The sequence below is a fragment of the Fusicatenibacter saccharivorans genome (assembly GCF_015557635.1).
GTDB lineage: Bacteria > Bacillota > Clostridia > Lachnospirales > Lachnospiraceae > Fusicatenibacter > Fusicatenibacter saccharivorans.
The window spans coordinates 57,672-100,991 of record NZ_JADNOP010000015.1; the positions used below are offsets into that span (position 1 = coordinate 57,672).

Annotated in this window: 36 protein-coding genes and 2 pseudogenes (1 of these 38 cut by a window edge); 6 read left to right on the top strand and 32 right to left on the bottom strand. The window is 47.4% G+C overall.

The genetic code is table 11. The annotated features are described in order from the left end of the window. Positions 1-1,111: the 3' portion of a tRNA(Met) cytidine acetate ligase gene (locus I2G42_RS12790; protein ID WP_195531128.1), read on the top strand. The gene continues 140 nt to the left of window position 1, outside the view; 1,111 of the gene's 1,251 nt are visible here — the last part of the coding sequence; its start codon lies beyond the left edge, outside the window; its stop codon occupies positions 1,109-1,111. Positions 1,112-1,140: 29 nt separating this feature from the next. Here the strand turns inward: I2G42_RS12790 and I2G42_RS12795 are convergent, their stop codons facing one another. From I2G42_RS12795 to I2G42_RS12810, 4 genes and pseudogenes are all read right to left on the bottom strand, one after another. Next, positions 1,141-1,365, bottom strand: a complete 225-nt coding sequence (locus tag I2G42_RS12795; protein WP_156327610.1) for a hypothetical protein — start codon at positions 1,363-1,365, stop codon at positions 1,141-1,143. Between the two features lie 121 nt (positions 1,366-1,486). Next, positions 1,487-1,792 (bottom strand): response regulator, encoded by a 306-nt coding sequence (locus I2G42_RS12800; protein WP_055228394.1) that lies wholly within the window; start codon positions 1,790-1,792, stop codon positions 1,487-1,489. A gap of 257 nt (positions 1,793-2,049) precedes the next feature. After that, positions 2,050-2,787: pseudogene (locus I2G42_RS17045) on the bottom strand (substrate-binding periplasmic protein). A gap of 24 nt (positions 2,788-2,811) precedes the next feature. Continuing rightward, positions 2,812-4,986: a hybrid sensor histidine kinase/response regulator gene (locus tag I2G42_RS12810; protein WP_195531129.1), complete on the bottom strand. Its 2,175-nt coding sequence runs from the start codon at positions 4,984-4,986 to the stop codon at positions 2,812-2,814. A 480-nt stretch (positions 4,987-5,466) separates the two neighbouring features. Between I2G42_RS12810 and I2G42_RS16480 the strand changes: the two are divergent. After that, positions 5,467-5,649, top strand: a pseudogene (locus I2G42_RS16480) (IS66 family transposase); the annotation flags it as partial. Here the strand turns inward: I2G42_RS16480 and I2G42_RS17105 are convergent. The 25 genes from I2G42_RS17105 to I2G42_RS12935 form a co-directional block, all read right to left on the bottom strand. Further along, positions 5,570-5,809: a hypothetical protein gene (locus I2G42_RS17105; RefSeq protein ID WP_430409883.1), complete on the bottom strand. Its 240-nt coding sequence runs from the start codon at positions 5,807-5,809 to the stop codon at positions 5,570-5,572. The pseudogene I2G42_RS16480 and the gene I2G42_RS17105 overlap by 80 nt on opposite strands. A 220-nt stretch (positions 5,810-6,029) precedes the next feature. Beyond that, positions 6,030-7,394, bottom strand: coding sequence for a PFL family protein (locus I2G42_RS12820; RefSeq protein ID WP_022462720.1), 1,365 nt, complete (start codon positions 7,392-7,394; stop codon positions 6,030-6,032). Between the two features lie 19 nt (positions 7,395-7,413). Continuing rightward, positions 7,414-7,686 (bottom strand): ACT domain-containing protein, encoded by a 273-nt coding sequence (locus I2G42_RS12825; RefSeq protein ID WP_022462719.1) that lies wholly within the window; start codon positions 7,684-7,686, stop codon positions 7,414-7,416. 99 nt (positions 7,687-7,785) lie between these two features. Further along, positions 7,786-8,583: an MBL fold metallo-hydrolase gene (locus I2G42_RS12830; protein WP_055218850.1), complete on the bottom strand. Its 798-nt coding sequence runs from the start codon at positions 8,581-8,583 to the stop codon at positions 7,786-7,788. Continuing rightward, complete coding sequence (coaE, locus tag I2G42_RS12835) at positions 8,570-9,169, bottom strand: dephospho-CoA kinase (protein ID WP_117510320.1); 600 nt, start codon at positions 9,167-9,169, stop codon at positions 8,570-8,572. Before coaE ends, I2G42_RS12830 begins: the two co-directional genes overlap by 14 nt. A 34-nt stretch (positions 9,170-9,203) precedes the next feature. Further along, positions 9,204-11,879 carry a DNA polymerase I gene (gene polA / locus I2G42_RS12840; protein ID WP_195531130.1) on the bottom strand — a complete coding sequence of 892 codons (2,676 nt, stop codon included), beginning with the start codon at positions 11,877-11,879 and terminating at the stop codon, positions 9,204-9,206. Further along, complete coding sequence (locus I2G42_RS12845; protein ID WP_022462716.1) at positions 11,876-12,235, bottom strand: zf-HC2 domain-containing protein; 360 nt, start codon at positions 12,233-12,235, stop codon at positions 11,876-11,878. Before I2G42_RS12845 ends, polA begins: the two co-directional genes overlap by 4 nt. Positions 12,236-12,398: 163 nt before the next feature. Beyond that, entirely contained in the window at positions 12,399-13,391 is a 993-nt protein-coding gene (locus tag I2G42_RS12850; protein ID WP_055228399.1) for a 2-hydroxyacid dehydrogenase, read from the bottom strand. Between the two features lie 150 nt (positions 13,392-13,541). Then, on the bottom strand, positions 13,542-15,362 hold the full coding sequence (locus I2G42_RS12855; protein ID WP_055228400.1) for an ATP-dependent helicase: 1,821 nt from the start codon (positions 15,360-15,362) through the stop codon (positions 13,542-13,544). After that, positions 15,359-16,810, bottom strand: a complete 1,452-nt coding sequence (gene gltX / locus I2G42_RS12860; RefSeq protein WP_055228401.1) for a glutamate--tRNA ligase — start codon at positions 16,808-16,810, stop codon at positions 15,359-15,361. Before gltX ends, I2G42_RS12855 begins: the two co-directional genes overlap by 4 nt. Before the next feature lie 142 nt (positions 16,811-16,952). Next, positions 16,953-17,186: an acyl carrier protein gene (gene acpP, locus I2G42_RS12865; RefSeq protein ID WP_022462712.1), complete on the bottom strand. Its 234-nt coding sequence runs from the start codon at positions 17,184-17,186 to the stop codon at positions 16,953-16,955. Positions 17,187-17,281: 95 nt separating this feature from the next. Then, complete coding sequence (locus I2G42_RS12870) at positions 17,282-18,514, bottom strand: FtsW/RodA/SpoVE family cell cycle protein (protein ID WP_242856723.1); 1,233 nt, start codon at positions 18,512-18,514, stop codon at positions 17,282-17,284. Between the two features lie 30 nt (positions 18,515-18,544). Further along, a complete protein-coding gene (locus tag I2G42_RS12875) occupies positions 18,545-20,392 on the bottom strand; it encodes a glycerophosphodiester phosphodiesterase (protein WP_055228402.1) in 1,848 nt (615 codons plus the stop codon). 188 nt (positions 20,393-20,580) lie between these two features. Beyond that, positions 20,581-20,751, bottom strand: a complete 171-nt coding sequence (locus I2G42_RS12880; RefSeq protein ID WP_156327612.1) for a hypothetical protein — start codon at positions 20,749-20,751, stop codon at positions 20,581-20,583. Between the two features lie 165 nt (positions 20,752-20,916). After that, the gene (locus I2G42_RS12885) at positions 20,917-21,570 is read right to left on the bottom strand and encodes a manganese catalase family protein (protein ID WP_022462707.1); all 654 of its coding nucleotides are present in this window, start codon (positions 21,568-21,570) and stop codon (positions 20,917-20,919) included. Between the two features lie 3 nt (positions 21,571-21,573). Beyond that, complete coding sequence (locus I2G42_RS12890; protein WP_070100800.1) at positions 21,574-21,855, bottom strand: spore coat protein CotJB; 282 nt, start codon at positions 21,853-21,855, stop codon at positions 21,574-21,576. Beyond that, positions 21,852-22,121: a spore coat associated protein CotJA gene (locus I2G42_RS12895; protein ID WP_082424512.1), complete on the bottom strand. Its 270-nt coding sequence runs from the start codon at positions 22,119-22,121 to the stop codon at positions 21,852-21,854. The genes I2G42_RS12890 and I2G42_RS12895 overlap by 4 nt, the downstream gene beginning before the upstream one ends. 115 nt (positions 22,122-22,236) lie before the next feature. Continuing rightward, entirely contained in the window at positions 22,237-23,994 is a 1,758-nt protein-coding gene (locus I2G42_RS12900) for an ABC transporter ATP-binding protein (protein WP_173859492.1), read from the bottom strand. Next, positions 23,987-25,435, bottom strand: coding sequence for a response regulator (locus I2G42_RS12905; RefSeq protein ID WP_195531131.1), 1,449 nt, complete (start codon positions 25,433-25,435; stop codon positions 23,987-23,989). The genes I2G42_RS12900 and I2G42_RS12905 overlap by 8 nt, the downstream gene beginning before the upstream one ends. Further along, positions 25,407-27,272 carry a sensor histidine kinase gene (locus I2G42_RS12910; RefSeq protein ID WP_117761785.1) on the bottom strand — a complete coding sequence of 622 codons (1,866 nt, stop codon included), beginning with the start codon at positions 27,270-27,272 and terminating at the stop codon, positions 25,407-25,409. Before I2G42_RS12910 ends, I2G42_RS12905 begins: the two co-directional genes overlap by 29 nt. Positions 27,273-27,470: 198 nt before the next feature. Continuing rightward, complete coding sequence (locus I2G42_RS12915; protein ID WP_022462701.1) at positions 27,471-28,289, bottom strand: ABC transporter ATP-binding protein; 819 nt, start codon at positions 28,287-28,289, stop codon at positions 27,471-27,473. Next, the gene (locus I2G42_RS12920; protein WP_022462700.1) at positions 28,282-29,289 is read right to left on the bottom strand and encodes an ABC transporter ATP-binding protein; all 1,008 of its coding nucleotides are present in this window, start codon (positions 29,287-29,289) and stop codon (positions 28,282-28,284) included. Before I2G42_RS12920 ends, I2G42_RS12915 begins: the two co-directional genes overlap by 8 nt. A 10-nt stretch (positions 29,290-29,299) precedes the next feature. Next, positions 29,300-30,553 carry an ABC transporter permease gene (locus I2G42_RS12925; RefSeq protein WP_055228407.1) on the bottom strand — a complete coding sequence of 418 codons (1,254 nt, stop codon included), beginning with the start codon at positions 30,551-30,553 and terminating at the stop codon, positions 29,300-29,302. A 15-nt stretch (positions 30,554-30,568) separates the two neighbouring features. Next, a complete protein-coding gene (locus I2G42_RS12930) occupies positions 30,569-31,573 on the bottom strand; it encodes an ABC transporter permease (protein ID WP_022462698.1) in 1,005 nt (334 codons plus the stop codon). Positions 31,574-31,672: 99 nt separating this feature from the next. Then, complete coding sequence (locus I2G42_RS12935) at positions 31,673-33,601, bottom strand: ABC transporter substrate-binding protein (protein WP_195531132.1); 1,929 nt, start codon at positions 33,599-33,601, stop codon at positions 31,673-31,675. A gap of 315 nt (positions 33,602-33,916) precedes the next feature. Here I2G42_RS12935 and I2G42_RS12940 point away from each other — a divergent pair, with 315 nt between their 5' ends. Together I2G42_RS12940 and I2G42_RS12945 are read left to right on the top strand one after the other, a co-directional pair. Further along, on the top strand, positions 33,917-34,843 hold the full coding sequence (locus I2G42_RS12940) for a DMT family transporter (protein ID WP_118601347.1): 927 nt from the start codon (positions 33,917-33,919) through the stop codon (positions 34,841-34,843). A gap of 302 nt (positions 34,844-35,145) precedes the next feature. Further along, positions 35,146-36,636 (top strand): AAA family ATPase, encoded by a 1,491-nt coding sequence (locus tag I2G42_RS12945; RefSeq protein WP_055228411.1) that lies wholly within the window; start codon positions 35,146-35,148, stop codon positions 36,634-36,636. Between the two features lie 240 nt (positions 36,637-36,876). Here I2G42_RS12945 and pckA read toward each other — a convergent pair whose 3' ends face one another. Continuing rightward, on the bottom strand, positions 36,877-38,481 hold the full coding sequence (gene pckA / locus I2G42_RS12950) for a phosphoenolpyruvate carboxykinase (ATP) (protein ID WP_022461055.1): 1,605 nt from the start codon (positions 38,479-38,481) through the stop codon (positions 36,877-36,879). A gap of 314 nt (positions 38,482-38,795) precedes the next feature. Between pckA and I2G42_RS12955 the strand changes: the two genes are divergently transcribed. Beyond that, positions 38,796-40,130 (top strand): MATE family efflux transporter, encoded by a 1,335-nt coding sequence (locus tag I2G42_RS12955; RefSeq protein ID WP_022461056.1) that lies wholly within the window; start codon positions 38,796-38,798, stop codon positions 40,128-40,130. Positions 40,131-40,140: 10 nt separating this feature from the next. Here the strand turns inward: I2G42_RS12955 and I2G42_RS12960 are convergent, their stop codons facing one another. Then, positions 40,141-41,043 carry an AraC family transcriptional regulator gene (locus tag I2G42_RS12960; RefSeq protein ID WP_055228413.1) on the bottom strand — a complete coding sequence of 301 codons (903 nt, stop codon included), beginning with the start codon at positions 41,041-41,043 and terminating at the stop codon, positions 40,141-40,143. Between the two features lie 289 nt (positions 41,044-41,332). Between I2G42_RS12960 and I2G42_RS12965 the strand changes: the two genes are divergently transcribed. Beyond that, on the top strand, positions 41,333-41,587 hold the full coding sequence (locus tag I2G42_RS12965; protein WP_022461058.1) for a heavy-metal-associated domain-containing protein: 255 nt from the start codon (positions 41,333-41,335) through the stop codon (positions 41,585-41,587). A 122-nt stretch (positions 41,588-41,709) separates the two neighbouring features. Here the strand turns inward: I2G42_RS12965 and I2G42_RS16730 are convergent, their stop codons facing one another. Then, positions 41,710-42,942 carry a glutathione S-transferase C-terminal domain-containing protein gene (locus I2G42_RS16730; RefSeq protein WP_207643439.1) on the bottom strand — a complete coding sequence of 411 codons (1,233 nt, stop codon included), beginning with the start codon at positions 42,940-42,942 and terminating at the stop codon, positions 41,710-41,712. Positions 42,943-43,320 lie beyond the last annotated feature (378 nt).

Sequence of the window (43,320 nt, forward strand, 5' to 3'; positions counted from 1 at the left end):
TGCGATTCTTGACCAACATGACCGTGCGGAGCTGGCGCTTCTTGGCGGCGCGGACCTTATCTTACAGCTTCCGTGTCACTTTGCGCTCGGCAGTGCACAGCATTTCGCACGCGGGGCGGTATCGCTCCTTACTGCGCTTGGCTGTGTCGATTTTCTCTGCTTTGGCAGTGAATATGGAGACACGGCGCCGTTTCTGGAACTCGCTGATATTCTGCTCCACGAGCCGGAGGAATACCGTGAGCTGCTCTCCGGTCTGCTTCGGAACGGACTTTCCTTCCCGACGGCGCGCGCACAGGCACTTTCCGCTTATTTTTCTGACAGCGCTTCCTTCTCTTCGCTTTCAAAAGAAGAACTTGATACCTTTTTAAAAGAACCAAACAATATTTTAGGCATTGAATATGTCCAGGCACTTCTGCTGTCACAAAGCCGCATTCGGCCGGTAACGATCCGCCGGGAGGGCAGCGGCTACCACGAAGGAGCGCTTTTCACACATGCACTCCCTTCTGCTACAGCAATGCGGAATCTTCTTTTTTCCAATCCGCATAAGGATCTGGAACTGTCCGCGCTCGCCTCCTGCATGCCAGAAGCGGTCTTTCACGCTTTTCAGAATGCCGTCGCATCTCATGGACTGTTGACCGCCGATGATTTCAGCCTGCTCCTCGCCGCACGGCTCCTCACGGAGACGAAGGGATCTCTCTCCTCCTGTCTCGACCTCTCGCCGGATCTTGCCAACCGCATCCTCCGCCAGCGCCACGCATGCTCCTCATTTTCAGAATTCGCCATGCAGCTTAAAACAAAGGAAATGACGTATACCCGCATCAGCCGCGCCCTGATGCATCTGCTTCTGAACCAGAAAACATTGTACCCGGCCGGCTATAACCGTGTTCTCGGTTTCCGAAAAAGTGCCGGTGCATTGTTAAAAGAGATTAGAAGACGTTCTTCTCTGCCGCTCATTGCCAAGGCAGCCGACGCCCCGCGGCTTCTTACCGGCGATGCACTTGCCGCCTTTGAGAGCGATATACAGGCCTCTCTTTTTTACGAGACTGTCCGTTCTCACAAAACAGGGACACCGTTCGTCCATGAATACACAAAAAAGCTGGTTCTGTTATAGAACCAGCTTTTTTCCAGCAGCATCATCATCTACTGCTGTGGAACTGTATAGTCCTCCACAAACAGGAAAACATTTTTTGTATCTGCACTTTCTCTTGTAAAGTCAAACTGCATGAAACGCATCTCACCATTCAGTATAAAATTGATCATAACATGATGCATGATGTGTTCTGCTGTTCCCTGTGTGATTGCTTCCATCGTCATCTGCTGTTTTATCCGATTAAGATCATCTATATTGCCAGATGCATAACGCATGAGTATCTTCAAAATCAATGTACAGGATTTCTATATAATGATTTTTAAGAGCTTTTTCATATATTGCAGCCTGAACCGCTTTCTCCAACAACTGAATTCCTCCTTGTTTTCTCATGTACTATTAATGCTTCATAGCACTCCCGCTATAAATTACTTTCATCAGTAATTCCACATCAACAGGCTTAGCAACATGTTCATTCATCCCTGCTTCTTTTGCCCTTATTCTGTCCTCCGTGAACGCATTTGCTGTCATTGCAATGATCGGTATTTTCTTTGCATCCTCTCTGTCCAGAGACCTAATCATCTTTGTAGCTTCATAACCATTCATGACCGGCATCATAATGTCCATAAGAATGACATCAAATTCACCAGGTTCACTATTTCTGAACAGTTCAACAGCTTCCTGACCATCCCATGTTTTTGTCACGTCGGCACCTTTTTTCTTTCAGGAAATCCTCTCTTAGCTGCCCGCCGTTTTCTGTTTCCATTTTAATATTTGTACTCATTTGTCTGGCACTTTCAATGGCACGGAGGAGACTTTTGGATTCCGAAGATTCATTATAATGGGTGTAGTGGAACACTGCACTTTCACATAGTTTACAATCTCCACCATTCTTTTCTCTGCTTCTGCTTTTTCTGCGTGGAAGAAATAAAACAGAGAGACTACAGCTACACAGATTCCTATCAGACCGCCGAGCAGCTGGATCCGTTTTTCTCCACCTCCAGATACTTCTGGGGATCATCCAGGTATTTTTCAATGATTTTCAGGGATGTGCCATCCAGACGCATCTCTTCCTGTGTCTGGCCCATCTGCTCACAGATTCCCCTGTCATCCTCTTTTGCAAAAGCAACGCCTATTCCGGTGATCATCAGAGGCTCTTCCAGGATACGGAAGCTTGCATCATAATCCTTCCTATACTGAACGATAGATTCCTCGTGTGCAGCAACCGCATCTACATATCCTTTTCCCAGAAACGTATAGATCAGCTCCCGGTGTCCCAGGATGATCAGATTTCCCAGCTTTGGGATCCTCTCATCCGTCCGGTTCAGAAAGATGCTTTCCGGTTTGGTTGTGGACTGGACAGCGGTAATCGTCAAGACGTCCTTCCATAGAAAAAACAGCCCATGATACAATCAATCTCGCCGCTCTCCACCAGTTCTTTTTTCTCCTCCCAGTTGATCTGGACAACCTTCACCTGTTATCCCATTCTTTTGAATGCTTCCGTAGCCAGTTCTACATCAATTCCTGTCGGTACACCATCCTCATTCAGATAATTGTATGGTGGATAGCTGTCGCTGCCGAGGGTAATAACAGGCTTTTCGGTTTCTTCTTTCGTGTTATCTGTGTTTTTGCACCCTGCCAGGGTGACTGCTAAATATCAAAAGTCCTAATAAAATTACTATAGTTTTTCTTAATTTCAATGAATGATTATGTTTTTGCGTTTACTACCCCTTTTTTGTCAGCAGTTTTGTGATCGCTCTTTTTAATCGCGGAATATCAATCGGCTTTCCAATATGTTCATTCATCCCGGCCTCCAGACATGCTTTCCGATCTTCCTCAAAAGCATTTGCCGTCATGGCAATGATTGGAATCTTTTTGGCATCTTCACGTTCCAGCATACGAATTGCTTTTGTTGCTTCCAGCCCATCCATGACCGGCATCATCACATCCATGATGATGACATCATACTCATCCAACCTGGAATTCTGAAATATTTCAAATGCCTCTTTTCCGTTTTTCGCTTCTGTAATGTTCAGATGCTCCTCCTCCAGGATTGCATGGGCTATCTCCATATTAATGACATTATCTTCAACAAGAAGCACCCGTTTTCCTGACAGATCCATATCCTGTGAGTAGCTGTCCTTCTGTGAATCATTATTTTCAGCCAAATAATCTATTTCAAATGGAACCGTAACCGTAAACGTGCTTCCTACATTTTCTTCGCTTTCCAGTTCTATCGTTCCACCCATCCGTTCAACAATATCTTTGACAATCGAAAGTCCCAGACCGGAGCCACTGAATGTTGTAGTTGACTGTTTGCCTTCCTGCGCAAAAGCATCAAACGCATGTTTTTGAAATTCTTCACTCATACCAAGACCGGTATCTGAACATACAAACTGAAAAACAGCTATATTCCCATCATCCGATAATTCTTCGCAATGAACATTCACTGTTCCATGAAAATGATTGTATTTAATCGCGTTGGAAGAAAGATTCATTAAAACCCTGCTCAGATGTACCGGACTTCCAATCAAATATCTGTGGCGGATTGTGCTTGCTTCCACGCCGCCTTCAAATCTTACACCATTCTCATAAGCACTCATTGCAACAACCGTCAGATTATTCCTTAACAGTTCTGCCAGATCAAAGGATTTATGTTCCAACACAAGGGAACCGGATTCCAGTTTGCCGATATCCAGGACATTGTTGATCAGATTTTGCAGATAATCGGCGGACTGAAGTACCTTCTTCCTGCATTCCCTTAACTTGACCACATCATTGTTATATTTTTCAGCGATATGGATCATCCCCACGATTCCGTTTAGCGGTGTACGGATATCGTGGCTCATACGCCGGAGAAAGGCTGTTTTTGAAAGATTCGCGCGATGAGCATCTTCCATGCTTTCCTTAAGCTGTTTCTGATACATGAGTTCCCGTGATTTTTCTTCCGTAATATCTCGTACGACATAAAGCACATCCACAGCGTTTCCATGTGCATCTCTGCTCTTTACAATAAATCTGGCCAGCCGCCATTCTCCGTTTACTCCCATAAATTCAATCGAAACAGAATTCGTATTACGAAGTCTCTCTGTCAATGTATCAAAGTCAAGAAACTCCCGGTATTTTTCTCTCTCTTCCTGGGCGGCAAATGCTGTTGGAAGTCTTTCCATAACATCATCAATTTTCCCCTTTTGTCCAAGGATTTTTTGCACAAGGTCATGGCCTTTCAAAAGCTCATATGTCCGCTCTTTAACATTGGCTTGTACGATTGTTACATACAACGTAGCAATTGCGGCAATAATCTCTGACCTCTTTGTCGCCTCATCAAGAGCCTTTTTCAACAGTACCGTACTTTTCAGATTTTCCCTCACACATCCAAGATGTCCGCCAACATCAGACAGCAGTGTAATGGAAATCTCATTCTGCCTCAAATCAGGATTATCTACCCCGATGAATCCATTCATCTGATGATTGGCATAAATCGGCACCGCAATCAAGGAACATATTTCCTGTGTTTTTAACAATTCATATTCTTCCGGTTCAGAATTTTTTGTCGCTTCCAGATCATGAATCACGATTACTTCCTTGTTTTCAAATCGTTTCACCCAGTTCGGCATCGAACTGACCGGGATTGCCTGAAGGTTATCTATCTCTGGTGCCACTCCATCGGCACACCATTCAAATGTATTGCTCAGACTGTCCTTCTGATCGGTTTCCCAGTCAAAAACATATACCCGGTCTGCCCCTGTATAGTTTCCAATCGCCTGCAACAAAGAGTGAATGATTTCTGACAGCTCCTGCTCATTTTCCACCTGATCCATAAGCGATATCTGATGCAGGATCGTGTCCATACTATGTAATTTTATTTGATAGAGTTCCTGAATCTCTTTTGTTTTCATTTTCTATCCCCCCCTGCAGTAAAACTATTATGGTTACGTCTGTGAAATAACACCGTAAGAAAGGATCCTGCTACGGCAGGATTCTCCGCCTAAACTTATGCAAAAAAACTGGTTTTATTATACTCTAACACTTTACTGCACACAAGAAAAACATTACCTTTTAGCGTTAAAAGGCAAAAAAAGAACAGCAACTGTGCCCAAAGTTCCAGTGATGTGTATCAAAAACGGAAATGGACTTTCGGCAGATATATTTTCTTCTGTTTCTCTGTCTTCAGGATCAGATGGAGGAACTGACAAAACAGACACAGACCCGCAATGATAAGATGCAGCTGATGATGGAACAGATCGTGCTGTCCAATAAGAGCAGCCAAAAAGAAAAAACAGATCGGCAAAAAGAATGAAAACAGCTTCCAGATGCCATATCAAGATGTTACCGCTTTGTGCCTGAAAAGTCGAAGTTGAGGAACATCATATTTTGGAGATCTGAAGATCGCAGGGTGCTGGGTACATTACAGGCGCAAGTTCCATGAGGCACTGGAGGTCATACCGAAAGATCTGAGGAAACAGTCTGTTTTGTACCTCATCATGAACCCGATCCGTGCGATTTACCGGGAGGAAGGAAAGCTTTCCGGTCTTTCATCAGACGAACGGACTGCCCATCGACTTTTACATAATAAATTCCGCTGATCCATTTAGATTCCTGCAGCGCTCCGTTCTTATCCATGTAATACCATTTTCCACCGATCTTCTGCCAGCCAGTCTGCATTTTGCCGTTTTTGTTCAAATAATACTTTGTGTTTTCTATGGCGGCCTTCACATGCACATCCGCAGAGGTATTGCTAGAACAACGGCTGCTATCGCTGAAGTTCCCCGTAATAATTCATTTTTTCTTACACTTTTTATGGGTTGCAAGTAAAATTATCAGTATGTAATATATCATACTATACATTCCTTAAAATTACTATTTTTATTTGCGCAGATGGTAAAAAAGCCGGCAGCGATCCTTTCCATTCAGGATCACTGCCGGCTTTTCAGCTTTCTCTTTAGTTTTTAAACGAATGAATCGGTGCCGGGATTCTTCCTGTTCTGTTGACGAATGCCTCGCAGGAGAAGTTGTTGACCGGCATGATCGGTGCATAGCCGAGGAGGCCGCCGAATTCTACGGTCTCGCCCACGCCTTTTCCGATGACCGGGATCAGGCGGACTGCCGTTGTTTTCTGGTTAACCATACCGATGGCAAGCTCATCTGCGATGATTCCGGAGATGGTCGATGCTTTCGTGTCTCCCGGGATGGCGATCATATCAAGACCTACGGAGCAGACACAGGTCATTGCCTCGAGTTTTTCAATGGTCAGTGCGCCGTCGTTGACTGCGTTGATCATACCCTGATCCTCAGAAACCGGGATGAATGCGCCGGAGAGACCGCCGACATAGGAAGATGCCATAACACCGCCCTTTTTCACCTGATCGTTCAGAAGCGCCAGCGCCGCTGTCGTTCCCGGTGCACCTGCGTGCTCGAGGCCGATCTCCTCAAGGATATCCGCAACGGAATCTCCGATCGCCGGAGTCGGTGCCAGGGAAAGGTCAATGATACCAAACGGAATGTTCAGCCGCTTGGAAGCCTCCTGTGCAACGAGCTGGCCGACACGCGTTACCTTAAATGCGGTCTTCTTGATCGTCTCGCAGAGTACCTCAAAGTTCTCGCCGCGTACTTTTTCCAGAGCATGTTTGACAACACCAGGGCCGGAAACGCCGACATTGATGATGGCATCCGCCTCGGTTACGCCGTGGAAAGCGCCTGCCATGAACGGGTTGTCGTCCGGTGCATTGCAGAAAACAACGAGTTTTGCGCATCCAAGGCAGTTGTTCTCTTTGCTTGCCTCCGCCGTCTTCTTGATGATCTCACCCATCAGTTTGACAGCATCCATGTTGATACCGGTTTTAGTGGAGCCAAGGTTGATGGAGCTGCAGACAAAATCCGTCACAGCCAGTGCCTTCGGGATAGAACGGATCAGAAGCTCATCTGCTGTCGTCATACCTTTGCTTACCAGAGCGGAATAGCCGCCGAGGAAATTGACGCCGACTTCTTTTGCCGCACGGTCCAGAGTCTGTGCAATCGTCACGAAATCCTCCGGCGTTCTGCAGGCTGCTGCGCCGACTAAGGCAATCGGGGTAACGGAAATTCTCTTGTTTACAATCGGAATACCGAACTCGCCCTCGATCTCCTCACCTACGGAAACCAGATTTCTGGCAGTCGTCGTGATTTTGTCGTAGATTTTGCGGTTCAGCTTGTCAAGATTGGAGTCGATACAGTCCATAAGACTGATTCCAAGGGTAATGGTACGAACGTCCAGATTCTCTTTTTCGATCATCTCGTTCGTTTCCTTTACTTCAAACAGATTTATCATGTCGTTTTTCTCCTTCGCTTTAGATACGGTGCATCATATTGAAAATATCTTCATGCTGGCAGCGGATGACAACGCCGATGGAACTTCCAAGCTCCTCCAGATCTTTTGCAAGCTCTGCGTTGGATTTCTCGCTCTTGGAGACGTCCGTTACCATCATCATGTTGAAATATCCCTGCACAATCGTCTGAGAAATGTCTTCGATGTTTACCTGGTTCTCTGCCAGATAATTACATACCTTTGCGATAATGCCCACGGTGTCCTTGCCTACGACAGTGATAATTGTCTTCTTCATGTTTCCATTCTCCTTTTTCTGGTTTTATGTCAAAGCCCCGGAAAAACCGGTAATGGCGGCCTTGCGAAAAACATGGTATGTAGCTCTAAAAATGTATATTTAAACCTCAATTAACGGTGATACTTCACTTCTTTTAGCGACAGCGAGATGAAAATCACCCGAGTGATACGGATTATCACCCGTTGTGACCTCGCAGGCCACGGTTTCAAAGGCCAGTGCCTCATAATTATTTTCCTTGCTCAGATGGCCGAGCAGCACTTCCTGCAGATTGTCGTGCAGAATCTCGCAGAGGAGATGGCCTGCCGCCAGGTTCGATAAATGGCCTTTTGCCCCGGCGATCCGCTGTTTTAACGGATACGGGTACGGTCCGACCGCAAGCATGTTCTCGTCGTGATTTGCCTCTAACAAAACGGCATCCAGCCCGGTCAGATTCTGAACCGTGTAATCGCTGTAAACGCCAAGATCCGTCGCAATCGCAATCGATTTCCCGCCGGATTCCATGCGGTAGCCGACCGGCTCTGCCGCATCGTGGGAGATCGTAAACGGATGTACGGCGATGTCTCCCAGTGTAAACGTGTCATCCGCGTGAATCGTGTGAAAAATCCCCTCCGGAAACTTTCCAAGGCTCTTCGTCTGCTGCATCGCCTGAATTGTTCCATCCGTTGCGTAAATCGGAATACCATACCGGCGCGCCAGCACGCCAAGGCCCTGGATATGATCGGAATGCTCATGTGTCACGAGAATGCCGTCCAGCTCCTTCGCGCTGCGGTCGAGAACAGCCAGTCCCGCCTCCACGCGCTTTCCGCTGATGCCCGCATCGATCAGAAGGCTTGTGGTCTCGCTTCCCGCGAAAATGCAGTTTCCGCTCGAACCACTTGCAATACTACAAAGTTTCATATTTTTTCATCCTATGGTCTAACTGTTTTTTTGTTTCCTCAAAATCGCCGCTGTTGTCGATTTCAAAATCGCAGTGGCTGCTGAATTCATCCTCGGAAAGCTGATTTGCCATGATTTCGCGAACTTTCTTCTCGGAATAGCCGCGTCCTTCGATCAATCGCTCCTTCCGGACTTCTTCATCCGCATAAATATACCACAGTTCATCACAAATTTCATCATATTTTTCTTCGATTAAGAGTGCGGCCTCCACAAAGACGTATTCCGTCCCTGCTTTTTCCGCGGCTGCAATGGCTTTTTTGATATACCGTTTTACCGCCGGATGAACGATCGCATTCAGGGCTTTTAACTTTTCTTCGTCCTGAAAAACGATCTCAGCAATCCGTTTCCGGTCAAGTTCGCCGGTCTCTGTGGTGATCTGTCTGCCGAACAGCTTCACAATCTCTCCATAGCATTCGCCGCCCGGCAGCATCACAAGGTAACCTGCCTCGTCCGCCTGGATCACCGTTGCATCATAATTCTGTCCAAGGTACGTGAGCACTTCGCTTTTTCCGGCGCCCACGCCGCCTGTAATTCCAAAAACTTTCATTCTTTTGTATCCTTTCGCTCCTGGTATGAGTGCGCTATTTTGCCTCGTACCAGTTGTTTCCTGTGTGCATATCGATCTCGAGTTTGACAGCCAGATGTGCTGCCCCGGTCATCTCCTCTTCCAGGATCTGTTCTGCCTTTTCGAGCTCGTCTTCCGGCACTTCCAGCAGCAGCTCATCGTGTACCTGAAGAAGAAGTCTGGTCTTTAACTGCTCCTCTTTCAGCCGTTTCGCCACGCGGATCATCGCTATTTTAATAATATCCGCCGCCGTTCCCTGGATCGGCGCATTCATCGCAACGCGCTCGCCGAATGACCGCTGCATAAAGTTGCTCGATTTCAGCTCCGGCATCGGCCGTCTGCGTCCGAACATCGTCACGGAATAGCCTTTCTCTTTGGCATCCTCTACGCAGCGGTTCAAAAACTCATGGATACCCGGATACGTCTCGAAATACTGCTGGATATAGGCCTCTGCCTCTTTCCGGCTGATGCCGAGATCCTGGCCCAGACCGAACGAACTGATGCCGTATACGATACCGAAGTTGACCGCCTTCGCATTTCTTCTCTGCAGCGGTGTTACCTCTTCAAGCGGCACATGGAACACTTTCGATGCCGTCATGCGGTGGATATCCTCCGCCTCGCGGTACGCCTCGATCAGGTTTTCATCGCCCGACATATGGGCCAGCACGCGGAGCTCAATCTGGGAATAGTCGGCATCCAGAAAGACACAGCCAGGCTTTGGCACGAAGGCTTTCCGGATCAGACGGCCAAGCTCCATCCGCACCGGAATGTTCTGCAGATTCGGATCGGTACTGCTGATGCGGCCGGTCGCGGTAATGGTCTGGTTAAATGTCGAATGGATTCTTCCATCTTTCCCGATCACGGCCTGCAGACCGTCGGCGTACGTCGATTTCAGTTTGGCAAGCTGGCGGTACTCCAGAATATCGGCAACGAGTTTGTGATCCGGTGCGAGCTTTTCGAGCACATCGGCGGCGGTGGAATAACCCGTCTTGGTCTTTTTGCCGCCCGGAAGCTGCAGCTTTTCAAACAGAATCACGCCGAGCTGCTTCGGGGAATTGATGTTGAACTCCTCGCCGGCCTCCTCGTAGATCTGTGCCTCCAGCTCTCCGATCCGCTCCGCCAGCTCAGCTCCGTAAACGGAAAGTGCTTCTTTTTCTGCGGCGATTCCATCCGCTTCCATCTGACGGAGCGTAAACACCAGCGGAATCTCCACATTCCGGTACAGATCCCACATGCCCTGCTCCTTCAGCAGCTTTTCCATGTTTTCCTGTGCGGCAAATACAGCATACGCCTGATGACCTGCATACGACTCCTGCTGTTCCGGCGTCATCTTTCCTGCGGCCGGAATCTTGCTTCCGCCGAAGATCTCTTCCACTGCCGGCACATAGCGGTGTACGTACTCTTTTACGATATCATCGTACGAATACTGTGATTTCAATGGATTTAATAAATACGCGGCAATTCCGGCATCAAACAGATGGGCTTCATCGGCGTCCGGCATATCCTTCAGAAATTCTTTTCCGTCCATGACGCAGAAAACCGGAATCTGCTTCTGCAGCTCAGTCAATTTTTCTTTTAAATAATCTCCGGTCAGGAAACCTTCTGCTGGGAAGTAAACAACATCCGGCTCTCCGCTTCCATACGCAACTGCCATACCGACAAGTGAACGGCTCCGATCTGCCATCGGTCCGTCCTTCGGGGTTTCTTCTGTCAGAAGAGCGGCTCCTGCCTTCTCCTCCTTCGCGATGGTTTCAAAGAGTTCTTCCGCCTCGGAAAAATCCGTTACGGTGCGTAGAAAGACGGCATCCTCTGGTTCTGCATTCGTCTCCTCGAAGCGGCCCAGCAGGTTCTTAAACTCCAGACGTTTGAACATCTCATACGCTTTTGGTGTATAAAAATTCGAGAGTGCCGCTTTTTCACGGTCGAGCTCCACCGGCGCATCGGTATCAATCGTTGCAAGTTTTTTGCTTAATTCCGCCAGATCATAATGATCACGCATCGCTTCTTTTGCCTTGTTCGGTTTGATCTCCTCGAAATGTGCATGCGCATTTTCCAGTGTCTCGTACTGCAGCAGGATTTTCGTCGCGGTTTTCTCGCCGACACCCGGCAGACCCGGGATATTGTCTGCGGTATCGCCCATCAGCGCTTTCAGATCGATGATCTGTTTCGGGAGAAGACTGTATTTTTCCAGCACCTCTGCCGTGTGGTAATTTTCAATCGTCGTCACACGCTTTACGGTCTTTGGAATCCGGATCAGAATGTGGTCCGTTGCAAGCTGCAGCAGGTCGCGGTCTCCGGATACGATCGTAACTTCCATCCCTTCCGCCTCGCATTTGCGGCCGAGCGTTCCTAAGATATCATCCGCCTCATAGCCCTCTTTTGTGACAATCTCAATGTCCATTGCTGCGAGCACTTTCTGGATCACCGGGACCTGTTCGCGCAATTCCTGCGGCATCGGCTTTCTCGTTCCCTTGTACTGGTCATACATTTTGTGGCGGAATGTCGGTGCATGGAGGTCAAACGCCACGGCAAGATACTGCGGCTGCTCCTCATCGAGAATTTTAAACAGAATATTCAGGAATCCATATACGGCGTTCGTGTGCAGTCCTTCTGCATTGGACAGATCCGGTACGCCGTAAAAAGCCCGGTTCAGAATACTGTGTCCGTCCAGTAATACGATTTTATCACTCATAATAATCCTTTCAGCCAGGGTAATTCTATCACTTCAAAATAGTGCAGAGCCAGGAGCACCAGAAACAGAACGAGAATCAGCATCAGCACCCGGAAAAACGTATCTTTGTACCGGCGGTGTCTCGCTTCTTCCTCTTTTTTCTCCAGATCGCGTTCCAGAAGTCCTGTCAGATTGTAGGAATCGGGCGCGTCATCCTCGAAATATGCCATCGCACGGTTCACAATAAAATATGTCTCCAGTTCCTCGTGGCATGTATGGCATTTCCGGATATGGGAAATAAACGGTTCCATCTCTTTCTCCGGCATATTTCCCTGCACGTATGGCTGTATTAATTTTTCTGCTTCTTTACAGTCCATAAAATCCTGCTCTCCTTTTGTATCCGGCCAGTGTTTTCCTCTGGTCGTTTTTTCTGCTATCTACCATCATACACTATTTTCTCATAATTTAAAAGAGACAACCCGCCGAAAATGGGTTGTCTCTTGTTCTCTTATAAGATAACTGTTTTCTAGTGGATTTCCATTATGCACGGACAATGTTCGGGGTCTCTTTTCCTGCCTCGAAATCCAGTGCATTCTGCAGTGTGGTCTCTGCAATCGCACGCAGTGCTTCCTCGGTGAAGAATCCCTGATGTGAAGTGATCATAACGTTCGGGAAGGACAGGAGACGTGCTGTGGTGGAGTGCTCCAGAATCTCATCGGAACGGTTCTCGAATACGTTCGGGGTTTCCTCCTCGTATACGTCAAGGCCGACGCCGAAGAATTTTCTTGCACGGATTCCCTCGATCAGGTCGTCTGTCTTTACCAGACCTCCGCGGGACGTATTGACCAGGATCACGCCGTCTTTCATCTTTTTGATGCTCTCGCGGTTGATCATGTGGTATGTGCTGTCCATCAGCGGGCAGTGCAGGGAGATCAGATCACTCTGTGCCAGCAGTTCATCAAGAGTTACGTACGTAACAAAATCTTTTAAGGATTCATTCTGGTATACATCGTAAGCAATGACTTTCATGCCGAAACCGCGGCAGATTCTTGCCATAGCCGCACCGATTTTTCCGGTTCCGACGATCCCGGCGGTCTTCTGATAGAAGTTAAATCCCATCAGTCCGCCCAGGCTGAAGTCGTTTTCTCTTACTTTCGTATATGCTTTGTGCATGTGGCGGTTGACCGTCATGGCCAGTGTCATCGCATGCTCAGCTACAGCCTCCGGGGAGTAACCCGGTACACGGCGTACATCAATTCCGTATTTTGCAGCTGTCTTTAAATCTACGTTGTTGAAGCCTGCGCAGCGCATCAGGATCAGCTTGACGCCTGCCTCATGCAGTGCTTCTACGGTTTTTGTTCCGACATCGGAGTTTACGAAGGCGCACACGGCATCGTAGCCCTTTGCCAGGGAAGCGGTTCTTGCAGCAAGGCCGGTTTTTAAATATTCCACTTCAATTTCTGGAAACTGCTCTTTGGTTCGGTCGAAAGATTCTCTGTCGTAGTTCTGGGTATCGTAAAATAAAATTTTCATAATGTTTTTCCTCCTCGCTTTGCGGTCATCTTATTGTTCCCGCTTACAGTCATTACTATACTTCATTGTTAAAACTTTGTCAATGTATTATTTGTTAAAATTTTATCAATTAGTAAATTTATTTTCAACATCTTTCACAACAGTACAAATTTACTGGATCACCTCGTCCAGGAACCGGGACGGCTCGACTTTCTTTTCAAACCGTTCCTCCACGTAACAGAGCGTCAGCTCTTTCCGGGCGCGCGTCATTCCGACGTAGAACATCCGCCGCTCCTCCTCGATCGCCTCCGCAAGGACTGCTTTCTGATACGGCATTACACCCTCGTTGACGTCAAGAAGATAGACCTTGTCGTACTCGAGTCCCTTGACGCTGTGCAGGGTGGAAACCATAACTCCTTCCGCACTCTCTGCGCGCTGCTTCTGTTTTTCCTTCATCTTCTGCTGGTATTCCTCAATATGTGCAAACCAGCCCTCGATGCTTTTCTGGGTCTTTGCCGCCTCCTGCAGCTCGTCCAAAACGGAAATCAGATCATCCTCTTTCAGATGGCGGTATGCAGCATATTCCTTCACATACTGTTCATAGCCGATCGCATAGCGGATGTAATTGACCGCGCCGAACGGCGATAAATGCGTCAGTGTCGTGATATCCTGCTCCAGTTTGCGGATCCGCTGGCACATCCAGTCTTTTTCTTCGTAATATTCCAGAAGTGCATCGAACGAAACAGTCGCCTCCTCAAAGGCATCCCGCGACAGATAACGGTTCGGGCGGTTAGCAATCTTTAAAAACTCGCCGCGCTTCCGGCTTCCCATCGCAAGATTCAGATACGTCAGCAGATCTTTCGCAATCCAGTGGTCATAGAGATCCGGCAGGGCATCCCGCATCTGGAACGGGATCTGTGCTTCCATCAGTTCCTCTACTGCTGTCCGGCAGCCAAGATTCGTGCGGAACAAAAGCGCCATCTCTTCATACGGACAGCCGTTTTTCTCCGCCTCCCGCAGCTCCTCGGCAACGGCACGCATCTCCTCGCGCGGGTTCTTATATCCCCGGATTGCAATCGGAGCGCCTTTCTCGTTGTCGGTGGAAATCGCCTTTTCATACCGCTTTTTGTTGTGGTGGATCAGGCATTGGGACCGCTTCACGATAAATTCCGTACTACGGTAATTTTTATCGAGCACTACCTGCGCCGCGCCCGGGTAATCTTTCGGAAAATTCAGCATGATCTCCGGCTTGGCCCCGCGGAACTGATAAATCGACTGATCGTCATCCCCGACAATAAAGAGGTTATTTTCCGGCAGCGCCAGCATCCGCACAATCTCATACTGCACGGGGCTGATGTCCTGAAACTCGTCAATCAGGATATACTGAAATTTCTGCTGCCAGGCGCGGAGGACCTCCGGCCGCTCCAGAAAGAGACGTTTGCACTGCACCATCAGATCGTCGAAATCGAGTTTTTTGTTCTCCTTCCGCCATTTCTCATACGCCTCATAGATTTCCCGGAACTTTTCCTGCGGCATGCAGGCGGAATAGTAATGTTCCAGCGGGATCTGATTATTCTTCACAGTGCTGATCTCACGCGCCAGATTCTCCTCGAGATCTTCTTCCTCCAGGTCTCTCGCATAGTGGTTGACCAGCTCGCGCATCAGCCGCTTTTTCTCTTCCTCGCTTAAAATATTGTTGCCGGACATGCGGTACGTATGGCGCAGAATCGCGTAGAATACCCCGTGGAACGTTCCAAAGGTGACCTGGGTACTCGTCTTTCCCATCGCCTTCAAATACCGCTCCTTCATCTCTTTTGCCGCCGCACGCGTAAATGTTACGACAAGAATACGAGAGGCGGAAATGCCGCTCGTTACAAGCTGGCAGGTCCGCCCCGTAATCACTGCGGTTTTCCCCGACCCCGGTCCGGCAAGGACCATCATGGGGCCGGTGGTATGCATCACCGCTTTTTTCTGTGAATTATTATATATCATTTGGATAATTTCTCAATCGCTTTGTCGATGCGGGCAAGAGACTCCTCTTTTCCCAGAACCTCAAGGATTTCCGTTGCGCCGGCCGGTGTCATCTGTTTTCCGGAAAGAGCGGTACGGATCGGCCACATAATATAACCGGTCTTGTATCCTTTTTCTTTTCCGAATGCGCTGAGCATCTCAAAGAGAGCATCATTGCTGAAATCTTCCTGCGCTGCCAGCAGCGGTTTTACTTCCTGAAGAAGTGCAAGGGAGGTCTCCTCGTTTGTCTTCATCTTTTTGTGAGTGTACATCGAAGCGTCGTACTCCGGAACTCCCTCGAAGAAGTCGATGAGGTCTGCAATATCCGGGAATACTTCGATTCTTGTTTTTACCATGGCTGCAATTTTCTTAAAATCGAGCGGACGGTGGACTGTCTTCTGGATATACGGAAGCGCCATCTCATAGAACTTCTCGTCGTCCATTGCCTTCATGTACTCGCCGTTCATCCAGCGGAGTTTTGTCATATCGAAAACGGCCGGAGATTTGCTGATGTGGTGGTAATCGAAGATTTTTACCAGCTCCTCGAGAGAATAGATCTCGCGGTTTCCTTCCGGGCTCCATCCAAGAAGGGCTACGAAGTTGACAATGGCATCTTTTAAGAAACCCTGATCGATCAGGTCTTCATAAGAAGAATGGCCGCAGCGTTTGGACAGCTTCTGATGCTCCTCGTTGGTGATCAGCGGACAGTGTACGTAAACCGGAACTTCCCAGCCGAATGCCTCGTAAATACGGTTGTATTTCGGGGATGAGGACAGATACTCATTACCGCGGACAACGTGGGTTACACCCATCAGATGGTCGTCGATGACGTTTGCGAAGTTGTAGGTCGGATATCCGTCGGATTTGATCAGGATCAGGTCTTCCAGCTCCTCGTTGTTTACGGTGATGTCTCCGTAGATCTCATCGTGGAAGGTTGTGGTTCCTTCGGTCGGCATATTGAAACGGATGACGTACGGTTTGCCGGCTGCCAGATTGGCCTCTACTTCCTCTTTGGAAAGACCAAGGCAGTGTTTGTCGTAGATCGAGATTTCTTTTCCGCCTACGTTACGCTTGCACTGGCTCAGGCGCTCTGCGTCACAGAAGCAGTAATAAGCGTCACCCTGCTCTACCAGCTGTTTTGCGTATTTCAGGTACAGACCTGCTGCATTACGCTCGCTCTGTACGTACGGGCCGCAGCCGCCGTCTTTGTCCGGTCCCTCGTCGTGTACCAGGCCGGTCTCTTTTAAGGTACGGTAGATGATATCAAGTGCGCCTTCCTGGAAACGCTCCTGGTCGGTATCCTCGATACGGAGCATAAAGGTTCCGTCATCGTGTTTTGCGATCAGATACGCATACAGGGCAGTACGCAGATTTCCTACATGCATCCGGCCTGTCGGGCTCGGTGCAAATCTTGTTTTTACATTGCTCATTTTTCTTTTCTCCTGATTTCTGGTTTTTCTGGAACAATCCTTTTGTCTGTTCCCTTCCACCATTTATTTAGAATGGAAAACAGCCCGGCGTTTCTTCCGAGCTGCACCATCCTTCCACTTTTGCCAGCGGCAATGCTCTTTTTCAGACCTCTACGCCGTGCTGTTTCAAATATTCCATAAAGTCGCCGACGGTAGAAAGGTCTGTCAGTTCGTCGGTGTCGATTTCAATTCCGTACTCGTCTTCTAATGCCATAACCATCTCGTAGAGATCCAGGGAATCTGCACCCAGGTCATCTTTAAAAGAGGTATCTTCGTTGATGCTGTCTGCATCACAGTTGAGCTGTTCTACTAAAATTTCTTTTATCTTTTCTAACATTGTTCTGCTCCTTCCTGCCTCTACCCGGCAGCCAGTATTTCTTTCGAAAAAAGTGTATCTGTTATTCCGGCATTTGTCAATAGATTTTTCTACTTTTACTGTTCTTCCGCCTGTGCCTCTCCTTCTCCGCTCTTTCCATCCTGGAACACAATAAAGCGGGAGACGCACAGGGCAATGCCGATTTCCGTCAGGATAAAGAGCACCGATGTTCCTCCGTAACTGATAAATGGAAGGGTAATTCCCGTTGCCGGCATCAGTTTCAGAACAACGCACAGGTTCAGAATAACCTGAATGGAAATATGTGCAAAAACGCCGCTCACCATCAGCATTCCATACGCGTCCGGCGCATTCTGTGCAACCACAAACAGACGGTACAGCAGGTAGCCAAACAGCAGCAATACAAGAATCGCGCCAAATATTCCAAGCTCCTCGCAGATGATCGAGAAGATCATATCGTTCTGTGCTTCCGGAATTGTTGTAATCTTCTGCGTACTGTTGCCAAGTCCTTTTCCGAGAAATCCACCGGAGCCAATCGCATAAAGTCCCTGCAGAATCTGATAGCTGCCTCCGGAAAGCCATTCATAGATACGGTTCGACCGGAAGTCACCGCCTATTCTTTCAAAGATCTGCAGATTATTTTTTAAAATGATAATCGCAAAAACGCCAATTACCGCCGCGCCCGGAATCACACGCGCATAAAATTTTACCTCCGGGTCCGCCAGAAACAAAATGACGCAGGCGATGAGTCCCAGAATAATGGCGGTACTCAGGTTGTCCGTCAGAATCCACGCAGCCAGCGCCTGCAGCACGCCAAGTCCGAGGACAATCGCTTTTGCGCGGATGGTACGCATATTTTTTCCCATCTTCAGGATAATGTATGGCAAATACAGAATCAGCCCCAGCTTTCCAATCTCCGCAGGCTGAAGACTGACACTGCCGATCCGGAGCCATCTTCTCGCCCCGTAGGCTTCATAACCAAGCGGCGTAAACCTTACCGCTGCCATCAGAAGGAGACTTCCCCAGTATACCAGTGCTGCAATCCGCTGGAACCATACACTATGATAATCTACAAACTTCGACAATATCACAATCCCCACCAGAACAATAGCAGAAAGCCCCGCCTGATGCGTGAAATAATACATATCATTTCCTTTGAATGTACTGGCCGCCTCGTAGGCGCTCGCGCTGTACAGCATAATCAGTCCGAAGCTGGCCAGCAAAATCGTGCAGGCCAGCAGGTTATAATCATAAAAATCCGAAGGAAGTTTTTTCTTCCTCTTTTTCTTCTTTTCTTTCTTCTGGGATGGCATGTTTACTTTCTCTGCCATGAAGTTTCCACCTCCATTGTTTTACTCCATTTATTTCAGTGCATAGCCAAGCAGGCTGACAAAGCCCGGATTTCGGTCGGTCGTTCCGAGGATAACCTTACGCACCAGCTCCGGATCGTCCGTGATAATGTTGTCCACGCCGCAATTGACCATCCGCTGCATATCTCCCTGATAATTCAGCGTCCAGGCACAGACTTCTTTACCAAGACTGTGTGCATGCTCTACAAAGCTTTCTGTGATGTACGTATATTTTACAGAAAAGAAGTCCGCCGCGTCCATATCCTCCAGGCCTCCGTACGACATTTTCATCGTATACCCGGTCTTGATATCCGGATTGATTTTCTTTGCCTGCCTGAGGAAATTGTAGTTCATGGAAGTCAGCACACACTGATCCACAAAGTCATTGTCCTCGATGATTTTCACCACTTTTTTGACAATATTCTGGTTGTGGCCGTTGTATTTTACTTCGATATTCAGGTTGATTTTTCCTTTCGCGTACGCGATGACTTCTTCCAGCTTCGGAATCTGCTCGCCGCGGAATTTTTTGTTGAATCGTACACCGGCATCGAGCTGGCTGATTTCATCGTAGGTCAGGGTCCAGATGCTGGCATTCAGACCGGTTGTCCGCTTCAGATTTGTGTCGTGCATAAGGACAATCTCACCATCACTCGTCTCCTGTACATCGATCTCCGCGTAATCCGACATGCTGTCCACTGCATATTTGATCGCGCTCATCGTATTTTCCGGTGCTTTTCTGGCTCCGCCCCGGTGCGCTGACACCGAAATATACTGGGAGGAAGCCGTTGCCTCTGCACGTGTTGCGCGCATGGCATATACAAGATAAACCGTTTCTCCCGCCAGCATGGCGATCGTGAGAACCACCGCCGTTACCGGACCGCAGAAGGTGCGTACCAGCTTCGAGCTCGGCTTTTTCGTTGTCCGGCTCTTCTGGTAGCCCTTTCGGGAGGAACGGATAAAAATCAGATACAGATACGTAATGCTTCCGACAAGGCCGAACGCTCCGCCGATCAGGCTCATCGTCGATTTGACCCAGTCACCGTAGACGATGACGGTACTGACAACGGTAGACGGCGTTTTCACCAGCTTTGCATAGGCAACGACAGCCGTTCCGAAAATCAGATACAGAACCCACGTAATCAGAAAAATCATCACCTGGAAAAAGACGTTGATGCCAAGCTCACGCAGCACGCGTTTTTCCAGTGTCTGGCGCACCCGCAGATGGGTATTTTTCTCTTTTTCCGTCATCATGCACCGGAACGGGATGGTGTAGGAAAACACAAACGAGAACGCGACAAGCAGAATCGTCAGCACCACCGGGATCCAGTATGCCGGGAAGGCATTGAAAATCTTCGTCAGGGAAACCTGAAGCAGTTTCATACTGCGGATGGCGCTGTAGCTGCTGTGCAGCCAAAGGTACGGGAAGCTCGCTGCCATGTAGAAAAACCAGGTCCACGGGCGGGCACGCACAAACTGTGCAGCTCCTCTTCCGCCGGCAAGCATCATGACAGGAACGGAAATCCGTTTTCGTTTCCAGGAGGCCTCCAGAGCCGCCATGACAGCATAGATTTCAAACAGCATACAGAAAAAGAAAACAAGCAGAATTCCAAAAATCAACAGAAGGGTCAGCGGATGCAGCATGATCTTGTTGAAGTTTTCCGATGTCATATAACTCGTTCCCAGCTGTTTTAAGGAAAAGTTGATCGCCGCATTGGCGAGTCTTGAAACCAGCTGGCTGGAAAACAGGCGGTAGACCGTCTCAAATATCACGATGCTAAGCAGGTTTTTCTGCAAAAGTTTCCATGCCATATTCAGATAAATTCGTATCATTCCTGCATTTTTTACTGCCTTTTTTCTCATCTGCTGTTGTTCTCTCCTGTCAGCCGCAATTCCCCCCGATGAATCTGTATGCAAAAATTACCTTTATTTTTTCTCTTTTGTATTTTACATTTGACACTTCGAGTCTTTTTTGAAGCTCTTTTTCTTTCTGTTCATTTTAAACTATCTTCCAGTATAACACAAAACCGGGTCTTTGAGTATTCTTTTTTCTATTTCTGGTTGCACCACTTCTGCAGTTTTTTTACCATGGCGGATGGGCTGCTTACTGATTTTTCCATCCTGCTGTCCGCATCCGGTGCCTGCCGCAAAGCAACACCGAAAAAATACAGCACGAACGCAACGACGATGAGTTCGGGCTTTACATAATTCATTGCTTCCATGGAACATCCTTTCTGACTGTTCTGTTTTTGAAAGTCTTTTTTCTATATTATGATGGGATAATGATTTACGACTGGATAAGATTTTCTTACTGTAAACCCAAAAAATCCCACCTGTTTTTCAGATGGGATTTTCCAGTGATGTGCTGTTCTTTGATTTTTAATTTACTATCTTGTGCAGCAATTCCCCTGACCTGCCCCTGGCTGCGGTGCCGCACAGAAAGTCTTTGCATCAAACGACGGATTAAACGCATAAAAGTTCTTCGAATTCAATTCATCCTGTACAGAACGCAGTGCTTCACCAAAACGCTGGAAATGCACAACTTCACGCGCCCGCAGGAAACGAATCGGATCTGCAACTTCAGGATCTTTTACCAAACGAAGGATGTTATCATACGTTGACCGGGCTTTCTGCTCCGCAGCGAGGTCTTCGAACAAATCTGTCAAAGGATCACCTTTCGACTGGAACTCACAAGAATTAAACGGAACTCCGCCAGCCGCCTGCGGCCAGATGCCAGTTGTGTGGTCTACATAGTAATTGGCAAAACCAGAGTTCTGAATTTCTTCCAGAGAAAGATTGCAGGTGAGCTGATGAACGATCGTTGAAACCATCTCAAGGTGTGCGAGTTCTTCTGTCCCAACATCATTCAACACCCCCGCTACAATTCGGTTCGGTGCTGTGAAACGCTGAGAGAGATACCGCATGGATGCGCCCATCTCTCCATCCGGTCCACCGTACTGACTCATGATAATTTGGGCGATTTTGGGGTTTGGTGTCGTGATGTTTACAGGATACTCGAGGCGTTTTTCATAATTCCACATCCGTCAGCACCCTCCTTTCCGGTTGACTTCCCACGGCCATGGCTGCATAACCCATTCGAAAGAACGGCTCATGCGGTCGTTGGCGGTATCGATCGTGAGCGGGCCGTACTGTTCGGCGTACTGTTTCAGTGCTTCTTTTCGAAGCTCCACTTTTTCCCGGAAAAAGGCAAGTGCATCTTCATCCTCCGGGTGGGTGTCGAGGTAAAGGTTCATTTCAACAACAGCAAAGCTGACCTGATCAATCCAGGCGAGCATCTTTTCGCGGGATGGCATCTGCGGCATCATAGGCACTGTCCTCCTCCCTTTCCACAGAATGGTTTACAGAGTTCCGGGAATAAGGTTCCATTTTTTAATGCAGCGGAAAGATCATAGATCTGTTCAAACCGCTGCATCGGAACGTACGCCATTGCAGGTATCATATGATCTACATGCTGCATTTTCCGCGGGAAATTCCTTGGTTCCATCTTCAGTTCCATATTGTTTGAAGCGGCGCGGCGGTTCTGCATATTGTTCGCACCGCAGCAGCCGCGATTCATACGGGATGAATCCATACCATGTTCCTCTTTCATTTTCTGTTCTTTATAGAGTATGAAGAAAATAAGAAAGTGTCAAAAAAGGCAGCGGTTTCTCTTCCGCTGCCTTTCTGTCATACTAATGAACTTTTCATCAAAACTGCATCTCATACAAATGCGCATAAATCCCGCCCTTCGCGAGCAGTTCCTTATGTGTGCCTTCCTCCGCAATTCCATTCTCCGTCAGCACCAGAATCCGCTTTGCATTCCGGATTGTGGACAGCCGGTGCGCAATCACGAAGGTTGTCCTGTCTTTCGCCAGAAGTTCCAAAGATTTCTGGACGACTTTTTCGCTTTCGTTGTCGAGCGCTGAGGTTGCCTCGTCGAAAATCAGGATCGGCGGGTTTTTGAGGAATACGCGGGCGATGGAAAGCCGTTGTTTCTGGCCACCGGAAAGTTTTACGCCGCGCTGGCCGATATCGGTGTCGTAGCCGTCCGCCAGCTCCATGATAAATTCATGTGCATTGGCCGCTTTCGCTGCGCGGATGACCTCCTCGTCGGTCGCATCCGGTCTGCCATAGCGGATGTTGTCGATGATCGTTCCTGCAAACAGATATACATCCTGCTGCACAATACCGATCTCATCGCGCAGATCCTTTAACTTCACATCGCGGATGTCCTTTCCATCCAGCAGAATTCGTCCTTCCGTCACATCGTAAAAACGCGGAATCAGCGAGCAAAGCGTCGTCTTTCCGGCGCCGGAGCTGCCGACCAGTGCCACATAGTCGCCGGCCGGGACATGCAGATTCACATTGCTTAACACGTTTTCCTTCGACTCCTCATAGTGAAACGAAACGTTTTCAAAGGTTACTTCTCCCTGCACATTCTTCAGTGGCAGTGCATCCGGCTTGTCCTGGATGTCCGGTGCGATGCTCATAATTTCCAGGAAACGTTCGTAACCGGAATAACCATTCTGGAACTGCTCCGTAAAGTTCACCAGCTTTTTCACCGGATCTGTACAGTTGTTGATGTACAGAAGAAAGGTAACCAGATCCGCCGCCCCAAGCTTCCCACCTGTCATCAGCAATGCGCCGACAATCAGCGAAATAACGGTAATCAGCGTCGAAAAGGCTCCCATTCCCGAATTGTAAATTCCCATATAGCGGTAGCTGACCTTCTTCGAATCGACAAAACGGTCATTTCCCGCATTGAACTTTCGCATCTCCTCTGTCTCATTTCCAAACGATTTGACAACACGGATCCCCGAAAGGCTGTCCTCGATCTGACTGTTGATATCCGCAATTCTGCGGCGGTTTTCCTTGAATGCACTCTTCATGCGGCTGTTCATCACTAACGCAAACAGCAGCATCACCACAATAACCACAAGCGGCACACATGCCAGCATCGGATTTACCACAAACAGAATAATCATCGCGCCGATCAGTTTGATAAACGAAATGACAATATTCTCCGGCCCATGATGTAAAAGCTCACTGATATCGAACAGATCGCTTGTGATGCGTGACAACAGATGGCCGACCTTCTGGTTATCGAAAAAAGCAAACGAAAGCTTCTGATAATGGCCGAAGATCTCGTTCCGCATATCATGCTCAATCCGCGCCCCCATCACATGGCCGTAATAGGCAATATAAAAGTTACAGTACATTTCAACCAGAACCATAGCAATCATCAGAATACCTAGGCGGATAATCTCACCCGTTGCCTGCTCCAGCGGCTTTTCCACAACCGTACTCGTAATATACCGTACAATCAGTGGAATCACCAGTGTAATGGCTGCTCCAAGCATTGCAAAAAACATGTCGGTAAAAAACAATCCCTTATATGGAATGTAATACCGCGCCAGCTGGCGGATTCTTCCCTTCTCTTTTCCGGTTTCTTTTTCTTTACTCATCCTGTCCTCCCTTTCCGTTGGAAACCATTTTGTAATCTTTTCGGAACTCAGACGGTGATACGCCGCATGCCGTTTTAAATGATTTCATGAAATGCTTATCATTTTCAAATCCAACCTGTTTGGCAATTTCCGTAATTTTATCTTCTGTTTGAATCAACAGACGCTTTGCCTCCGCAATGCGGATCTCCTTCAGATAGTTCACAAAATTCACACCGGTATGTTCTTTAAACGCTGCTGAAAACAGCGAATAATTCATACAAATATGGTTAGATACCATCGCCATATTCAGATCTTTTGCATAATTTTCCCGAATATATGAAATTGCCTCTTCCATTTTTTCTTTTCCGGCTGTCTGACTTTTCAGGCTTTCCCTGTAAACGTGTATCCATTCTTCAAACGCATCCAGAAACAGATCTGCATCACGGTACTGCAGAGGACGCGGACATTTTTCCTGTTTTTCCGGCATGCGGTAAAAAAGATCCAGTTCTTTGCAGATTGCTTCCGTCACTGTCAGAAGCTGATAGGGGGAGACCCTCTGATGCGCCGCCTCAAAATACCAGTTCCGCATTTTTCGCAGCACAGTATCTGCCCGGTCCGTTGGCACCTGCAGAATAAATTTTTCCTGAAACTGTGCCAGCTCCGGCTTTTCCTCAAAACATTTTTTCTGATATTCTTCCACAGGATTTTTCTGTATAAATGCCATTTCCCGGGCCAGCAGTGCTTCCTGGTATGCCTCTGGAATTTCCATCACAGAACGATGTTCTTTTCCCACTCCGAGACAAAATCTCTCATCTTTTTCTTTCATGATCCGCTCTGCCTCCGGTTCCGGCAGAAGATACAGAACTCCTCCTTCTACGCCTTCCAGCAGAATTCCGCTGCATTTCGAAAACCGTTCCCCATTTGCCTTGCTGGTCAGCAGGATCCGGAAGCTGTCGTTTCCGATGTGGCGCCGGATCCTGCTTTCCATATCCATCCATTCTTTTTCTTCGGCCATTTCTGCATTCATCATCAGATAACGGAGCTGATTTAAAAAGCACCGTTCTTCCTCTTCTTCCGTTTCCCGGGTCTCCGAAAGCTCTCGTTCCAGATTTTCCAGAAGCTGTTCTATCGTCTCCCGCTTGATCGGTTTTAAAATATAGTCCCGAACTCCATGTTTCATCATTTCAACCGCATAGGAAAATTCATCATAGCCGCTTAAAACAATAACAACAGGTTTCTGTGACAGCTCCTCCATTTTGTTGACCAGTGTCAGACCGTCCATTTTGGGCATACGGATATCAGTGAACATGACGTCCACCCTCTGTTTTCCCAAAATCTCCAATGCCTCTTCTCCGTTTCGACACTCCAGAATCTCCTCCACCGGCACGCTGCTTCGCCGGATCATCGCCACGATTCCCTGTCGAATCAATTTTTCATCTTCTACAACCAGCAGTGTATTCATTTTCTTTTTCTTCCTCTTTCTCGTCACCCTCTTGATCCATCGGAGAATATTTCCCCCTCGTGATGGGAAGATGAATGCTCACCTTCGTATAGCAATGCTCTTTTGTATAAACTGACAGTCCATACTCTGTTCCAAATTGAATGTGGATTCTGTCCTGTACATTCCGAAGCCCGATTCCATGTTTCGGCTGTGTATCTGAATTCAGGCGCATTCTTAGTTTACGTCTCAGAATTGCAAGCTGCTTTTCTGACATGCCTATTCCGGAATCTGTGATTTCAATCTCAAAGCTCTTTTCATGCTCTATTCCTTTGATTTCAATGACGGCGTCTGCATCCAGCTCCTCAATTCCATGTGTGATTGCATTTTCCACAATCGGCTGAAGAGACATCTTGGGGATATCCTGCCGATACAAATTTTCCGGTATCTGAACAGATAATGTAATTGTGAAATCATACCGCAGATTCATCAGTTCCACATAGTTCTGAATATAATTCATCTCATCCTGAACGGTTACCAGAAATTTATTCCAGCGCATATTGTAGTGCAGCATTTCACCAAGTGCTGTTACCGCATCGGAAATCGTATACTCTTCATCAATCTCAGCCATCATCTTAATGGATTCCAGAACATTATAAATAAAATGAGCGTTAATCTGGTTCTGCATTGCCCGGATTGCCGTATCTTTCAGCGCTGCCTCCCTTTTGATGCTTTCCTCGTTCTGTTTCTGAATTCTCTCCAGCATTCCGTTGATACCATAGCTCATTTCCCGCATCTCTTCTGCGCTGTAACAAACCTTTATCTTTGTTGTTCCATTGTCAATCTGACGCATCTCACACAGGACGTCATAAAACTCCTTCAGCAGGCCACGCACAATCAGATTGACCACCACAATCAGAAGCAGCCCGAAGCCGGCAAATTCAAGCAGCATTCTCTGCTGCTGTTTGATCATGTTTCCGGTTGCATCATCCAAATTGGTCAGTGTTACAAACATTCCATTGAGTTTATCGACTTTCCGAAGCACAATTGCAACGTTTTTCCGGTCAATCACCGCGCTCTGCTGACTCTCTTTTCTGTCACGGATTCCTGCCCGGAACAGAATCAGCCCCCGATAGGACTGCCATTTGCAGGCTGCCGCTGTTTTTCCGCAGTCATATAAATTCCAATTTTCATCAACAAAGCAGGCCCAGCTGCTGTCACCGGATCGATAAATTTCGGGAAATATGTCTGCCATACGCATGGATACCTCGATCACGCCAAGCCTTCCTCCGCTTTGATCCCGCAGTTCCCGTACATAAGTCATCAAATGGGAACCTTCTTTTTTTGTACCGGAGATAATATTTTTTTCCTGTATGTCAAAAAACCACTGTCCACCGCCCTGATAGCTTCGGTACCAGGCGCAGTTTTTCATCTTTTCCTTCTGGTACAGGATCGGCTGCTGCTCCAGAAAACCATCTGCCATGGCAAAAATATGGATCTGGTACAGATCTGGCATTGCCTCCTGCATTTTATCGATTATGCTGATGCTGTTGTTCCGAAATTGCTGATAATAGCTCTCCGAGATCTCCTCTCCCCTCCTGAGATGAAGAAGATATTTTTCCAACGGTTCATACTCCTGCAGCGTATCTACAACCATTGAGCAGGCATTCGCTTTTGCATTCACCTCCGCACAGGTAAGATCTATTGCCGTTACTGCTTCATTTACCCCATGATCTATGGCATTCTTTTTGATACTCCTAAACCCAAAGCACATCATGCCAAAAAGCGGAATAAAAATAAAGATCAACGTTGTTACGGTAAATTTTTGGTTCAGTTTCAGTCCGCGAAACCAGTTTCGCATTTTTCATCCCCCAGTTTTCTTTTCGGTTCTGTAACCTTACTAATTTTACCAGTTTTTTCTTTAAAAAGCAATTTTTTCAGAAAAATTATTGACAAAAAGAGAAGACGGTACACTTTTTTTTCGTGCACCGTCTCTCTTTTCGCAAGACTCATATATGACGCAAAGCATGATTCCAAGGAAACAGCTTTCGTACCATTGTTATACTGTTGTCAGATCCCACGGTTCATAAATCTTTGGAACATCGCTGATCAGACGTTTGGTATACGCTGCTGTCGGGTGAAGAATTACTTCTTCTGCCGGTCCCGATTCCACAAATTTTCCATGCTCCATAATATAAACATTATCGGATACATAGTAAGCAAGACCAATATCGTGGGTGATGAAGATAATCGTCATATTAATCTCATCACGCAGCTTCAGCAGCATATCCAGGATCGTTGCACGTGAGCAGGCATCAATCATAGACGTCGGCTCATCGGCAAGCAGAATCTTTGGTTTCAGAAGGAAAATACGTGCAATCATCAGTCGCTGCATCTGGCCTCCTGACAGCTCAAATGGATATTTGTTTGTCAGTTCTGCGTATTTTAAGTTTACAAAGCTGCAGGCCTCTGTCATCAGACGTTCTTTTTCTTCTTTCGGCAGATTCTTGTCACCGCGCATATTAATGCAATCCAGCAGAACAGAATCTACACGTTTAAACATATTGTAGGAAGCAAACGGATCCTGGAAAATCGCCTGAATTCCCTTCCAGTACTCTTTTTTCTTCTTTCCGTTCGAGATGTCTCTTGGTTTACCCTGGAAATCAATTTCACCTTCCGTTACGCTGATCAGCCCGAGCAACATCTTCGAAAGGGTTGTTTTTCCGGATCCGGATTCTCCTACGATAGAAACAAATTCACCTTCATGAAAATCGAAATCAACATGGTCTACAGCGACCGTTTTTGCATCGCCAAAGCCAAACACTTTCGTTACGCCTCTTCCGGAGAGGCATGGTTTTAATTCTTTACCATCACGCATTTGCATACACCTCCCGAACCTTTCTCTCAGACATCAGGCAGCGGTACTCTCTTCCGTTCGGCAGTTCGATGACCTCTGGTTTCATACCGCGGCAGGTTGGCTGTGCATAAGGACAGCGGTCTGCGAAACGGCAGCCCTCCGGCGGATGCTTCAGGTTTGGCGGAGTTCCCGGAATTGCAGTCAGCTTCTGTTCTCTTACACCTTCCTCCGGAACGATGATCGATCCCATCAGACCTTTGGAATATGGATGCAGCGGATCGAATACCATTTCTTTTGCGGTACCTTTTTCTACAATCTGTCCAGCATACATAACCATAATATCATCGGTTACGTTGTAAAGAAGCGGCAGCTCGTGTGTGATGAAGATCATGGATTTGATAAATCCTTTTTCCATCAGATCACGCATCATTTTAATAACCATTTTCTGGGAAGTTACATCCAGCGCGGACGATGGCTCATCGGCGATCAGTACCTTCGGAGAAAGAATGGTCGAAATTGCGATAACGGTTCTCTGTTTCATACCTCCGGAAAGCTCAACCGCATGCTTCTGCAGTACCTCCTCCGGCAGGCCTAAGATCTGAAAACGTTCTTTTGCCAGATCATAAATATCCTTTCTCGGCATTTTCGGATCATGCGCATGAATAACGTCTTCTACAAATCGGATGATTTTCTGTGTCGGGTTCAGGGCATTCATTGCTGCCTGCGGAATGTAGGCGATCTCATTGCCCAGAATATTTTTCCGGACATCGTCTGGTTTCATTCCGGAAATTTTTCTTCCATCTACGATAATATCGCCGCTGATGTAGTGAAGCGGTGCGAAATAATAGCCCATCAGGGACAGTGCCAGCGTCGATTTACCACAGCCGGACTCACCTGCTACACCGAGGGATTTTCCCTCCTCAATCTTCAGGGAGACTCCGTCTACGGCGTATACATCTTCATGAAAACGAGTTACATATTTCGTTTTCAGATTGTTTACTTCCAGCATTACTTTTCCCATAGCTGCCTCCTTAGTCTCTTAACTGCGGGTTGAATACCTGGTCAAGACCGGTGTTCATCAGGTTAAGAGAGAATGAAATAAGTGCGATTACAAGAATGACCGGGAAATATGCCCACCATGCACCGTTTAAGTGTGCATTGTACTGGGTTGCCCATTGCATCATAAGACCAAGTGTTGCAGTCTTTGTGGTTGCCGGTCCAAGTCCGATCATAGAAAGCTGTGCCTCTGCCAGAATTCCGGAGGAAATCTGGAGAATGAAGGCCATAACAACGTAGGATGCAACGTACGGAAGGATGTCGGTAAGGACAATCCGCAGCATGCTGTGGCCGGACAGTTTGGAAAGGTTTACATGGTCACGGTTTCGAAGAGAAATAACCTGGGAACGTACAGAACGTGTTGTCCACGGCCATGCGGTAATTCCGATCAGGAGTGCCACCATCATGATTCCCCTCTGAGACTCACCTACGCTGTAGGAGATGAGGATCAGGAGAACGAAGGATGGGATAACGGTGAACAAGTTGGTAAAGAACAGAATCAGGTTGTCCACAAAACCTCCAAGGTAACCTGCAAGAAGTCCGAGGAACAGTCCGATCACAGTTGCAATGATTCCCGCAACCAGACCAATTTTCAGGGATGAACCTGTTGCAGAGATCAGCTCAGTCAAAACATCACGACCAAAGTTATCTGTACCAAGAACAAAGTTCTGACGGTTAATGACATCTTTTTCATTGATGTACTGCTTGCTGTCGATGCTCTGAACCTCTTCCAGCTCACCGGTCTCTTCATTTTTCTCGGCAATAATGGTTGGAACATCCTCTAAAATACCGTCGATTTCGTTGTCAAGACGCTGATATTTTTTCTTTTTTGCTGCGATAAGGCCTTTCTGTTCTGCATTTGGGTCATATTTTTCCTCCCAGAGAGCAATCAGACCTTCTGCATCGGTAACATCGATTTCACTGGCATCTACACCGCCGTATTTTTCCAGCCATTCTGCCATCATAGAACGGTTGTCCATTGTCAGTTTGCTTTCAACGATGGATGCGGTTGCATCAACATTCATCTTATACGTTTTGCCGGAATTTACGGTGTCCTGAATCGAAAGATAGGTACCCGGTTTGAAAAAGTTTCCGTTTCCGATCATTGCCAGCGGATCTTTTGCCACAACAAGCGGATAGATGATAATAGTCAGGAGAATTGCCAAGAAGATTACAAATCCTGTCACGAATTTTCCTGAATGAAAAATCTGTTTGATTGTATTTTTCATAGCGTATTCTCCTTTCTAATCCTGCTGGGATGCTTTGACACGTGGGTCAATGACTGCATACAGAAGTTCAACAAGCAGGTTGGCCAGCAGAACCATGATAGTAATGATTAACGTACAGGCAGAAAGCAGCGGATAATCCTGGCCGGTAACTGCTGAGAGCATCGTTGTTCCAAGTCCCGGATAACTGAATACCATCTCAGCTACCAGGTTACCGCCTATCATGGTACCAAGGGACATTGCAAGACCGGTGATCTGCGGAAGCATTGCGTTACGGAACACATATTTCACAATCGTATGATCCTTGATTCCAAGGAAACGACTGTATTTTACATAGTCGGCATTCAATTCATAAATTGACATTGAACGCATACCAATAGCCTGGCCGCCGATCGTGATGATTACGATAGACCAGAACGGCAACTGGTAATGTGAAAGCACAGATTTCATAAAAGCAAGGCTCATATGCGGAATCATACTGCTCGCATAGCCGCCTGCTGCAGGTGCAATATGTAATTTCAGTGAGAAAACAAATAAAAGTACGGTTGCCATACCAAAGGCAGGTACGTTACTGATAAACAGGAATGCCGGAAGGATTGCCTTGTCGAAAACACCTTTCATGTAAGCTGCAATTGCACCAAGCAGGTTACCAAGAATCCATCCAACAATAATGGCCGGAAGCTGTAAACATATGGTCCACAGAACCGAACTGGAAATAATATCGGATACGGTACGCGGATACTGGCTGAAAGAAATGCCGAAATCACCGCGAAGTGCATTTTTTACCCAGGTAAAAAACTGGACATACATTGGTTTGTTAATACCAAATTTCGCTGCATAGTCTTCATATACTTTCTGAATTGCAGTCGCATCGGTCATACCTTCTACCGATTTGGACGCAATAGTTGAAACCGGATCGCCCGGCATCAGACGCGGAAGAATGAAGTTCAGCAGCACTGCAAAGACTAACGTCAAAAGATACCACATGATCTTCTGCGTATAATACTTTTTCATTCCTTTCATAGAGGAACCCTCCTTCTGATTTTGTAAAAGCGGCCGGAGCACCCCGGCTCCGGCCGCCTCTGTTACAATTCAGTGTGTGCTTTCTTTCTGTTTGGCAAATCAGCCGTCAATCAGTTCCAGATTGTACAGTGCTGCTACGCCATAACCATCGGTGCAGTCCATCGGAGGAACATTGGTTCCATCGTCTTTCTGCGGATAGTTGGTCCATACGGACTCGTTTACTTCGTGGAATACCTGCGGTCTGTACATCAGCGGTACACACGGGCAATCTTCCAGCATAATCTTGGAAAGTTCTGTATAGTAATCTTTCAGTTTTGCATCATCGGTCTCATGAGGAATTGCTGCAAGGATTTCATCTACACGGTCGTTCTGATAATGACCGAAGTTACCACTGAAGTTAACCTCAAGATCGTTGTAATCAGAGCTCATGAAGAAACGGCATCTCATGTACGGGTTGGCAACCGATGTACCAGGGCCGGACTGCATGGTGATTTCGAAGTTTCCGGTACTGTAATCGGTGCTAAAGTTTGCTGCTTCCGGGAAGTAGGTCTCAATGTTGATACCAATATTCTTTCCTGCTGCTGCTACGATTTCAAGGGTTGCATTCCAGTCAGACCATCCTGTCGGGCACTCAGCCTTATAGGAAAGGTTCTTTCCGTTGTACTCACGGATTCCGTCTCCGTCGGTGTCTACGATTCCGGCATCGTCCAGAAGCTTCTTAGCACCTTCTACATCGGCATTGGACCACTGATACTCTTTTAAGGCATCCTGATCCACCATAGCCTGCTCAGCATCGGTCGGGTTCATGACAGAACGCGGAACATCTGCGAAGGTAGGAGACTGTCCGGACATTGCTGAAGAAATAACCTGATCGTAGTCAACTGCCATAGCGATTGCCTTACGAACAGCTACCTGATCCAGTCCTTCTACTTCTGTATTAAAGAACAGGGTAGGCATTGTCATACACAGCTGATACGGTGCTTCATCAACATAGGTAGAAATCGGAAGATCCTGCTCTAACCACAATTTCTGAAGGTCTGTGATGAATATCTGTGCCACATCAATATCACCATTCTGGAATGCGGTGGTAGCTGCTGCGTTATCTTTAAAGATCGGGTGAGAAATATATTTCGGAACCGGAAGCTTACCCCACATGGAATCTGCCTGTCCCCAATAATTATCATCGCGGATCAGAACTACGTTCTGGTCATTGTCAAAGTATTTTTTGTACGGTCCGGAAGTTACCAGATCGTCCATCTTATCCATTTTAATTGCTTCAGCATCGTTGTTGTTTCTGTCAGCTACGGTCTTCAGATAGTTTTCCTGCATGATATAAAGCATTGGAAGATATCTTTCCGCAAGAACCGGGTTAACTGCTTCGCCGGAGTCATCGGTTGTCAGTTTGAAGACTACGGTACTGTCATCCTGTGCAACAACATCTGCAATGTAGCTCTTCATTTCAGCGCCGGTAGAAGAATTGTAATCTACATGTGCATGATAGGTAGCTGCTACATCTTTTGCAGTAACCGGTGTGCCGTCATTCCATTTTGCGTCAGCTTTGATCTTAACGGTAATTTCGGTACGGGCATCGTTCCAAACCGGATCTCCGTCTGCAAGCAACGGATACATTTTTGCATCCAGCGGATTCCACATATAAAGAGTTTCATAAACAAGTACACGTGAAGCATCGCCCTGTGCTATAACCATTGCATTGTTTGAGTTTGCGGACATTGGGTTGTAATCGTTGACGGTACCCCACTGCTGTCCTGCGAAGTAAAGAGTTTCATTTCTTGGAAGCTCTCCTACCACATCATCTGAACCTGTGGTATCTTCGCTGGAAGCATCTGCTGTGCTGGAAGATGCTGCTGTGGCATCGCTTGATGCATCTGCTGTTCCGCTGGAGGATGCTGTTGCTCCTCCGGATGAACCGGTGCTTGTACTTCCGCTGTCTCCACATCCAGCAAGCATCGTTCCTGCCATTGTCACTGTCATTAACAGTGCAAGGACTTTCATGTTACGCTTTTTCATACTTTTTACCTCCTTAAGGTTTTCGTTCTTGCTTGATGAGTTCATTATACACAAAGACTGTTAGAAAAACAGTGTCTATTTTTTGTTTTTGGTGTTCTTTTTTTGTTTTGTGTTGGTTGAATTGCTCGTTTTTCCCTTTTTAATCTCCTTTGTTCTGCTCATTTTTCACATATCCATTTTCGCAATATCTGCACTGTTTCGTCATTATGATTATTTGTACCATTTTTCCGTCTTTTCCGACATTTTTCCGTTCGCTTTTTCCATCTGTTTGTGCTATGATGAATATCGTATCAATTTCAGGAGGTTTTTTCTATTATGAATACTGTTTCTCATAAGTACCGACAGTCAGCGCTTCTGCTTCTGACCGCTGCGATCTGGGGTTCTGCCTTTGTCGCACAGCAGACCGGCATGGATTATGTCGGACCTTTTACATTCAACGCGGCACGAAACCTGCTCGGCGGACTTACGCTTCTTCCGCTGATTGTCTTTTTCTCCTCGTGTAAAAAGCGAACCCTACCTCCAGATGCTTCGTCAGAAAATGGCACACAGTCAAAAACGCTCTGGGCGGGCGGTATTCTCTGCGGCATCGCACTGTTTGCCGCCTCAGCTCTGCAACAGATCGGCATTCAGTACACAACCGTCGGAAAGGCCGGTTTTATCACCGCACTTTACATCGTCCTTGTTCCGGTCTGCGGCCTGTTCCTCCGAAAACGAGTACAACCGAAGGTCTGGCTCGCAGTTCTCATTGCCGTTGCCGGTCTCTATCTGCTCTGCATGACAGACGGATCCTTCTCTTTGCAGAAGGGCGATCTTCTTGTGCTTGCCTGTGCTCTCGGATTTACCATACATATTCTAGTTATTGATCATTTTTCTCCGCTTGTCGACGGCATCAAAATGTCCTGCATTCAGTTTTTTACCTGTTCGATCCTGTCAGCTGTCTGTATGGCCCTCTTTGAAACCGTAAACGTTTCCAACCTTCTGCACGCCTGGATACCGATTCTCTATGCCGGAATTCTCTCTTCTGGTGTCGGCTATACCCTGCAGATTATCGGGCAGAAAGGATTAAATCCCACCATGGCTTCTCTGCTGATGAGCCTGGAATCCGTTTTTTCCGTTCTCGCCGGTTGGATTTTCCTTCATCAGGCACTCTCCGGTCGCGAGCTCTCCGGCTGTATTCTGATGTTTGCAGCGATCGTGCTGGTACAGCTTCCGGGCTTTTCCAAAACCAGCGCTGTTTCCTGATGCCATTCCTTTTTCAGTGTAAAAAAGATTCCTGTTTTGCGAGCTTCTTTCTTACGACAGCTTGCTTTGATGACATAATTTCCCTCCGCCGCAGTGTGATCCTGCCCGGAGGGCTTTTTTATGCCTTCCGAAAATTTAACCGAATCTAGTAAGTCCCCTGCTTCCATTTCGAATATCCGCTTGCCCAATATTTTCATAGCATAAAAATACAAAATTCTGCATATTGATTGCAGGATTTTTTAATTCGTGCTACACTGTTTTTATTGTACCAATAAGCACTTATTTTATTAGGAGGTTCTGTCATGCCCGTTTTTGATTTCAGCAATTCCCCGGAAAAAGCAAAAGTTTCCGAATGTACGTATACTGTTTTCCGCACAAATGCACCGTTTACTTCTCCGGATCAGCCGATCCTAATTCTGGATACAAAAGAGAAGGCTTTCCCGCATCATCCCTGTGGTATTTTCACAAACCCATCCAAACGGACCTCGTTTGAATTTAAAAACGAAGAAGAAACCTTCATCGCCGATATTCTCCAGATTGATGCCCGTTTTGTCAGCCTTTTAAAATGGCTCGGTGAAAACCATATCAATGTCCGCCTTTCCGGCACACAAACATCCGACGGTTATGCAGTTTACAAAATCCGCGAGATCGCTTTCGGTGGCGGCGCAAAGCTTTCGGCTGAGGATGGATTTTTACAGTTTATGATTGAGCGTCTCCTCGCCAGCAATGCACCGGAAGAAGAAGTTGAGGATGAGGATCAGGAGGAAACCGGTGACAGCATGAAGCTCACCAGCATCCAATCCATCACTGATTTTATGAACTGTGCCGGAAGAACGCTGCCGGATAATATCCGCCTTTGGGCTCGTCGAAACCTCGCTGTTGCCCGTTCCCACGAAGTCTCTCCCGAAGAACGTCGTCACGCGCAGCGCGCCCTCTCCATGATGATGAATATTCAATGGAAAAGCAACTATTTTGAAGCCATTGATCCAGTGGAAGCACGCCGGATCCTCGATGAAGAACTGTATGGCATGGAACGTGTGAAGCAGAGAATTATCGAAACCATCATTCAGATTAACCGGACTCATACGCTGCCGGCCTATGGTCTGTTACTGATCGGTCCTGCCGGAACCGGAAAATCGCAGATTGCTTATGCCGTTGCGCGTATCTTAAAATTACCGTGGACAACACTCGATATGAGTTCGATTAATGACCCGGAACAGCTGACCGGAAGTTCCCGCATCTACGCAAACGCAAAACCGGGAATCATCATGGATGCTTTTTCCATGGCTGGTGAATCCAACCTCGTCTTTATCATCAATGAGCTCGACAAGGCTGCCTCCGGCAAAGGAAACGGAAACCCGGCAGATGTTCTGCTGACCCTTCTTGATAATCTTGGTTTTACCGATAACTATATCGAATGTATGATCCCGACCGTCGGTGTATACCCGATTGCAACCGCAAACGACAAGGACCAGATCAGTGCTCCGCTGATGTCCCGCTTCGCTGTGATTGAAATTCCGGATTACACACCGGAAGAAAAGAAAATCATTTTCTCCCGCTATGCACTTCCAAAGGTGTTAAAACGTATCGGTATGAAAGAAAAGGAATGCATTCTGACGCCGGAAGGACTCGATGCCGTAATCTCCTGCCACGAAAACACAAGCGGTATTCGTGATCTTGAGCAGGCTGCTGAGCATATCGCAGCAAATGCGTTATATCAGATAGAAGTCAACCATGTTTCCTCTGTTACCTTTGATGCAGAAATGGTACGTGAACTGCTCTTGTCCTGCTGATCTGCCTTATTTTCTATTTTGAAGGCGTATCAAGGTACGGCGAAAACCAGTGACGCAACAATTCACGCTCTGTGGTGCTGAAATTTTTTGCATTATTTTGGGGTGTGCTGTAAAATAGTTTCCTGTCCCATCAGTCTGTACTTTCGGGCAGGGAACTATTTTATTTCTCCAGATATTTTCATAAAAGAAAGCCCCTGACACTTTCATGCCAGGGGCTTCCTTTCGGTCAATTCAGAAAATTTATTTCTGCGGACCAGCGGAAACAAGTGCTTTACCAGCAGCGTTTCCTTCATATTTTGCAAAGTTCTTGATGAATCTTTCAGCCAGATCCAGTGCTTTGGTCTCCCACTCGGAAGCATCAGCATAGGTATCGCGAGGATCCAGGATAGCCGGATCAACGCCCGGAAGTTCAGTCGGAACTTCGAAGTTGAAGTACGGAATAGTCTTCGTCGGAGCTTCGTTGATAGCACCGCTTAAGATTGCATCGATGATTCCACGGGTATCACGGATGGAGATACGTTTTCCGGTTCCGTTCCAGCCTGTGTTAACCAGGTATGCTTTTGCTCCGCTCTTCTCCATTTTCTTAACAAGCTCTTCTGCATATTTGGTTGGGTGCAGCTCCAGGAATGCCTGGCCGAAGCATGCAGAGAAGGTAGGAGTCGGCTCGGTAATTCCGCGCTCGGTTCCTGCAAGTTTTGCAGTAAATCCGGACAGGAAGTAGTACTGAGTCTGCTCTGGTGTCAGAATAGATACTGGCGGAAGTACGCCGAATGCATCTGCGGACAGGAAAATAACATTCTTAGCTGCCGGTGCAGAAGAAATCGGGCGAACGATGTTCTCAATGTGGTTGATCGGATAAGATACACGAGTATTCTCGGTTACGCTCTTATCATTGAAGTCAATTTTGCCTTCCGCATCAACAGTAACGTTCTCAAGCAGAGCGTCACGTCTGATTGCATTGTAGATGTCCGGCTCAGACTCTTTGTCCAGGTTGATAACTTTTGCATAGCAGCCGCCCTCGAAGTTGAATACTCCGTTGTCGTCCCAGCCGTGCTCGTCATCACCGATCAGAAGACGTTTCGGGTCTGTGGAAAGTGTTGTTTTTCCTGTTCCGGAAAGTCCAAAGAAGATTGCAGTATTCTCACCGTTCAGGTCTGTGTTTGCAGAGCAGTGCATGGAAGCGATGCCTTTCAGCGGCAGATAGTAGTTCATCATGGAGAACATACCTTTCTTCATCTCTCCGCCGTACCATGTGTTGATGATAACCTGCTCACGGCTTGTGATGTTGAATACTACTGCTGTCTCAGAGTTCAGACCCAGCTCTTTGTAGTTCTCAACCTTTGCTTTGGATGCGTTGTATACAACGAAATCCGGCTCGAAGTTCTCAAGCTCTTCTGCTGTAGGTTTGATGAACATGTTAGTTACGAAATGTGCCTGCCAAGCTACCTCAACGATGAAGCGGATAGCCATACGGGTATCTTTATTTGCACCGCAGAATGCATCTACAACGAACAGTCTTTTGTTGGAGAGCTCTTTTTTTGCGATCTCTTTTACTGCTGCCCATGCTTCCTGGGTTGCCGGATGGTTATCGTTTTTGTACTCATCGGAAGTCCACCATACAGTATCTTTCGAATTCTCGTCCACAACGATGTATTTGTCTTTCGGTGAACGGCCTGTATAGATACCGGTCATAACGTTAACTGCACCAAGCTCTGTCTCCCGGCCTTTTTCATAGCCTTCCAGCTCTGGTTTTGTCTCTTCCTCAAATAACTGCTCATAAGAAGGGTTGTACACAATTTCTGTGGTACCGGTGATGCCATACTTTGTTAAATCGATCTGTGCCATCTTGTAATTAACCTCTTTCCTTTGATAGTAATACTGCTTCATTCTGCAAAATGCAGAAATTTGAAGGTATCCTTTTTAAGAAACCGGACCAGCCGGCCTCTTCTACTCTAATTATACATAAAAGGCCAAAAAAATCAACTGAAAATCTTCCGTTTTTTTACAGAACGTGTCCCAAAATCTGTAAAAATTTTATAAACTTCGATTTTTCGAAATTTTCTGACAATTGCACTTTTGTACACTTCATCCTGCAAATTGACATTTTTTGATTTTTTATGTTATAATATTAATAATTATGTTCGGAAAGAAGTTTCTTTATGTATTACGATCTGACCCGCGGGAAAATCTCCCGCTCTCTTATCCTGTTTGCCCTGCCGATGATCGCAGGAAATCTGTTGCAGCAGTTTTACAACATTGCCGACACCCTGATCGTCGGACGCGTTCTCGGAAGCAATGCGCTCGCCGCCGTCGGCTCCTCCTATACGCTGATGACGTTTCTGACTTCCATTTTTCTCGGCCTGTCGATGGGCGCCGGTGCGCTCTTTTCGATTTATCAGGGACGAAAAGATCTTTCTTCTTTAAAACTTTCGATTCTCCACGCGTTTCTGCTGATCCTTGCCGTTACGCTCGTGCTGAATCTCGCTGTTTATGCAGGCATCGAGCCGATCCTTACGTTTCTTCGCGTCCCGGATGAAGTCCGTCCCGGCATGCGGACGTATCTTCTGATTATCTTTGCCGGCCTTATTGCAACATCCGTATACAATTTCTTTTCCTGTATGCTGCGCGCGCTCGGAAACTCTTCTGTGCCGCTGATTTTTCTCGCTGTCTCTGCTGTGCTGAACATTGCACTGGATCTGCTCTTTGTCGCTGTACTGCCGTTCGGCATCGCAGGCGCGGCGCTCGCTACGGTTCTTGCGCAGTATGTGTCCGCCGTCGGTATTCTGCTCTATGTGCTGCTCCGCTGCCGCATGTGGCTGCCGTCAAAAAAAGAATGGCGTTTCAGCCATTCCATTTTAAAAGAGATTCTGAATCTTTCTTCGATGACCTGCATTCAGCAGTCGGTCATGAATTTCGGCATTCTGATGGTACAGGGGCTCGTCAACAGCTTCGGTCCGGCGGTCATGGCGGCATTTGCGGCCGCGGTGAAAATTGATACCTTTGCCTATCTGCCGGTGCAGGATTTCGGAAATGCCTACTCCACTTTTACCGCACAGAATTACGGGGCCGGAAATCACGAGCGGATCCGGCGCGGCACGAAAGATGCTTTTGCACTGAGCGCTGCTTTTTCCATCGTCATTTCTCTGCTTGTCAATCTGTTCGCGCATCCGCTGATGCAGATTTTCGTGAAAGCATCAGAAATGGAGGTCATCGCGATCGGCGTACAGTACCTGCGGCTGGAAGGCTCGTTCTATCTCGGCATCGGATGGCTGTTTCTGCTGTACGGGTATTACCGCGCTGTCAAACGCGCCGAGATGTCGGTTGTTCTGACCGTCATTTCGCTTGGCATGCGTGTGGCGCTGGCATACCTTTTCTCCGCCACGGCGCTTGGCGTTGCCGGAATCTGGATCGCCATTCCGATCGGCTGGGCACTGGCTGATATGACCGGACTTTTCTTCCTGCGGCGTGCATTCCGATCGCAGAAGCCTGCATAAGTTCCGAATCTTATATCGCAGTACGGTTTTCTGCGGATAAACTACGGAACTGCCCCGGCGTCTGGTGCATGCGTTCCTGGAAGACGCGGTTAAAATAGCTGATATTTCGGAATCCGCAGTCGCTCGCAATCTTGCTGATCGCCTCCTCGGTGGAAAGCAGCAGCCGGCAGCTCTCGGCAATCCGCAGGTTATTGACATACGTCACGGCGGAAATATGCATAATCGACTTAAAGAAGCGGCAGAAAGCGCTCTCACTCATATGAAACTGGCTCGCCAGTTCCGCGATTTCGAGATCCTCACAGAAATGAGCATTCATGTATGTGAGGATCTCTTTCATTCTGCTGACACGGTAATTCGTCGAGGCATCCGTTTTTCCGCCGTTCTTTTCTGCCGCACTGTAATATCCCTGCCAGATTTTCAGAAGTTCCGCTTTTAACAGCAGCTCCCAGCCCGGTTCTTTTCTTTCCTGCAGATTTCGGATCTCCTGCATGGCCTGTGCCGTTTTTTCTGCAAGGCGTGTCCCCCGCTCTGTCTTGGATGGAAAACGGATCTCGGAGGACAGCACTGGTTCGATATACTGCTGCTGGATTCGGTCAAGCGATGTGCCGGACAGAAAACGCGGCTGGAATACAACGGCAAGAAACGTAAATTCCTGTCCGTCGATTCCCTCTACCTCATGCAGACGGTTTGCATTGACAAAGGCGGTCTCCCCTTCCCGCAGGAGAAAGGTCTCGGTATCCATATGAAAAACAGCTTCGCCCTTTACTGCATAAAAGAGCTCCACTTCCTCATGCCAGTGGCAGTACACCCGCACGGTACTCTGCAGGTCTGTCTCGAAAACGTGAATGCTCAGCGGAAAAAGCTCATCACCGTGGGGCTGTGTTTCTTTTCGGTAATTCATCTGTGAGAGCATATTTTTGTCTCCTCTCTTGTTTTGCTCTGCTGTCCCAATTGTAACACGAACTTTGCGATTCCGGCAAGTTTCCATGTTCTGCCGGCGAATCGCCCTTCCATGACCGTATTTTTCCTTCTTAAATGATAATAATTATCATATTTTATCAGCTTATTGACATTTCTTTTCATCCGCGCTATATTTTAGATACCCCGATAGGGTATGTGATTTCAAATTTTTCATCAAACACCAGGAATACAGTCCGGCACGCTTTCGTTTCGCTGTATTCCCGGAAGAAAGCAGGTATTGTATGATTAAAACAGTCTTAAAAATTGATGGTATGATGTGCGGCATGTGCGAATCCCATATGAATGATGTAGTCCGCAAAAGCTGCTCTCCAAAGAAAGTAAACTCTTCTGCAAAAAATGGCGAGACCGTTGTCATCAGCGAAGCACCGCTCGATATTCCGTATCTGAAACAGCAGATCAAGGACATCGGATATGAGCTGGTTTCGTATACGAGTGAGCCGTATGAGAAAAAGGGATTTTTCCATTTCGGACGATAAGCGGATTTCATGCCTTTCCTTTTGCAGTTTGTGCGTCGGAAAAAAGCACCGTTTCAGAAATTTATTTCCTTTTGGAAATCTGCCTCTGAAACGGTGTTTTCTATTTTTTATCTATGATTTGATCAGCCGCAGCAGCATCCGCAGGACGGCGGCGTTTCTTTCTCCTCTTTTTTCGGAGATTCTGCGCCCAGATCGTACCAGGTCGGGTCGATGTCGAATCTGCGGTTGTTTCCAAGATAGATCGGATGGGTCGGGTCTGAGGACAGGTAGGCGCGCTCGGTCGAAACCTTCCACTGTGCATCCCAGTCAATCTTCGGAAGTGCCAGATCGTAGTGTGTGCTGGCGCGGAAGCCGTCTTCCTCTCCCTCAATTCTTCCCTGGCGGATGATGGCTGCAAAATCTGTGTGATGTGCAAATGCCGGGATCTGGTACAGATCTTTTAAGTAATCCGAAACATTTTTCAGATCCTGCACACGGTATTTCACCGGTCCGAGGTAACGGGAATATAAGAGGTCAAAGCGCACAAGGGTAACATAAAGCGCTGCGTCTGCCTCGGTCACAAAGTCTCCTGCCAGGAAACGGGTGGCTCCAAGTGCTGTTTCGAGCTCTTCGAGGGCTCCGTAGAACTGTTTTGCACTTTCTATGTACTGTGCCAGTTCTACGGCATTCAGCATCGTATCCAGCGGCTCGGCGATCTTTTTCTTTACTTCTTCAGCGGCTGCTGTGGACGATTTTGCATTTGCTGTTGGTGACAGCTCCGGTCCGTCCGGCAGTTCGCGGATTTCGGCAAGAATCGTCTGATAATCTTCTTCTCTAGTATCAGCCAGCGGCGGAAGGCTTGCCGGATCTTTCTTCATCGGCAGTTCCTCCTCGGTATATTTTGCAAATTCTGTGCTTGGGATGGCGTGAATCTTCGCATAGATTGCGGCATCCTCACGGTTCTTTTCTGTTTCAACATCTGCATCGCTGCGTGCGGTTCCGGCATCGGTCTCTGCTTTCAGTTTGTGCTCCGGATCACTCGATAAAGCAGAACGATCGTCCACATTACCCCAGAACTGTGCAAAATCGAGCTGTTTTAAGAAGCGGACATTGAAGCTTCGCTCCACACTTCCCTTGGCGTCTGCCGGCGGCACGGCAAAATCTGCAAAGAAGGTATTATTTTTGAATGCCGGGATCTCCCACAACTCTTTTGCGTAGCCCCACAGGTTTTTGTAAGTGTAGAGCGGATGCTTCGTCTCGCCGAGCTGTGCGGTATAGCGGATGTCCAGACGGGCAAGTGTCACGTACAGGCGGATATCGGATCTTCCAGGCCCTCCAGCTCTCTTACGATCGCCGCGCGGTTGGACCAGTGGCACAGCTTTGCCCAGACGAGACAGTATCTCTTATTACCTTCTGCCTTCAGATCGTTTTCACCGTCGCCGAACGGAGTCGTGAAGTGATTCGGCTGTCTGCGGAAATAGCCGTTTTTGTCGATCTCCGATACGGTTTCTTTTGGTCTTACGCGGATTTTAATTCGCCATTGATTTTCTGCCTCTCTTTCGCATGTTCTATCGAATGAATTTTCAAATAGGAAAGCTTTTGTTTTCCTATTATTTCGCTATGTTTTCTATGCAGTTATCATACTATATCTGTCTGGTTACGTCTAATTGCTAATTCTTTGGAGTGGCTATAGGATTTTCTTATAGTAAAAGGCCAGTGCCGCATTCTCTGCAAATGAGCACTGGCCTTGTTTT

Excerpts from the sequence above, each read along its gene's own strand:
- I2G42_RS12850 (WP_055228399.1), bottom strand. The coding sequence starts at position 13,391 with ATGAAAATTTTATTTTACGATACCCAGAACTACGACAGAGAATCTTTC.
- I2G42_RS12945 (WP_055228411.1), top strand. The coding sequence starts at position 35,146 with ATGCCCGTTTTTGATTTCAGCAATTCCCCGGAAAAAGCAAAAGTTTCC.
- I2G42_RS12920 (WP_022462700.1), bottom strand. The coding sequence starts at position 29,289 with ATGGGAAAAGTAATGCTGGAAGTAAACAATCTGAAAACGAAATATGTA.
- coaE (WP_117510320.1), bottom strand. The coding sequence starts at position 9,169 with ATGAAAGTTTTTGGAATTACAGGCGGCGTGGGCGCCGGAAAAAGCGAA.
- I2G42_RS12905 (WP_195531131.1), bottom strand. The coding sequence starts at position 25,435 with ATGAATACACTGCTGGTTGTAGAAGATGAAAAATTGATTCGACAGGGA.
- I2G42_RS12795 (WP_156327610.1), bottom strand. The coding sequence starts at position 1,365 with ATGCGTTATGCATCTGGCAATATAGATGATCTTAATCGGATAAAACAG.
- pckA (WP_022461055.1), bottom strand. The coding sequence starts at position 38,481 with ATGGCACAGATCGATTTAACAAAGTATGGCATCACCGGTACCACAGAA.
- I2G42_RS12855 (WP_055228400.1), bottom strand. The coding sequence starts at position 15,362 with ATGATATATAATAATTCACAGAAAAAAGCGGTGATGCATACCACCGGC.
- I2G42_RS12935 (WP_195531132.1), bottom strand. The coding sequence starts at position 33,601 with ATGAAAAAGCGTAACATGAAAGTCCTTGCACTGTTAATGACAGTGACA.
- I2G42_RS12825 (WP_022462719.1), bottom strand. The coding sequence starts at position 7,686 with ATGAAGAAGACAATTATCACTGTCGTAGGCAAGGACACCGTGGGCATT.
- I2G42_RS12885 (WP_022462707.1), bottom strand. The coding sequence starts at position 21,570 with ATGTGGAATTATGAAAAACGCCTCGAGTATCCTGTAAACATCACGACA.
- I2G42_RS12810 (WP_195531129.1), bottom strand. The coding sequence starts at position 4,986 with ATGAAAACAAAAGAGATTCAGGAACTCTATCAAATAAAATTACATAGT.
- I2G42_RS12965 (WP_022461058.1), top strand. The coding sequence starts at position 41,333 with ATGATTAAAACAGTCTTAAAAATTGATGGTATGATGTGCGGCATGTGC.
- I2G42_RS12820 (WP_022462720.1), bottom strand. The coding sequence starts at position 7,394 with ATGATAAATCTGTTTGAAGTAAAGGAAACGAACGAGATGATCGAAAAA.
- I2G42_RS12880 (WP_156327612.1), bottom strand. The coding sequence starts at position 20,751 with ATGGAAGCAATGAATTATGTAAAGCCCGAACTCATCGTCGTTGCGTTC.
- I2G42_RS12875 (WP_055228402.1), bottom strand. The coding sequence starts at position 20,392 with ATGAGAAAAAAGGCAGTAAAAAATGCAGGAATGATACGAATTTATCTG.
- I2G42_RS12900 (WP_173859492.1), bottom strand. The coding sequence starts at position 23,994 with ATGAGTAAAGAAAAAGAAACCGGAAAAGAGAAGGGAAGAATCCGCCAG.
- I2G42_RS12890 (WP_070100800.1), bottom strand. The coding sequence starts at position 21,855 with ATGATGCCGCAGATGCCATCCCGCGAAAAGATGCTCGCCTGGATTGAT.
- I2G42_RS12930 (WP_022462698.1), bottom strand. The coding sequence starts at position 31,573 with ATGAAAGGAATGAAAAAGTATTATACGCAGAAGATCATGTGGTATCTT.
- I2G42_RS12830 (WP_055218850.1), bottom strand. The coding sequence starts at position 8,583 with ATGAAACTTTGTAGTATTGCAAGTGGTTCGAGCGGAAACTGCATTTTC.
- I2G42_RS12845 (WP_022462716.1), bottom strand. The coding sequence starts at position 12,235 with ATGGACTGTAAAGAAGCAGAAAAATTAATACAGCCATACGTGCAGGGA.
- I2G42_RS12955 (WP_022461056.1), top strand. The coding sequence starts at position 38,796 with ATGTATTACGATCTGACCCGCGGGAAAATCTCCCGCTCTCTTATCCTG.
- polA (WP_195531130.1), bottom strand. The coding sequence starts at position 11,879 with ATGAGTGATAAAATCGTATTACTGGACGGACACAGTATTCTGAACCGG.
- I2G42_RS12870 (WP_242856723.1), bottom strand. The coding sequence starts at position 18,514 with ATGGCAGAGAAAGTAAACATGCCATCCCAGAAGAAAGAAAAGAAGAAA.
- I2G42_RS12895 (WP_082424512.1), bottom strand. The coding sequence starts at position 22,121 with ATGGATTCATCCCGTATGAATCGCGGCTGCTGCGGTGCGAACAATATG.
- gltX (WP_055228401.1), bottom strand. The coding sequence starts at position 16,810 with ATGAGCAATGTAAAAACAAGATTTGCACCGAGCCCGACAGGCCGGATG.
- I2G42_RS12925 (WP_055228407.1), bottom strand. The coding sequence starts at position 30,553 with ATGAAAAATACAATCAAACAGATTTTTCATTCAGGAAAATTCGTGACA.
- I2G42_RS12960 (WP_055228413.1), bottom strand. The coding sequence starts at position 41,043 with ATGCTCTCACAGATGAATTACCGAAAAGAAACACAGCCCCACGGTGAT.
- I2G42_RS12940 (WP_118601347.1), top strand. The coding sequence starts at position 33,917 with ATGAATACTGTTTCTCATAAGTACCGACAGTCAGCGCTTCTGCTTCTG.
- I2G42_RS12915 (WP_022462701.1), bottom strand. The coding sequence starts at position 28,289 with ATGCGTGATGGTAAAGAATTAAAACCATGCCTCTCCGGAAGAGGCGTA.
- I2G42_RS12910 (WP_117761785.1), bottom strand. The coding sequence starts at position 27,272 with ATGCGAAACTGGTTTCGCGGACTGAAACTGAACCAAAAATTTACCGTA.
- acpP (WP_022462712.1), bottom strand. The coding sequence starts at position 17,186 with ATGTTAGAAAAGATAAAAGAAATTTTAGTAGAACAGCTCAACTGTGAT.